Here is a 57,671-nt window from a genome sequence, read left to right as displayed (position 1 = left end):
CGGCGGGGAGTCGCCGCTGAAAATTTCCTTCACGTCACTGGTCACATCTGAAAGATATTTTCAACCGGGGGGTCCGTCAACCCCCCTTTGGTCCCTACCTCTGGCGGGGGCCCCACCGGCCCTCCCGGGGCGCCACCCGACGTCCCGGGGCGCCCCCGACGTCCTGGGGCGCCCCCAGGACTGCGCGGAGCCCCGGTAGCGCCCGGGGCGGGGCGTTTCCCGCGCGGGCGCACAATGGGGGCATGGAGTTGAACCCCCTGGAGCAGGCCCTGCACACCGCCCGCGCGCTCGTCATGGCCGACCTGGCGGCGGGCGGCGTCGCCGAGGCGGACATCGTCTCGCTGGTCGAGGACGCGGTGACGCACCGCCGCTGGTGGGTGGAGCAGTGGCCCGAGGGTGCGGACTTCCTGGCCGGGCTGGTCGCCCAGGACGTGCAGGACGCGCTGCTGGAGCGGTACGGGCGGTGGCCGCTGTGCCCCGCGTGCTCGGCGGAGGAGGAGCCGCACGCACTGGACGTGGAGCCGGAGCTCGGACCCGACCCGCACTGGGTGTGCACCAAGGCGGCCGTGGCGGTGGCGCCGGTGGGTGCGCTGGGCGAGGTGCTGCGGCGGTGACGCTCTACATCGACCCGCCCACCTGGCCCGGACACGGCCGCCTCTGGTCGCACCTGGTCAGCGATGTGTCGTTCGAGGAGCTGCACGCCTTCGCCGCCGCGATCGGCTGCCCGCCGCGCGCCTTCGAACGCGACCACTACGACGTGCCCCAGGCGCACTACGCGGACGCGGTGCGGGCCGGGGCACGGGAGATCGGCTCGAAGGAACTGGTCAGGCGCCTGACGGACGCGGGACTGAGGAGACCGAAGGGGAGGCCGGCGCCGGGCGTCCGTCCTTAGAGCCTTCGGCCGCGGGGACCGCCGTGCTCTTCGCGATCAGCCGCGACCGCGACCGGCCGCTCCCGCCGCCGCCGCGCTGGAGACGCAGCGCCACCCCCACCGCCGCCAGTGCCAGGGCGGTCATCGCCGCGCCCGCCCACGCCGTGGACGCGAACCCGAAGTCCAGGTCGATCACCGTGCCGCCGAGCCACGGGCCGCTCGTGTTGCCCAGGTTGAACGCCGCCGTCGTGGTGGCCCCGGCCAGCGTCGGGGCGGCTCCGGCCACGTTGAACATCCGGGCGTTCAGCGCGGGGGCCGTGAAGAAGGCGGACAGGCCCAGAAGGAACGCCAGCGCGATGACCGCGACCTGGCTGGAGGCGAAGAGGGCCAGCCCCACCAGGAACACTGTGGACGCCGTGATGCCGCTCAGCAGCACCCCGAAGAGGTGCGCGTCCGCGACCCGGCCGCCGATCATGGTGCCGATCAGCGCGCCCGCACCGAACAGGCCGAGGATCCACGGCACCCAGCCCGAGTCGAGGCCCGCCACGTCCGTGAGCAGCGGCGCCAGGTAGCTGAACGCGCAGAACACCCCGCCCGCCGCCAGCGCGGTGATCACGATGGCCAGCCAGACCTGCCGGTCCCGGTAGATCGCCAGCTCCCGCTTCAGCTCGGGCTTCTTCTCGGGCAGCGGGATCTGCGGGATGCGTGTGGCGACGCCGACCAGGGCCACCGCCGAGGCCGCGCCGACCGCCCAGAACGCCGATCGCCAGCCGAAGTGCTCGCCGAGGAAGGCCCCCAGCGGCACGCCCAGCACGTTCGCGACGGACAGGCCGCCGATCATCACGGCCATGGCCCGCGCCCGCTGGTTCACCGGGACCATCGCGATGGCCACAGCCGCGCCGACGGCCCAGAAGCCCGCGCAGGCGAGTGCGCTCAGAACCCGGGAGACGAAGAGGATCTCGTACGTCGGGGCCAGCGCGCCGGCGATCTGACCGAGGCCGAACACCGAGATCAGCGCGATCAGCGTGGTGCGGCGCGGCAGCCGAAGCGTGGCGACGGCCAGCAGCGGGGCGCCGATCACCATGCCGATCGCGAACGCGGATATGAGGAGTCCGGCCTGCGGGATCGACACGTCCATGTCGTCGGCGATGGGCGGGAGCAGGCCCGACAGCATGAACTCGCTGGTGCCGAGTGCGAAGACCGAGAGGCCGAGAATGTATACGGCCAGAGGCATGGGTGCGCGGCGGGAGGGAGAGTCGGGCATGACTCGTCCCAACGCCGGAGAACGCCTCCGCATTCCCGGCGTCGGACGAGAACGTGCCTGTTCACAGGTGCCTCACACCCGCCTCACACCCGCGTCACGCGGGATGGCTTCATACCCGCGTCACGCGGGAAGGGCGTGCAGCTTCTTGCCGTGCAGGGCGAAGACGCGCTTGCCGTCGGTGGCCACCAGCCAGGCGTGGTAATCGCCGGACTTGTCGTTGAACGTCCAGCGCAGGCCGCCGGCCTTCGCGTCGAAGGCGTGGACGCCGCCCTGCTTGTCGAGGTCGGTGGCCCCGTAGAGGGTGCCGCCCACCTTGACGAACTGCCGGGGCACCTGCCCGCCCGCGTCCTTGAGGGCCGTGGACTGCCAGATCTTCTTGCCGGTCCCCGGCTCGACGGCCCACAGCGTCCGGCCGCTGTCCGCGATGTAGAGCACGCCCTCCAGGAGGGTCGGCTCCCGGAAGGTGGTGAACTCCTCGGCCCGCACGGACCACTTCTCCGACCCGTCGGACAGCGCGAAGGCCTGGAGCCGCTGCCCCTGCGGGACGATCACCAGATCCTCGTGGACGACGAACGGCCCGTAGCTCGTCTTCGTCGTCTTCTGCGTCCACACCTGCTTGCCGGTGGCGGTGTCGCGGACCGTGAGGTTGTTCTTGAAGTCGGTGTAGACGAGATAGCGGCCCCGCACGGCGGCGTGGACGCCGTTCTGCTGGGTGCCGAGGTCGCGCTGTTCCTTCCAGGCGACCTTGCCCGTGCCGCTGTTCAGCGCGGCGATCACATTGGTGTGGGACGAACCGTCGGCCTCCAGGATCTCGGCGATGACGTACACCTGCTCCGCGTCCACCGCGACCGGCCTCGGCTGCCGGTACTCCTTGCCGAGGCGGCTGCGCCAGGTCTCCTTGCCGGACCCCGGGACGTAGCCGGCGACGCTGCCGTCGTACTTGCCGCTCTCCAGGTACAGGGTGCCGTCGCCGAGCAGCAGCGGCGCCCCGGGCACCGCGCCGTCCGGCAGCGACCACCGCTCCTCGCCGGTCGCGCCGTCGAAGGCGGTCAACGGATCGCCGCTCGCGATCACCACGCCGTCCACGGCCACGAGCTCGTCGTTGTCCCCGTAGGTCTGCGCCGACGTCGACTTCGTCCACAGCGGCTCGGGGGCCTTGCCGTCCTCGGACGCCTTCCCGTCCTCGGGGGAGGCGCTGCGCGGCGGCGGCGTGCTGCCTTCGCCGCCCGTCGCGAGCTCGTCCTCGCAGCCGGTCAGCCCGGCGCCGAGCGCTGCCATCGTGATCCCGCCGCCGGCCAGTCGCAGTATGCGCCGCCGGGAAGATCTGCCGACCGTCGTGCCGAGTCCCTTGGACATGTCGCTGTACCCCCGTGGAGTTGTCTGAGCGGATAGATGAGCGGATGGATGAGCGGGTCGCGATGCCGACGTGTGTGTGCATCTGCGATGCGAGACGTTAGCGGTCGCCGGGGTTCACCGGTCGGGCCAGGGCGCGACCGGGACGACACCGTGAACGAACCGGAACATTCACCGAGCGATCGTCACGGTCAGTCGTCACCGGTCAGTCGTCACCGGTCGGCGGGGCGGGGACCCGGTCAGCCGGCCCCGGACGATGTCAGCAGCTCCAGCTCCGTCGCCAGGTTGTGCCGGGCCCGCGCCTCCCACGCGGCCGCGCCGTGCGGGGTACGGAACAGTCGCGGCAGGTCGAGGAGTTGCCGCAGTACCGCCGCCCGGCCCTCCCGGAACGCCCCGTCCGGGACGAAGCCGTACTCCTCCCGGACCCGGGCCGCGTATGCCCCGTACTCCTGCGGGCCGCCCGCCAGGACCGCGAGGTCGGCGTCGCACAGCGCCTCGCCGTTGCGGTCGCCGTCCGCCGGGTCGTGCGTGACGGTGAGGCGGACCAGCCGGGCGACCTCCGCCACCACCGCCTCCGGCACGCCCGCCTCGGCCAGCGCCCGCTCGGCGAGGGCGGCGCTGCGCTCCTCGTTCTCCGTCCGGTCGGGCCGGTACACCGCGTCGTGGAACCAGGCGGCGAGGCGTACCGCGTGCACGTCGTCGGCGTGCCCGGCGAGGGTGTCGACGCCGTCCAGGACGGCGGCCAGGTGGGCCGTCGTGTGGTAGCGGCGCTGCGGTTCGGCCCAGCGGGCGAGGAGGTTCTCGGCGTACGGCAGCGGATCGGGTCCGTCCGCCCCGGAGCGCGCGGCGAGCAGCGTGTCGTGCCACCGGTCGCGGAGGCGGGCGTCGTGGGAAGAGGCCTTGTCGAGGCCGGTGCCGCCGGGGCCGGCGTCGTGGGAAGTGGCGTCGTGCGGGCGGGGGCTGTCCGTCATGGGACGACTCTAGGACGGGCGGCTCCAGGAGGACGCGGGGCCGCCTGTCCGGCCCCCGGACCGCCCCTTGTCGCCCTGCCGGACTTGTCATTACCGTGCGCCCGTGATGATGGATCTCAACGCGGATCTCGGCGAGGGCTTCGGCAACTGGACCCTGACCGACGACGACGCGCTCCTCGCCTGTGTCACGAGCGCCAACGTGGCCTGCGGCTTCCACGCGGGCGACGCCTCCGTGATGCGGCGGGTCTGCGACGCGGCGGCGGCCGGCGGGGTACGGATCGGGGCGCAGGTCTCCTACCGGGACCTGGCCGGCTTCGGGCGCCGGTCGATGGACGTGCCGCCCGCCGAGCTGACCGCCGAGATCGCGTATCAGATAGGCGCGCTGCGGGTCTTCGCGGAGGCCGCCGGGTCCACCGTCTCGTACGTCAAACCGCACGGCGCGCTCTACAACCGGGCGGTCTGGGACGACGACCAGGCCGCCGCCGTCGTCGCGGGCGTCCGGCTCGCGGGCGGAGACCTGGCCGTGCTCGGACTGCCCGGCTCGCGGCTGCTCGACCGTGCGGCCGAGGCCGGACTGCCCGCCGTTCAGGAGGCCTTCGCCGACCGCGCGTACACCCCGCGAGGCACCCTCGTCCCGCGCGGTGAGCCGGGCGCGGTGGTGCACGACCCGGACGACGTCGTACGCCGGAGCGTCGGCATGGCCGTCGAGCGGGCGGTGACCGGGGCGGACGGCAGCCGGATCCCCGTCTCGGCGCGCTCGCTCTGCGTCCACGGGGACACCCCGGGCGCGGCGGCCCTCGCCCGCCGGGTGCGGGCCGCGCTGGAGGAAGCGGGCGTCGCGGTACGGGCGTTCACGTGAGCGCCCGCGAAGCCGGCCCCGGTCCGGTGCGCGTGCTTCCGGGTGAGGTACGAGTCCTTCCCGCCGGGCCGCACGCGCTTCTCGTCGAGCTGGCCGACGGCGAGCACGCCGAGGCCTTCCACGCCGAGCTGCTCCGCCGCCGCGAGCGCGGTGAACTCCCCGCCGTGCGCGAGATCGTCCCGGCCGCCCGCACCGTCCTGATCGACGGGATCCTCGACGGACACGGACACGGACACGGACACGGACACGGACACGGACACGGACACGGACACGGACACGGGGCCGGGGCCGGGGCCGGGGCCGGGGCCGGTGCCGATGCCGGGGCCGGGGCCGGGATCGGGGGGCGCACGCCCAGCGCGCGGGACCGTTTCGCCCGGGACCTCGCCTCGTGGCGGGTGGAGCCGCCGCGCCGGGAGGCGCGTGACCCGGTGGAGATCCCCGTCGTCTACGACGGCCCCGACCTGGCCGAGGTCGCCCAGCTCTGGGGCGTCCCGGCCGGGGAGGTGGCCGCGCTGCACTCCCGTACCGCGTTCCGGGTGGCGTTCTGCGGGTTCGCCCCCGGGTTCGGCTATCTCACCGGGCTGCCGGAGCCGTTGCACGTGCCCCGGCGCACGACCCCGCGCACCCGGGTCCCGGCCGGGGCGGTGGCCCTCGCCGGGCCCTACACCGGGGTGTACCCGCGCCCCTCGCCCGGCGGCTGGCAGCTCGTCGGGCGGATGCCGGACCCGGGGGCCCTGTGGGACCCGGCCCGGGAACCGGCGGCGCTGCTCGCGCCGGGGACGCCGGTCAGATTCGTGCCGGTGGGAGCGGGCGCGTGACGCCGCCCGCCGGCTTCCGGCTGTACGTCGTCCGGGCCGGGGCGCTGACCACCGTGCAGGACGCGGGCCGGCCCGGCTGGGCGCACCTCGGGGTCGGGCGCGCCGGGGCGCTGGACGCGCCCGCCGCCCGGCTGGCCAACCGGCTGGTGGGCAATCCGCCGGACGCCGCCGTCCTGGAGACCACGTTCACCGGGTGCGCGGTCCGCCCGGACCGGCCGCTCGTGGCCGTCGTCGGCGGGGCGGGCTGCGGGGTGACGGTCGACGGGCGGCCGGTGGCGTGGGGAGCGCCGGTGCGGGTGCCCGCGGGCGCGGTGCTGGACGCGGGTCCCGCCGTCGACGGTCTGCGCGGCTACCTGGCGTTCGCGGGCGGGCTGGTGCCGGAGCCGGTACTGGGCAGCCGCTCGGCGGACCTCCTCTCGGGGCTCGGGCCCGCCCCGCTGAGCGAGGGCGACGTGCTCCCGCTGGGCGATCCGGCGTCGGGCGGTCCGCTGCCGCCCGTTGGCCCCGTTCCCTGGCCGGGGGCCCCCGCCGAGCTGGTGCTCCCGGTCCATCCCGGGCCCCGCCACGACTGGTTCACCGGGGCCGCTCTCCGTACGCTCCTCACCGCCGCCTACCGGGTCTCGCCGCACAGCAACCGCATCGGTCTGCGTACGGAGGGCCCGGCGCTGGAGCGGTTCCGTCCGGGGGAGCTGCCGAGCGAGGGCATGGTCCTGGGCGCGGTCCAGGTGCCGCCGGACGGCCGGCCCGTCGTCTTCCTCAACGACCATCCGACGACCGGCGGCTACCCGGTCGTCGGCGTCGTCCCCGAACGGGCCCTCGCCGCGGCGGCGCAGGCGGTGCCGGGAACCCGTCTGCGCTTCGTACGCGCGTGAGCGCGGCGGGGCCCGAAGGTCCCGCCGCGCTCAGGTGCCGTGCTTCGGGCCTCACGCCCCCTTGAAGGTGCGCAGTCGCAGGGAGTTGCCGACCACGAAGACCGAGGAGAAGGCCATCGCCGCTCCGGCGAGCATCGGGTTGAGGAGCCCGGCGGCGGCCAGCGGGAGAGCGCCGACGTTGTAGGCGAACGCCCAGAACAGGTTGGTGCGGATGGTGGAGAGGGTGCGGCGGGCGAGGCGGATCGCGTCGGCGGCGGCGTTGAGGTCGCCGCGGACGAGGGTGAGGTCGCCGGCCTCGATGGCGGCGTCGGTGCCGGTGCCCATCGCGAGGCCGAGGTCGGCCTGGGCGAGGGCCGCGGCGTCGTTGACCCCGTCCCCGACCATCGCGACCGAACGGCCCTCCGCCTGAAGGCGCTTGACCACGTCGACCTTGTCCTGCGGCATGACCTCCGCGTACACCTCGTCGATGCCGACCTCGGCCGCGACCGACTCCGCCACGGCCCGGTTGTCGCCGGTGAGGAGGATCGGGGTCAGACCGAGGGCGCGGAGCCGGCGGATGGCCTCGGCGCTGGTGTCCTTCACCGCGTCGGCGACCTCCAGCACCGCCCGCGCCTCGCCGTCCCAGGCGACGGTGATCGCGGTGCGACCGGCGGCCTCCGCGGCCTTCTTCGCCTCGGCGAGGTGGTCGGGGAGACGGATCTCCCACTCGGCCAGGAGCTGTTCGCGCCCGACGAGGACGGCGTGACCCTCGACGACGCCCTGGACGCCGAGTCCGGGGACGTTCTGGAAGTCCTCGGGGGTGGGGAGGGGCCCCGTGGCGTCGGTGGCCGCGGTGGCGACGGCCTGGGCGATGGGGTGCTCGGAGGCGTTCTCCAGTGCCCCGGCCAGCCGCAGGACTTCGGCCTCGGTGGTGGCGCCGGTGGTGTGGGTGGTCTGGAGGGTCATGCGGCCGGTGGTGACGGTGCCGGTCTTGTCGAGGACGATGGTGCCGACGCGGCGGGTGGTCTCCAGGACCTCGGGGCCCTTGATGAGGATGCCGAGCTGGGCGCCGCGGCCGGTGCCGACCATGAGGGCGGTGGGCGTGGCGAGGCCGAGGGCGCAGGGGCAGGCGATGATGAGGACGGCGACGGCCGCGGTGAAGGCGGCGGTCAGTCCGGCGTCGTTGCCGAGCCAGAAGCCGAGGGTTCCCAGGGAGAGGGCGATGACGATGGGGACGAAGACGGCGGAGATGCGGTCGGCGAGGCGTTGTGCGGAGGCCTTGCCGTTCTGGGCGTCCTCGACGAGGCGGGCCATGCGGGCGAGCTGGGTGTCGGAGCCGACGCGGGTGGCTTCGACGACGAGGCGGCCTCCGGCGTTGAGGGTGGCTCCGGTGACGGTGTCGCCGACGGCGACCTCGACGGGCACGGACTCACCCGTCAGCATCGAGGCGTCCACGGCGGAGGCGCCCTCGACCACGGTTCCGTCCGTCGCGATCTTCTCCCCGGGACGGACCAGGAAACGGTCCCCGACCTGCAACGAGGCGGTCGGGATCGTCGTCTCGACGCCGTCACGCAGGAGGGTGACCTCCTTCGCCCCCAGCTCCATCAGCGCCTTCAGCGCCGCCCCGGCCTTCCGCTTCGAGCGTGCCTCGAAGTAGCGCCCGGCGAGGATGAACGCCGTCACCCCGGCCGCGGCCTCCAGGTAGATGTTCGCGGCGCCGTCGCTGCGCGCGATGGTCAGCTCGAAGGGGTGTGTCATCCCGACCATGCCCGCGGTCCCGAAGAACAGCGCCCACAACGACCACAGGAACGCGGCCGACGTGCCGACGGAGATCAGCGTGTCCATCGTCGCCGCGCCGTGCTTCGCGTTGGTCCAGGCGGCACGGTGGAAGGGCCAGGCGGCGTAGACGACGACCGGTGCGGTCAGCGTCAGGGAGAGCCACTGCCAGTAGTCGAACTGGAGGGCCGGGACCATCGCCATCGCGATCACCGGTACGGCGAGGAGGACCGCGGTGATCAGGCGCTGGCGCAGGGAGGTGAGCCCGTCGTCCTCGCTCTCCGCGGCCGCGCCCGCCGGTTCCGTACCCTTGCTCCCGGGGGAGGCGGTGGACGCGGGCGGTGCGGGTGGCCGGGCGGTGTAGCCGGTGGCCTCGACGGTCGCGATCAGGTCCTCGACGGAGACGTCGGCGCCCAGGTAGGTGACCTTCGCCTTCTCGGTGGCGTAGTTCACCGTGGCCTCGACGCCGTCCATCCGGTTGAGCTTCTTCTCGATACGGGCCGCGCACGAGGCGCAGGTCATCCCGCCGATCGCGAGCTCGACCGCGGCGGTGTCGGCGGCGGAGCCGGCAGCGGTGGGGGCGGTGGTGGCGGAGTGCGCGGACACGGGGTCCTCCCTGAAGCTGTCCGGATACCCCTAGGGGGTATCTCTTTCTCTCCCCATGTATACCCCCCGCCCCTATGAAGTGCAAGGGGTGGCCGGGTCGAATGCGCCCGTTCCGCGCTGATGTGCGCCCGTTCCGCACCGGTGGGCGCGACGGCGCGCGTCACTCGTCTGCGGGGTCGGCTCGCGCGCCGTCGCGGTCGTGCGTTCAGATAGAGGGCTGCGCTGCCCGTCTACCGACCCGTAGGCTGGCCATTGGACTAGACCTATAGCTGCGTATCGGAGGAATGGGGACCCATGAGCAACCGTGCAGTCCTGGAGGTGATCGCTCTCGACGCGGAGGACGCGGTCGCTGCCCAGGCCGGTGGTGCAGACCGCCTCGAACTGGTCACCGACATGGCCGCCGACGGTCTGACCCCGTCGCCGGAGACCTTCGCGGCGATCAGGTCCGCCGTGGACATCCCGCTGCGCGTGATGCTCAGGGTGGCGGACGGCTTCGCCGCCGGTGACATCGACGTCCTGGTCGGCAAGGCCCGCGAGATGCGGGAGGTGGGAGCCGACGAGTTCGTGTTCGGCTTCCTCGACGGGGAGGGCCACGCCGACCTCGTCGCCGTCGAGCGGCTTGTCGCCGAGCTGGAGGGCTGCCGGTGGACGTTCCACCGGGCCATCGACCGGGCCACCGACCGCGACGCCCTGCGCAAGCAGCTCGCGGAGCTGCCCGGCCTCGACACGTTCCTCACGGCGGGCTCGCCGGACGGGGTGGACGCCGGAATCCCGGTCCTCCTGGCCGAGGCGGCCCGTACCGGCGAGCCCGGATACCAGGCGAAGGTCCTGGTCGGCGGCGGTCTCCACCTGCGGCACCTGCCCCGGCTGCTGGCCGCGGGGATCGACGCCGTCCACATCGGCGGCGCCGCCCGGCCCGGCGGCTGGTCGGCCCCGGTGGAAGCGGCGGCCGTACGGGAGTGGCGCGAGGCGCTGGACGCGTAAGGGACGCCGGGGCGGGACCGCGGTGGACACGGTCGGACAGCCGTGTCCACCGCGGTGCCGCCCCTTCGCGGTCCCGCTACACCAGTGCCTGTGGCAACGGCGCCGCGTGCAGCACCGTGAGCCCGGAGACCGCACGGGTCAGCGCCACGTACAGCCGCCGCAGCCCGGTCCGCTCGTCCGGCTCGCCGTCGACCACGGCCGCCGGTTCGTCGAGCACCACGTAGTCGTACTCCAGGCCCTTCGCGAGCGACGCGGGCACCAGCGTCAGCCGGGACGCGGCGGTCGTCTCCTCCCCCGGGGAGAGATACGCGTGGCCCGCCGCCGCCAGGGCCGCCCCCAGCGCCGGGATCCGGGCGTCGGCGGCGATCAGCCCGATCGACCCCTCGTGGCGCAACGACTCCTCGCAGGCGGCGACGACGGCGGCGTTCAGCGCGTCCGCCGGGCCGGCCGGGTCGGACGCGTCCAGACCGTCCGCACCGTCCGTACCGCCCGCCACCTCCCGTACGACCAGCGAACCGGGCGACTCACGCACCGACTCCACCGCCGCGAGCCCCGGCGAGATCACGGGCAGCAGCCGGGAGGCGTACGCGATGACCTCGCGCGGCACGCGGAAACCAGCGGTCAGCTCCTCCACCACCGCGTCCGCCTTGCCCAGGTGGAACAGCGCCTCGCTCCAGCTCTCCGTGGACCACGGGGTCGTCCCCTGGGCGAGGTCCCCCAGGACGGTCGCCGAACCGGTCGAGCACCGCCGCCCCACCGCCCGGTACTGCATGGGGGAGAGGTCCTGCGCCTCGTCGAGCACGACATGGCCGAGCGAGTGCGTACGGGCGACGAGGTCGCTCGCCTCGTCGATCAGCACGGCGTCGGCCGCCGACCACTTCGCGGACTTCACACTGCGGGCGGGCTTCGCCCACAGCAGCCGCTTCTGCTCGTCCTCGGTCAGCAGGCCCTCCGCGTGGGCGGCCAGGAACTCCGCGTCCGAGAGCAGCCGCAGCACCAGCTTCGCCGGGTCCACGGCGGGCCAGATAGCCTTGACGGCCGCCTTCACCGCGGGATTGCGGGCCACGGTGTTCTGCACCCGGTCGTCGGGGGCCTCCCCGGCCTCCTCCATCCGTACGAGCACGGCGTGCGCGATCCGCTGGGGCAGCGCCTCGTGGGCGGCTCCGTACCGCATGTCGCGGGCCAGCAGCTCGTCGACCATCTCCTGGACCTCGTACGCGGGCACGCGCCAGCGCCGGGACCCGCGCACCACGACGACGGGCTCGACGGGGGCGGTCACATGGGAGCGGATGGCCCGCCGCAGCACCTCGGCCATGCGGGCGTCGCCCTTGACGACGGCGGTGGCCGCCTCGTCCTCGCCCCGGACCTCGACGCCGGTGCGCACCAGGTCGTCCACGGTGGCCTGCTTCACCGCCAGCTCGCCGAGGGCGGGCAGGACCTGCTCGATGTAGTGCAGGAAGGAACGGTTCGGCCCGATGACGAGGGTGCCGGTGCGGGCGAGCCGCTCGCGGTGCGCGTACAGCAGGTACGCCACCCGGTGCAGGCCGACGGCGGTCTTCCCGGTGCCGGGGCCGCCCTGGACGCAGACGGTGCCGCCGAGGTCGCTGCGGACGATCTCGTCCTGCTCCGGCTGGATGGTGGCGACGATGTCGCGCATCGGGCCGACGCGTGGCCGCTCGATCTCCGCCTGAAGCAGTCGGCTGGTGTGCTCGGCCTCGGCGGGGTCGGTGAGGTGCTCGTCCTCGTACGCGGTCAGCTCACCGGCGGTGTAGCCGAAGCGGCGGCGGAGCGCCACGTCGTGAGGGTTCTTGCGGGACGCCTGGTAGTACGGCTGGGAGACCGGCGCACGCCAGTCGATGACCATGGGGTCCCCGACGGCGTCATGGACGTGCCGGCGCCCGATGTAGAACCGCTCGCCCTCCGCGCCCTCGGCCGGCTCGCCGCCGACGGCGTGGAGGTAGTCGAGGCGGCCGAAGAACAGCGGGGTGTGGGAGAGGTCGGCGAGCGCCTTGACGCGGTCGTCGATCTGGGACTGGAGCACGGCGGCGTTGACCCAGTTCGCGGTGACGTCGCGGATGTCGAGGGCCTGGACGTCCTCGCGCATCCCGCGCAGGGCGGCACGGGACGCGGCGAGATGGGCACGCTCGTGTGCCAAGGGGTCGGTGGCGCCGGTGGGATCGGTGGCGCTGGCGGGACCGGCGGGACCGGTGGAACCGGTGGGATCGGGGGTGGAATCGCTCTCTGCTACGTGCGCGGGCACGGTGTTGCCTCCGGCTCTTCAACGCAGGACGGCGGACCGGACGCGCTGCGGTGCCAGGGCGGCACGCGGAGCGACAAGGTCCGCTGGGAAGGTACGTATCCGTCGGGTGTCGGCCGGTTTCCGTCCGGTCGGCGGCGCTCCCGGGGCCGGGAAGACGGCGCGGGAGGCGGGCAGACCCGCGATTGTAGCCACGGAGAGGGGCGGCGGCGAACCGGAATACGGCCTTCGAGGGCCCCGGAGCTCTCCCCTCCCAGGTCTCCGCCCCGGCCGCCGCCGCCCCCGGCACAGCCCCCGGGCCGGTCCTCTACCTGGCCCATCCCGGGGCGGAGGCGCCAGGGATACCCGTAGGGGACGCGCGCGCCCGGAGCGGTACCGGAGGGCTACCCGCCCGGCCCAGGGGTTCCGTCTGCGGGCCGACGCGCCCGAACGGGTGACAGGAGCACCATGGATACATGAGCACAGCCACCCTGAACCCACGCAGGACCGGCCCCGCGCACGGCGCGACCGCGGTCACCGGTCACCACCGACCCCACCGCGTCGGCGACGCGGTGCGCGCCGTGAAGGTGTTCGTGACGGCGGCGTTCGGCGTCGTCGTCCTCGGGGAGTACGCGGAGGAGGCGGGCGTCGCACGCCGGGGCCGCTGACCGCCCGCCGCTGACCGCCCGCCCTCCCGGGGGCCTCAGTCGTCGGCGAGCAGTTCGTCCGCGTCGACGATGCGGTACGCGTACCCCTGCTCGGCCAGGAACCGCTGGCGGTGCGCCGCGAAGTCCTGGTCGATGGTGTCGCGGGCGACGACCGAGTAGAACCGGGCCTCGTGCCCGTCGGCCTTCGGCCGCAGGACCCGGCCCAGCCGCTGGGCCTCCTCCTGCCGCGACCCGAAGGTCCCGGAGACCTGGATGGCGACGGTCGCCTCGGGCAGGTCGATGGAGAAGTTGGCGACCTTGGACACGACGAGGACGCTGATCTCGCCCTGGCGGAACGCCTCGAAGAGCTTCTCGCGCTGGGCGTTGCTGGTCTCGCCCTTGATCACGGGGGCGTCCAGGTGCTCGCCCAGCTCGTCGAGCTGGTCGATGTACTGGCCGATGACGAGGGTCTGCTCGCCCTGGTGCTTGCGCACCAGCGCCTCGGTCACCTTCCGCTTGGTCGCGGTGGTGGCGCAGAACCGGTACTTCTCCTCCGTCTCGGCGGTCGCGTACGCGAGCCGCTCGGCGTCGGTGAGATTGACCCGTACCTCCACGCAGTCGGCGGGCGCGATGTAGCCCTGCGCCTCGATCTCCTTCCACGGGGCGTCGAACCGCTTCGGCCCGATGAGCGAGAAGACGTCGGACTCCCGCCCGTCCTCCCGTACCAGCGTCGCCGTGAGCCCCAGCCGCCGCCGGGCCTGGAGGTCGGCGGTGAACTTGAAGACGGGCGCGGGCAGCAGGTGGACCTCGTCGTAGACGACCAGGCCCCAGTCGCGGGAGTCGAACAGCTCCAGGTGCGGGTAGACGCCCTTGCGCCGGGTGGTCAGCACCTGGTAGGTGGCGATGGTGACCGGCCGGATCTCCTTCCGCGTCCCGCTGTACTCGCCGATCTCGTCCTCGGTCAGCGAGGTCCGTTTCACCAGCTCGTGCTTCCACTGCCGGGCGGAGACGGTGTTGGTGACCAGGATCAGGGTGGTGGCCTTGGCCTCGGCCATCGCACCGGCGCCCACGAGGGTCTTCCCGGCTCCACAAGGCAGCACGACGACCCCCGACCCGCCGTGCCAGAACCCCTCGACGGCCTGCTTCTGGTACGGCCGCAGCGACCAGCCGTTCTCGGCCAGCTCGATCGGATGGGCCTCGCCGTCGACGTACCCCGCGAGGTCCTCGGCGGGCCACCCCAGCTTGAGCAGGGTCTGCTTGACCTGCCCCCGCTCGGAGGGGTGCACGGCCACAGTGTCCGGGTCGATGCGGGCCCCGACCAGCGGCTGCACCTTCTTGGACCGGAGGATCTCCTCCAGCACGGGCCGGTCGGTGCTGGTGAGCACGAGCCCGTGCACGGGGTGCTTGGACAGGGTGAGCCGCCCGTACCGTGCCATCGTCTCGGCGATGTCGACCAGGAGCGCGTGCGGCACGGGGTAGCGGGAGAACTCGACCAGGGCGTCGACGACCTGCTCGGCGTCGTGCCCGGCGGCGCGGGCGTTCCACAGCCCGAGCGGGGTGACCCGGTACGTGTGGATGTGCTCGGGCGCGCGCTCCAGCTCCGCGAACGGCGCGATGGCACGACGGCAGGCGTCTGCCCGGTCGTGATCGACTTCGAGGAGGAGCGTCTTGTCGCTCTGGACGATGAGGGGTCCGGTCACGCGCTTCGGCCCTTTCTGCGGGGTGCGGCCACGGCTGCGGCCAAACGTCCAGTGTGCCGCATCGGGGCGCGGGGCGGGGCGGGCGTGCGGTCAGCCTCCGGCGCGCGGCCTCCGCTGCGGCCCGAAGCGCACCGGGACGCCCGGGGAGTACAGCACGCTCACCGGCTCCCCGGCCGGCGCGGGCAGGCCGGCGGCGGCCACCAGGTCCTCGTCGCACTCCAGGAGCTCCGCCCGGTGCAGGGGCCAGCGGGGGTGGGCGTTGGGCAGATAGGCGGTCCGCCCGAAGAACGAGCTGTGCAGGGCCCAGCGGGCGGTGAGGAAGTGCTCCAGGGGCGTCGGCTCGTCGATCGCGTCCCCCGCCCGCAGCACGATCCTGCTCCGCGCCCCGCGAGGACCGGGCCAGCGGCGGGTGCTCGTGTACGTGAGGGTGTCGCCGGAGCGCGCGATGTCCATCCGGGACCACACGTACGGCAACCGGAACGCGGCGCGTGCCACGACGACCGGGATGAGCCGCGACGCGTCGAGCGAGCGGAAGACGACCCCGCGCCGGCCGTGCTCGTCCACGGAGTACAGCCGGACGTTGGTCTCGGGGAAGGTCCCGAGGTACGGAAGCCCCGGCAACCCGAGCCCACCCACCCGGTACATCCGGAAGGCCACCAGACCCACGTACGTCGTCGTCCCGTCGAAGGTGTCCGGCACCGTCCCCGGCGGCAGCAGCGGTGCCACGTCCACCGGATCGACCGCCCAGTGCAGGAACGCCAGGTCCAGCCAGGACTGGGTGAGCAGCGGGGGCATCGGCGCGGGGGGCGGGTGGGGCGACACGGACTCCGGGGGCACCGGGCCGGGGGCGGGGCGGGCTGTGGCCATGCCCGCAGCATCGCAGACCGCGTCAGCAGAGACGGCAGGGCCGTGAAACCGACGAACCTGCCCGGCGGCGGACGCTACTCGGTCTCGCCCGGCTGCCGGGTGTGCTTAGCCCGCCTGACGCCGAGTACGGCGAGACCGAGGACGGCGGCCACCGCCACGATCGCCATCACGATCTGCTCGCCGGTGGTCAGGGTTGCGATCATCTTCGTCTCCTCGGCAGATCGACTGGCGTGCACGGTGAACATGTCATGCGGGGCGACCCGCGACAAGCCTCGACGTGATCTTCAGAGCTTCCCTTGAGCGCCCAAGCACCGGGCGGCCCGCACAGCTTGCTGCTCAGCCGAGATAGGGCCGGTCGCGGTTCTCCGCGTAGTGGCGCAGCCGGAGGCGCTGGGTGTGGTGCATGGGCAGGGTGGCGATCTCGTCCGGCGACACGAACCGGACCTCCGTGCTCTCCTCAGAGACGATCAGGGAGCCGCCGGTCACCCGGGCGGTGAAGCAGACGTTGAACTGCCGACGGACCTCCCCGTTGCTGTACTCGATGATGTGCCGAGGGTCGGTGTACGTGCCGACGAGTCCCATGATCTCGACATCGAGCCCGGTCTCCTCCTTGACCTCGCGCACAGCGGTGCCGGGGAGGGAATCTCCCAGGTCCATCCCGCCGCCCGGTAGCGCCCACAGGTCGTTGTCGCGGCGGCGCTGCAGCAGGATGCGTCCCTGATCGTCGGTGACGACGGCGGAGGCCGCGACGACCATGCTGTTGGGCTCGGGCGCGTTGGGGTCGTCGTAGTACTCGGTCCGTGCCATCAAGTCACCCTTCCACCGGCTGTGCGGACTTCCATACCGCCTCGAAGCTGTCCTCGTACGTGCCGAAGATGCCTCCGCTGCCGCTGCCCCGGAGGTGCCACACAGGCGCGGCGTACGCGTTGACGCCCCAGACGTGGGCGTTGACCAGAATCTCGTCGTCCGCGCGGTACAGGCTGTTGTAGAGCGTCGTCCCATGCGTACGGATCTCGATGCCCGGTTCGCTCGCCAAGGGGCGGTAGTGCATGAGCGCGAGTCGGCAGCGCGACTCGATGCCGTGGCCGAAGCGCTCCTCCCGACCCCGTTGCTGGACGTTGGCATCGTCCGCGTCCCCCACCGCGATCCGGATCGCGCACCCGTCCGCAGCCCGCTCCCGCAGCAGGTCGTTGAGCCGTGGGTACGCCTCGTGCAGGAAGACGGCCCCGTACACGAGTACGTCGATCTGCCGGCGCGCCTGGGCGAGGAGATTGACGAAGGCGGACACCGGCAGGTCGGCCCGTTGCGCGTACAGCGCGACGAGTTCGGCACTGACGGCCGCGGCCGATCGCGCCTGCCTGAGCTGGGGCCACAGGGCGTGCACGTCCTCTCCCAGCGTCTCGGCGGCCCTGAGAGCGGTGCCGCGCCGGGGCGTACGCCCGAGATTGACCCAACGCTCGACGGACTTGGGATCTACCTCGACGACGCCGGCGAGGTCTGCGTGCGGCCATCCTCCGGCGGCCATGACCGCACGTAAGCGCTCGTTCGCCATCCTGGTCTCCCCTCCGCTTCCGGACATGTCAGGGACGTTTTACAGGCTCCGGGACGTCCCGGATTGGGAAACGTACGAGGTTCCGTCGTCCTGGTGACGAGCATGACGATCACCGCATGAGTGAACCGATGCGTTACAGCACTCCGCCTGTCGAGTTGCCGTTGCGGATGGACAGGGAGCCAGAGCCGGTCGAGGGGTGTGCCGGCTGTGCCGAGCTGGCCGCCGTACGTAGCCGCGCCCGCGCTGTGGGCGACATGACCACCGTGTCCGACTGCAACGTCTACCTGCGCAGGCACCCGGAGGGGCACCAGTGATCACGCGGGCCCTGCATCGGGCAGCGGGTGCAAGCCTTAGCCCTCAGGGCTTCCCGTCGTCCGCCAGCTCCGCCACCCCCGTGATCCGGTGCAGCGGGTACGTGCGGACCTCGTCGGCCGTGTGGTCGTAGGCCGTGACGAAGCCGCCCTCCACACGGACCGGGGCGATCACGCGCTGGCTGGCCGCGCCGTCCGCGTTGACGTAGCCGATCCAGACCGCGGAGCCCGTCATCGCGGCCGCCTGGACGGTGGCCAGGGTCTCGGCGGAGGTGGTGCGGGGGAGGGAGCCGGAAGGCGCGGTGGACGACGGGCCCTCGGACGTGTCCTTGCGGGTCACCGTGGCGGCCGTGTCGCCCGCGCGGATGGCGCGTACGGCCGCACCGAGCAGGGTGTCGTCCGGGACCGGAGGGCCTTCGGGGACCGGGACCGGGGGTGTGCGGGGCGGGGTGCGGCGGGCGCCGGCGCGGGTGATCAGGACGTCGCCCTCGGCGGATTCGGCGGCCGGCGCGTACCCCATGTCGCGCAGGGCCTCCAGGAGGGAGCCGGGGTCGGCCTGGGAGGCCAGGACCGTGGGGGCCAGGCGGCGGAGGCGGAGCCCGGTGGAGCGGCGGTCGGCCAGGATCTCGTTGAGGACCGCCTCGTCGTCGCAGCGTACGTACGCGGACGCGGACCCGATCCGCAGGTGGCCGTGGCGGCGGGCCACATCGTCGATCAGGTAGCTCAGCGGCTGCGGAACCGGCGTACGGCTGTGCGCCGCCAGGAACGCGTGCAGGTCGGTCGCCGCCTGCCCGGCGTCCAGGGCGCGGCGCACCGAGCCGGGTGTGAAGCGGTACACCGTCGCCCCGCCCTTCGACTCCACGTCGGCCAGGACGGACAGGGTCTCCGCCAGGGGGCGTTCCAGCGGGCCCGGCGCCACCGCCGTGAGGTCGGCCTGGAGCAGGACGTGGTCCAGGGGCTCGGGGACGAGCGGCGCGAGGCGGGCCGCCGCCGCGTCCGGGCCCTCGTCCAGCAGCGCGCGGGCCTGTGCGGAGAGCGCGCCCCGGCCCGTGATGCCCAGCAGCTCCGCCTCGTTGAGCGTCCACAGGGCGAGGCGGGAGCGGAGGTCCGCCCCCTCGCCCGGGCCCGTGGCGGCCGGAGGGGTCGCTCCGCCGCGCAACGGGCGTTCCCAGCGCAGCCGTCGCAGCAGGGTCTCGGCGTCCGGCGCGGTGCCCGGCGGGAGTTCGGCGAACAGGGCCAGGACCCGGCGGCGTACGTCGGGGGCGGCCGAGCGGTCCAGCTCCGGGCCGAGTGCGGACAGCGCCCGCCCCTTGGCGTCCTGGCCGCCGACCAGGCCCGGGGTCCGGGTGGCGGCGAGCCAGGCGGTGGCGAGGTGCGTCCAGCGGTCCTCGGTGGACAGGTCGAGCCACTCGTCGGAGGCCGGCGTCGGCGCGTACCGCTCCTCGGGCGCACCGTCGGAGGCCAACAGGCCCGCCGCGTAGGCCAGTTCGATCCAGAAGGCGGCGATCGGCTCGGTCACGTCGAGGGAGTTCGCGGCGCGTTTCAGCTCCCGTACGCTCAGCCCGCCCGCGCGCAGGATCGCGGGGCCGCCGCCGTTCCAGAGCTTCAGCAGCTCCTCGACCGTGGAGAGTGCGGTGAACGCCTGGCCCGCCGCCGCCCTGTCCACAGCCTGTGGATCGCGTGTCGCGGCCGCCGCGACGGCCGGGGGGACCGGTTCCGGTACGCGGTGCGCGCGTCCGGCGCGCAGATGCAGGGCCGCCTCGCGCGGCAGGACCACCGTGCGGGTGGAGACCGGCAGCAACAGGCCCCGGTCGCGCAGCCACTTCACGGGGGGAGTGGGGTTGGGCGTGACCTCCCCGTACGGCGGGCCCCAGACCAGCCGGTCCAGGACCGACAGCGCCTCCACCGGGGCCGTGTCCAGCAGTTCCGCCATCCGCGTCCGGTCCGTGAACAGGGCGGCGAGCGCACCCACCGCGGACACCGGGTCGTGCGTGGCGGGCAGGCCGGTCGTCGCCAGGATCTCCTGGAGCCGGCCCGGCGACATCCCGGCCGTCGCCTCGGCGACCGTGGGGCCCAGGCCCGTGGGCGAGGGGTGCTGCGGGGACGGGGCGAGCAGTTCGCGGGCGGTGCGCACCAGCCGCAGCCGGTCGTCCTCGCCCCAGACCAGGGCCTGTTCGCGCAGCGTCGAGAGCGCGCCCGGCAGTGCGGCGGTGATCGCCGCGCCCGCGTCGTCGCGCTGGTCGCCGTCGTCCAGCCCGTCGCCCGTGAGCAGGGAGAGCAGCGTGCCGTACGGGGCCGGGTCCGGGGCCACCGCCAGTGCCTCGGCGGTCTGGAGTGCGAACCGGTCCAGGTGTTCCAGCGCGCGGACGACGGACGCCCGCGTGCCGGCCCGTGTGGCGAGCTGGGTGATGTCGTTCGGCACCGGGTTGAGGAGGTCGGGGCGGGCACGCAGCAGCCCGGCCAGCGATTCGTCGCCCCGGGCGCGCAGGGCTTCGGCGAGCGTGCGCGGTGGTGTGGTCGTCCCCATCCGTCCCACGGTAGCCGCTGGAACGCTACCGTCGGGGCAGGGCCGGTAGAGGGGATGCACCGCGTGGGGATCGAGAGCGACCAGCTCGTCTACGACTACCTGAGCCGGGTCGGCGACCTGGCCCAGCAGCAACAGCTGTCGTCGGGCGCCCGGATGCGCCTGGTTTCGACACTTCGGGGCGAGATCGACCGGCAGCGCGGTGTGGCGGGTGCGGACTCCCCGGCGACCGTGCGGCGCATCATCGGCAGGCTGGGCAGCCCGGACGAACTGGTCGCCGCGGCGGCGGAGTCGGCCGACGGCACGGTCTCGCTGCCGTCCGCCCGGACCGGGGCGGGCGCCGGCGGGCAGCAGCGGCGGGCCTCCGTCCCCCGGCCCCGGGGCGGACTCCTCCGCAAGGAGCCGAGGGAGCCCAAGGAGCCGAGGAAGCCGAAGGAGCCCGCTCCGGGGGCGGGGGGCGGCCGGGCGGAGAAGGCCCTCCGGAAGCCGAAAGCCGGTTTCGGGTGGGGCGCGTCGCGCCGCGATCCCGAGGGCGGCGGCGGTGCTCCGGGCAGTGCTCCGGGCGGTACTTCCGGCCGTGCGCCCGGCGATGCTTCCGACAGTGCGCCCGGCGGTGCTTTCGGCGGGGCGTCCGACCGGGCTTCGGGCGGCGCGTCCGACCGGGCTCCCGGCGGTGATCCCGATCGCGCTTCCGGCGGCGCGTCCGGTGCGCGGTCCGCCGCCGTGCCCCGCCCGGCTGCGGCCCCCGACGACCAGGTGGCAGACGACGAAGGCGTCCCCGCCCGCGCCTGGCCCGACCCCTCCGCCCCGCACATGCTCGGCCAGGACCAGCAGGGGGACGCGGACGCGACCGACTGGTGGCGCCTGGAGCCGGGCCCCTTCGACGAGGGGACCGCCATCCCCGGGTTCTTCGGCGGCATCGAGGCCCCGGAGCTCCTCGGGAGGCGGCCGAGGCCCATCGAGAAGGACGGGCCTGAGGGGCAGGGCGGGCAGGACGGGCAGGACGGGCAGGACGAGAAAGGCGCGGCGGACGGGAAGGCCGGAGGCAAGGGCGAGGCCGGGACCGCCGCCCGCCGCCGCTCCCTGCGCCTCCTGAAGCTCCGTCGCCGCAAGGCCGCCGCGGCGGTCGCCGAGCCCGAGGCCGCCGCCTCCGGCCCCCGCGGCGGCTTCGCCCACCCGCTGCTGCTCCTGGCCGCCGTCCTGCTCGTCGCCGGTGTGGTCACCGGTTCCTGGCTGCCCCTGGCGGGCGGCTGGCTGATCGCGTACAGCTCGCGCACCCTCTCCCGTACGGAGGCGAAGTGGGCGGCGCTCGGCCTGCCGGGCGTGGTGGCGGCCGGAGCCCTCGCGTGGGTCTGGGGGCGGATGGAGGGGCGCTGGGGCGAACCGATCCGCGAGGGCGCGATGCGGGACGTCCTGCTGGACACCTGGCCGGTGGTCGTCCGCCTCGCCGCCCTCGCCTCCGCGCTCTACCTGGTGTGGCGGGCGCGGAGGCGGGCCGGCTGAGCCGGCGCCCACCGCGCGCTCCCGGCGACGGGCGGGTGGCCGGTTCGGCCGGCCCGCCCGCCGCCCGGCGAGACACTCGACGAGGGGCTACTTCGTCATGCTGCTCTCGAACTCCTCAAGGATCTTGCCGGCGGCCGTGTAGCCGATGCCCGCGATCCACAGCCGGTCGTCGACCTTGAACACCTTGTCGTTCTTGGCCGCCTTCAGCCCCTTCCACAGGCCGCTGTTCATCGTCTTCGTCGTCCCGGCCTTGCCCGGGTCGCCGTACGTCGACGTGAAGATGACGTCCGCGTCCGCGAGGTCGATCTTCTCGGGCGACACGTCGTACGAGAACCCGTCCTTCGCCTTGTCCGTGATCGCGGGGCGGCCGGTGCCGATGTCGGCGAGGATCGAGCCGATGTAGTTCTGCTTGCCGTAGATGCGGATCTCGGCGCCCTCGACGAAGCGGACGAAGTTGACGTCCGTCGCGGCGGCCTTCTCCTTGCCGCCGAGCGCCTCCGTCACCTTCGCCACCTGGGTGTCGTACGTGGCGAGGACCTTCTTCGCCTCGGCCTGCTTGCCGAGCGCCTCCGCGTGCACCTGGAAGTTCTCCTTCCAGGCGCTGCCGGTCGCCTCCGTCATCACGGTCGGGGCGATCTTGCTGAGCTCCTCGTAGCGCTCCCCGTCGCGGACCTTGCTGGTGAGGATCAGGTCCGGCTTGAGCGCGGCGACGGACTCCAGGTTCGCGTTGGCGATCTCGCCGACCGGGGTGATGTCCTTCGTCTCGCTCGCGGGGAGGTAGGAGGGGAAGGCGTCCTCGGACGCCGAGTGCGTCGCGCCGACCGGCCGGACGCCGAGGGAGATCGCGGAGTCCAGCTCGCCGGAGTCCAGGACGACGACCCGCTTCGGCGACGCGGGGACGTCGACGTCCCCGTTCGCGGTGGAGACGGTGCGCGTCTTCGCCGGGGAGTCGGAGGAGGAGTCCGCCGCCGGGTCGGAGGAGCCGCACCCGGCGAGGGTGAGCGCGGCGGTCACGGCGAGGGAGCCGGCGACGAGGGTACGGCGGCGGTCGCGGAGGAGGGAAGTCATGTTTCACAGACCTTTCTGGGAGGGGGAGACCACCGGGGACGGGGTCCAGGGAGCACTCGGGACGACGAGCGGCGAACCCGTCACCGGGTCCGGGACGATCACCGCCTCCAGGCCGAAGACCTCGGCGACGAGCTCGGCGGTGACGACGTCCCCGGGCCGGCCCTCGGCGACGATCCGGCCCTCTTTCATGGCGACCAGGCGGTCCGCGTACCGGGCGGCCTGGTTGAGGTCATGGAGGACGGTGACGACCGTGCGGCCCCGGGTTCCGTCGGCGGCGGGAGACGCCAACTGGCGCACCAGGTCGAGGACTTCCACCTGGTGCGCGATGTCGAGGTACGTCGTCGGCTCGTCGAGCAGCAGCAGGTCCGTCTCCTGGGCCAGCGCCATCGCGATCCACACCCGCTGGCGCTGCCCGCCCGACAGCTCGTCCACCGACCGGTCGGCCAGCGCCGTGACGTCGGTACGGGCCATCGCGTCGGTCACCGCCCGCTCGTCCTCGTCCGACCACTGCTGCCACCAGCTCTGGTGCGGCTGACGGCCCCGCGCGACCAGGTCGGAGACGGTGATCGCCTCGGGCGCGACCGGGGTCTGCGGGAGCAGCCCGATGGACCGGGCGATCTGCTTCGTGGGGAGCCGCGCCAGCTCCGTACCGTCCAGCAGGACCGCCCCGCCGCGCGGCTTCAGAAGCCGGCCGAGCGCCCGCAGGGTGGTCGACTTGCCGCAGGCGTTCGGGCCGACGATGACGGTGACCTGCCCGTCGGGCACGGTGAGGTCCAGTTCGTGGACGACGGTGCGGTCCTCGTACGCGAGGGTCAGGGAGCGCGCGGCGAGCCTGCCGGTCCGCTGCGCCGTGTCGTTCGTCGGGCTAGGGCTAGGGCTAGGGCTAGGGCTCGGGCTCATGCGGTGCCTCCACTGCGGCCGCGGTGACCGCGGATGATCAGCCAGATCAGGTACGGGGCGCCGACCGCCGCCGTGAGGACGCCCACGGGCAGTTCGGTGGGCGCGAACAGCTTGCGGGCGAGCAGGTCGCCGAGGACGACGATCACCGCGCCCAGCAGCGCCGAGGACAGCAGCGGGATCTGCGCGGTCCGGGTCAGCCGGCGGGCGACCTGCGGGGCGAGCAGCGCCACGAAGTCCACCGGGCCCGCCGTGCCCGTCGCCACGGACGCCAGGACCACACCGAGCGCGACGAGTCCCAGCCGTACGCGCCCCAGGCGCACGCCCAGCGCGACGGCGGTGTCGTCGTCCATCGCGACGGTGCGCTGCGCGCGGGCCGCCCAGGCGATGGCGGGCAGCAGGATCAGCAGCGTCCAGCCGATCGGGGCGGCCTCCGACCAGCCGCGCCCGTTCAGCGAACCGGTCATCCAGATCTGCGCCTGCTGGGCGACCAGGTAGTCGCCCTTGGTCAGGAACAGCTGGGTCACCGACCGCAGCGCGATGGCGAAGCCGATGCCGATGAGGACGAAGCGGGTGGCGTGCAGGCCGCCGCGCCACGCGAAGACGTACACGAGGGCCGCCGCCGCGATGCCGCCGACGACGGAGAGGTAGGGCAGGACGGTGTACGAGGTGATGCCGAAGGTCATCGCGCCGACCGTGAGCGCGCTGGCGCCCTGGCTGATGCCGATGATGTCGGGGCTGGCCAGCGGGTTGCGGGCCACCGTCTGGATCAGCGCCCCGGCGATCCCGAACGCGGCGCCCACCAGCAGCCCGACGACCATGCGCGGCAGCCGCAGCGTGCCCACGACCAGCTCGGCCGACGACGGCTGCCCGAGGATCACCTTCACGACCTCGCCGGGTGCGACGAAGCTCTCGCCGACGCAGAGGTAGACGACGCAGACGGCGGCCAGGAGCATCACGAGGGCGGCCGCGACGGCGGACGCCCGCCGGTGCAGCAGGAACCGGCCGCGCGGACCGGCCTTCACGACGGAGTAGCCGGCGGGCCGGACCCGTACGGCCTTCTCGGGCGCGGTCACGGCCGTCGAGGTCTCGCTCATGCGGGCACTCATGCGGGCACCGCCTTCCGGCGTACGAGGGCGACCAGGAACGGCACCCCGATCAGGGCCGTCATCACGCCCGCCGGGACCTCGCCCGGCGGGAACACGATCCGGCCGACGACGTCCGAGACGAGCAGCATCACGGGCCCGATCAGCGCCGCCATGGGCAGCACCCAGCGGTGGTCGTTGCCGACGACCGCGCGGGCGATGTGCGGGACGGCGAGACCGATGAAGGCGATCGGCCCGGCGGCGGCGACCCCGACCCCGGTCAGCACGGTCGCCCCGACACCGCCGACGATCCGGACCGCGGCGACGTTCTGCCCGAGACCCTTCGCCACGTCCTCGCCGAGCGCGAGCGCGTCCAGGCCGCGGGCGACGGAGAGCACGAGGACCGCCCCGACGAGGAGGAACGGCCACACCTGCTGGACGACGTCCGCCTCCCGTCCCGCGATCGAGCCGACCTGCCAGAAGCGGAACTCGTCGAGCGCGGCGGCGTTCGTCGTGAGGATTCCCACCGTCACCGACACCAGCAGCGCGTTGATCGCCGCACCGCCGAGCGCCAGCTTCACCGGGGTCGCGCCGCCGCGTCCGCTGGAGGCGATGGCGTACACGGCGACCGAGGCGAGCGCCGCGCCCGCGAAGGCGAACCACACATACCCGGTGAGCGTGTGGACCCCCGCGAACGCGATGGCCGTCACCACCGCGACCGAAGCGCCCTGGCTGATGCCGAGGATGCCGGGGTCGGCGATGGGGTTACGGGTGATGCCCTGGAGCACCGTGCCCGCGAGGGCCAGCGCCGCGCCGACCATCAGCCCGATGAGCGTGCGCGGCACCCGCATCGTGCGGATCACCTCGGCGGCGTCGGAGTGCCCGCCGTGCAGCAGGACGTCGAACACCTCGCCCGGAGGGATGGACCGCGCCCCCACGGCGAGGCTCAGCAGGACCGCCAGCAGCAGCGCGAGCACGGCCCCGGCGGTCGAGGCGGCACGTCGGGAGAGGCGGGGTGCACGGGGTGGCGCGGCGGTCCGCACGGGCGCTGACGCTGACATTTCACCCAATCGGGACGGACGCGGACGTGACGGAACGGAGGGAACGCCGGGGCGCGGGGCCAGGACGGTAAGGCTTGGCTAAGTGCGCGTCTCAGTCTAAGCGGCCGGATTCCGGCGCCGACGGGGGCTTCGGAACGGCCTCCGGCCGGTCGGCACAATGGCTCGCATGACTTCCACGGATCAGAACACTCCCCAGCACCCGCTTGAACACTCCCCTGGGCGCTCACCCCGACGCCCTCTGACGGTCGGCTTCGACCTCGACATGACGCTCGTCGACTCCCGGCCCGGTATCGCCGCCGCCTTCCGGGTCCTGGCCGCGGAGACGGGGGTGGAGATCGACGTCGACCTGGTGGTGAACCGGCTCGGCCCGCCGCTGGAGACGGAGCTGGCGCACTGGTTTCCGGCCGACCGGGTGCCCGCCGCGGCCGACCGCTACCGGGAGCTCTACCCCGACCACGCGATAGCCCCGAGCACGGCCCTCGCCGGGGCGCGGGAGTCGGTGGCGGCGGTCCAGGCGCTCGGCGGCCGGGCGATCGTCGTCACGGCGAAGTTCGCGACGCACGCGAAGCTGCACCTGGCCCACCTCGGCATCGAGCCGGACACGGTGGCCGGCTGGCTGTGGGCGGAGGCCAAGGGCGAGGCGCTGCGCGAGCACGGCGCGCAGGTGTACGTCGGCGACCACACCGGCGACGTACGGGGGGCCCGGGTCGCCGGAGCGCTGTCGGTCGCGGTGACGACGGGCCCGTGCGACGCGGCGGAGCTGCGGGCGGCTGGCGCGGACGTGGTGCTGGAGGACCTGACGGGCTTCCCGGCCTGGCTGGCCGCCTTCGAGGCGGCCCGGGTGGTGTGACGTGCTTCGAGGCGGGCCGGGGGGCGCGACGGGGGAGGGGCGTCAGGCGCGGTTCGCGGCCCGCTTCGGGGAGCTGACCCAGGCCGAGCGCACGACGCCCGCCCCGGCGATGAGGAACCCGACGCCCATCAGCATGCAGACCGCGTACGCGACCGGAGGGAACGGGTCCGTGCCCAGGAACAAGGGGGCCACGGTGACCAGAGTGGCCAGCGCGCCGACGAAGAAGACGATCGCGCCGACCTGAACGAGCCGGTCGCCTGCGCCTGAAGGAGTAGTACTCACGCGACCAGGGTAGTTCCCAGCCCGGAGGAACTCTCCGGCGACGTCTTGTCACCGGCCCTGGGCCCATTAGCCTGGGACCGGGCGGGTCACGGTGACCCGCTGTACTGCTATCCGGAGCCGTTTTCCCTGAGGACCGGCTCTTCCGCACACCGACGAGTACGAGGACGAGGACAGACGTGCCCACCGGCAAGGTCAAGTGGTTCAACAGCGAGAAGGGCTTCGGCTTTCTCTCCCGCGACGACGGCGGCGACGTCTTCGTCCACTCGTCGGTTCTCCCTGCCGGAGTCGACGCCCTCAAGCCCGGCCAGCGCGTGGAGTTCGGCGTGGTCGCGGGCCAGCGCGGCGACCAGGCCCTCTCCGTGGTGGTCCTCGACCCCACCCCGTCCGTCGCGGCCGCGCAGCGCCGCAAGCCGGACGAGCTGGCGTCGATCGTGCAGGACCTGACGACGGTCCTGGAGAACATCACGCCGCAGCTGGAGCGGGGCCGCTACCCCGACAAGGCCTCCGGCGCGAAGATCGCGGGCCTGCTGAGGGCGGTCGCCGACCAGCTCGACGTGTAGCCGACCAGCTCGACGTGTAGCGGGACGCACCCCGCCGAGGCGCTGTCGTAGCGCGGCCCCTGCCGGGTCAGGCCTGGCTCTCCGCGAAGAGCCGGGTGGACCTGCCCAGGGCCGCGCGCACAGCGCCCGAGCGGGTCAGCGGCGCGCGGTCGACACCGGCGAAGAGCGTGACGAGCACGATGTCCGCGGCCACCGCCCGGCCCGCCGCCCGCACCACCAGCCTCCTGCCGCCGCCGCGCCCGGACAGCTTCGCCGTGAGGGACGCGCCGGGGTCCTCGTCGTCGGCCCGGCGGGTCAGGACGTACTGCTTCCGGTTCACCGCCCGCAGCCGGTAGTGGTCGCCGCCGTACCGGAAGTGCAGGGCGCGGGCCCGGCGGGTCAGACCGAAGCGGTTGCGCCGCAGGTGGACCATGGCGTCGCCGACGCGGAGCACCGACCGGTTGAGCGTCGGCAGGTCGGCGGCCTCGGTGTGGATGCCGCGGGTCTCGAACACCGCCGTGGGTACCGACGGGCCGCGCACCTCGGAGACCACGCTGCCCGGGGTGTGCTTCCGGGGCAGCGGGGCGGTGAGGACGATCTCGCCGAACCCCGACGCCGTGCCCCGGTAGCCCGCCCGTCGCTCGTGCGTACGGCCTTCCTTCCAGAACGCCAGGGTGAACGGGGCGGTCGACAACGCCAGGGTGAACGGGGCGGTCGACGCGGCGGTCGACGTGTTGTGCACCGTGGGTGTCCTTCCGGTCCGCTCGGTCAGGGAAACGCCAGCGCGTCCGGGCCCAGCGGGGGGACCAGTCCCTCGGCCGCCGCGCGGGTCAGCAGGCCGCGGATCGCGGCGTAGCCGTCCTCGCCGAGGTCGGCGGTGAACTCGTTCACGTACAGCCCGATGTGCTGGTCCGCGACGGCCGGGTCCATCTCCTGGGCGTGCTCCAGGACGTACGGCCGGGAGACCTCCGGGTGGTCCCAGGCGAGCCGGACCGAGCTGCGGATGGTGTCGGCGAGGCGGCGCAGGGTCTCCGCGCCGAGCGAGCGCTTGGCGATGATCGCGCCGAGGGGGATCGGGAGCCCCGTGGTGTCCTCCCAGTGGCGGCCCATGTCGGCGAGGTTGTGCAGGCCGAAGTTCCGGTACGTGAAGCGGGCCTCGTGGATGACCAGGCCGGCGTCGACCTTGCCGTCCCGTACGGCGGGCATGATCTCGTCGAACGGCATCACGACGACCTCGCCGACGCCGCCCGGCACCATCTCCGCCGCCCAGAGCCGGAACAGCAGGTACGCCGTCGAGCGCTCGCTCGGCACGGCGACGGTCCGGCCGGTCAGGTCGAGGCCCAGCTCCTTGGTGAGGACCAGCGGACCGCAGCCCCGGCCCAGCGCCCCGCCGCACGGCAGCAGCGCGTAGTCGTCGAGCACCCACGGCAGCACGGCGTAGGACACCTTCAGGACGTCCAGCTCACCGCGCTCGGCCATGCCGTTGGTGATGTCGATGTCCGCGAAGGTCACGGCCGGCACGGGCGCGCCGGGGACCCTGCCGTGCGCCCAGGCGTCGAAGACGAAGGTGTCGTTGGGGCAGGGGGAGAAGGCGATCTCGATCGGGTCCGGGCCCGGGTCCGGGTTCGCTTCAGCTTCAGTGGTCATGCCGGTGCCAACCTTCCAGTACGGGGGCGATCTTCCCGAACGCGTCCCGGAGCGCCGCCAGCGCGTCGCCGATGCGCCAGGCGTCCCGGTCGCGGGGTCCCACGGCGTTCGACACCGCCCGCAGCTCCAGTACCGGCACATCGGCCCGGGCGGCGGCCTCCGCGACCCCGAAGCCCTCCATCGCCTCGGCCAGCGCCCCCGGGTGCGCGGCGAGCAGATCCCCGGCGCGCTCGGCGGTGCCGGTCACGGTGGAGACGGTGAGGACGGGGCCCACGGCGGCGCCCGTGGCGGCCGCCACCTGCCGTACGAGCGTGGGCGGGGCGGTGAAGCGGTCCCGGCCGAAGCCGAGCGCGGTGACCGGCAGGAAGCCGTCGGGGGTGTCGGCGCCCAGGTCGGCGGCGACGATGTCGCTCGCCACGACCAGCGAGCCGAGCGGCGTCAGCGGGGTGAACGCCCCGCCGATCCCGGCCGAGACGACGAGTCCGTACGGCGTGGATGTCGGCGTGGACGTCGGTGTGGATGTCGGAGGGGGCGTCGGCGCGGACGCCGACGCCAGGGCGAAGGCGGTGGCCGCGGCGGCGGCGGCCGGGCCCGCACCGCCCGCCAGGACGTCGAACGCACCGGCGCGGTGCAGCTCGCCCCCCGGCAGTGCCACGATCTCCGGCGCGCCCCCGAACGCACGCGTGACCGCGTCCCGTTCCACCGGGACAGCGGTCACGACCAGCACACGCACGGATACAGCCTCAGGGTCGAGGACGGGGGGAGGGGCGCTCTCGGTCGAGCGGGTCAGTCCTTCTTGAGCTCGAACTGCCAGATGCCCGTGAGCTTCTTGCCCTTGGTCTCCACGATGGAGATGTTCGTCTTCTCGGCCGGCTGGCCCGTCTGGCTGGCGAAGAAGGCGCTGCCGGGGATCGTCCGGTAGGTCTTGTCGTACGGCTCCTGCTCGGCCTGCTGGCCGTTGATGAAGAGCGTCCAGCCGTTCTCGGCGATCTCGGGGTCGACGCCGAAGCGGACCTTGTCGTCCATGGAGACCGTGAGGGACTTCTCGGCCTTCTTGTTCAGGCAGCCCTGGATCAGGGACTCCTTGATCGCCTCGCCGTCGTTGTAGCAGGCGGCCTCGGTGTTCACCGAGTCGCTGCCGACCGTCACGGTGGCGAGCGGCGTCGGCTTGTCGCAGGCGGACAGGACAAGGAGTCCCGCGGACACGGCACCAAGAGCGACGCCGATTCGACGGCCCTTACCGGAGAAGAACGCAACGGTCATGGGCCGAAGGCTATCGGTCGCCTCCGCTCATGCCACGCGGGGGTGCGGCGTGCCGCGCCGCGCGGACCCCAGGAGGCCCCGTACGGACGTGGCCGCGCCGAGCGCGAGAATGCCCGCGGCGACCGACATGCCGAGCACCGCGTTGAGCGGCAGGACGATGCCGATGGCGCCGCCGGCCACCCACGCCATCTGGAGCAACGTCTCGGACCGGGCGAACGCGGAGGTGCGGACCTCCTCGGGCACGTCCCGCTGGATCATCGCGTCGAGCGACAGCTTGGACAGGGCCTGGGTGAAGCCGGCGACCGCGCCGAGCGCGGCGACCAGCACGGTGGAGAAGAAGACCGCGGTCAGGACCGCCACGCCCAGCGCGAGCCCCAGCACCGTCGCGATGATCACCTCGGGGCCGCGGGCCCGCAGCCAGGAGCCCACCGCCGTACCGCAGGCGTTGCCGACGCCCGCCGCCACGCCGACGATGCCGAGCGAGACCGCCGCGCTCTGCCCGGCCAGCGGGTGCTCGCGCAGCAGGAACGCCAGGAAGAAGATGAGGAAGCCGGAGAGGGCCCGGTGCGCGGCGTTGGCCTGGAGCCCGTGCAGGACGGACCCGCCGACGGACCGCAGGCCCGGCGGCCGCTCTCTGGCCGGTTTCTCCCCGTTGCCGCGCCCGCGGAGGCCCGCCCGGGTGCTGCCCTTGCCGGGGGCGGGACGCGGGGCGGCTTCCTCGTGGTGCGGGACGATCAGCCGCGCCCGGCGCTCGCCCTTCGCGGAGTCGACCTTGGGCGGCAAGGTGAAGGCGAGGAACGTGCCCGCGACGAAGATCGCGCAGGCGCCGTAGAGCGGCCACGGTGAGCCGATGGTCTGGAGGCCCGCCCCGATCGGGGCCGCCACCCCGGTGGCCAGCAGCCCCGCCAGGGTCACCCGGGAATTGGCCTTCACCAGGGAGAACTTCGGTGGCAGCAGCCGCGGCACGACCGCGCTGCGCACCACGCCGTACGCCTTCGACGAGACCAGGACGCCCAGCGCGGCCGGATACAGCTCCAGACCCCCCGTGGCGACCGCGCCCGACATGGTGATCGCCAGCAGCGCCCGGGCCAGCATCGCGCCCGCCATCGCGGCGCGCCGGCCGTGCGGCAGCGGGTCCAGGAGCGGGCCGATCACCGGGGCGAGGAGAGTGAAGGGGGCCATGGTGATGGCGAGGTAGAGGGCCACCCTGCCCCGTGCCTCGTCCGTGGGCACCGAGAAGAAGACGGTGGAGGCGAGCGCGACCGTGATCATGACGTCGCCCGCGCCGTTCACCGCGTGCAGTTCGATCAGCTTTCCGAGGCCGGACTCCCCCGCGCCGTGGGCGTGCGTCGCCTTGCGGATACCGCGCGCCGTGCCGGTGAACGGGGCGCGCAGGGCATGGCCCGTCGCCCGTCCCGCCCTGCGGAGCGGGCCGGGACCGTCGTGCGACCTGGCGGCAGTCACCCCGTCATAGTGCCCCAACCCCGGCCGGTATGAACGGCGATCGGCCGCGGACGCGCGTGTGACGTCCTGTCGGACGAGCGCGCCCGGACCGACCGGGGCCTGCCGCCATCCGCGTCCGAACGGCACCGGCGGGCCCGCCGACGGGGACGGATACAGCACGTTTGGGACGGGCAGGTGGGCGCAGCGCGGCGGAGAGGGTAGCGTGCGTAACGCGCCACCGGCGGTTGTTCTTGGCCGCGCGCCTCTCGGCGATCCCGCAGAATGGGTGGCAGAAGGCGCGCCCGAGGCAGGCACAACGGGTGTGGACGTCGACGCGGCCCCCAGGTCCGCTCCGCCCGCACTTGTCTGGCCGAAACGGCAATCGTGCGGCAGCCGGCGCGCTCGTGAGACTGGCGTATGGAGAGAAGCGAAGACCTGTGAGTGCTGCGACGACGACGCGAAGCCGTACGGCCCGGACCCCCGTTCCCGACCGCCTGTGCGCCGAGGCGGTGGACCTCGCGCGCGCGGCCGCGGAGGAGGCCGCCGCGCCCGGTGTGGTCGGTGAGCACATCGGCGTGGTCTCCGAGGGAGACCGGGTCGTCACCCACTACTTCGAGGCCAAGGAGCCCGGGTACCGGGGCTGGCGCTGGGCGGTGACGGTGGCGCGGGCCTCCCGCGCGAAGAACGTCACCCTGGACGAGACGGTGCTGCTGCCGGGGGACGACGCCCTCCTGGCGCCGGAGTGGGTGCCGTGGAGCGAGCGGCTGCGCCCCGGCGACATGGGCCCCGGCGACCTGCTGCCCACCGAGGCGGAGGACCTGCGCCTGGAGCCGGGCTGGACCGGTGAGGACGAGCCGCCGCCGAACTCCGTGGTCTCCCGTGAGCTGGCGGAGCTGGTCGACGCGGAGGACGCCGAGCTGACGGACCGGCCGGTGGCCGCCACCAGCCGCGGGTCCATCGCCGCGGTCGCCGACGAGCTCGGTACGCGCCGGGCGCGGGTGCTGTCCCGGTACGGGCTGTACGCGGCGGCCGACCGCTGGGACGAGGAGTTCGGCCCGAAGACGCCGATGGCCCAGGCGGCCCCGGCGACGTGCGTCAGCTGCGCGTTCCTGATCCCGATGGCGGGCTCCCTGAAGCAGGCCTTCGGGGTGTGCGCGAACGAGTTCGGCCCGGCGGACGGGCATGTGGTGTCGCTGGCGTACGGCTGCGGCGGGCATTCGGAGGCCGCGGTGATGCCGACGCCGCCGAAGCCGGCGCCGCACGCGCTGGACACGGTGCGGGTGGACGCGTACTCGCTGCGGCCGGAGCGCGGTGGGGGCTCCGTGCCGGCCGAGACGGACGGGGCGTCGGAGGACCTGGGTCACTCCTGACGCTCCTGCCCGCTGAGGGGTCCGGGCTTGCGGTGCCCGGGAATCGCGCGGTGTCCTCAATCGCCGGACGGGCTTGATTCCCGGGCGGCGCCCCAAGCAGCGGTGTGCGGTGCCTCTTGCAGCGGTGTGCGGTGACCCCTCCAGCGCCGGACACGGTGGCCCCTCCAGCGCCGGACACGGTGGCCCCTCCAGCGGTGTGCGGTGACCCCTCCAGCCCGTCCGGCGTTTGAGGACGGAACCGTTGACGTGGTGGTGGCTGCCGCTGCGGGGGTGCTGGGCCCCAGGGACCTTCTCCGTGCACGCCCACCCGGGCAAGGGTTCCGTCCTCAAACGCCGGACGGGCTGGGATAGCCGGGCTTGCCGGCCCCCGTGGGTGCCGGGCGGGATGGGATGGCCGGGCTCGGCCGTGGCAACGGCGCGGGGCGGGCGGGATGGCCGGGCTCCGGCGAGGCCAAGGGGGCCGGGCCGGCCGGGATGGCCGGGCTTGCCGGTACGGCGGGGGCGGCGCGCGCGGTACCTTCGGGCGCACACTGGGCCGCACAGGCATACGCGGTCCCCACCCAGCGGAGGAGTCGAGAGCGTGAGCATGAAGGCGACCGAGGGGGCCGATCCGTTCGGGACGGCACGGCTGCGGCGCGGCGTGCTCGACGCCTGGGGGGCCGGGCCCGCCCGGTTCCGGGAGGACGCCAACGCCGAGGAGGACCTCGCGCTCGGCGGCTACCGCGACCGCCTCGTCGTCGAGCTGGCCCAGAACGCCGCCGACGCCGCCGCCCGCGCCCGCGTCCCCGGCAGGCTCCGTCTCACCCTGCACCCCGCCGCCCCCGGCGACCCGGACGACCGCTGCGTGCTGGCCGCGGCCAACACCGGCGCGCCGCTCGACGCCACCGGCGTGGAGTCCCTGAGCACCCTGCGGGCCTCCGCCAAGCGCGAGGGCCACGAGTCCTCCGTCGGCCGCTTCGGCGTCGGGTTCGCCGCCGTCCTCGCGGTCAGCGACGAGCCCGCCGTGCTCGGCCGGCACGGCGGCGTCCGCTGGTCCCTGGCCGAGGCGCGCGAGCTGGCCCGGGAGGCGGCCGTCGGCAGCCCCGGCCTCGGCGACGAGCTGCGCCGCCGCGACGGACACGTACCGTTGCTGCGCCTGCCGCTGCCCGCCGAGGGCTCCGCGCCCGACGGGTACGACACCGTCGTCGTGCTGCCGCTGCGCGACGGCACCGCCGAGGACCTGGTGGCCCGGCTGCTGGCCGCCGTGGACGACGCGCTGCTGCTCACCCTGCCCGGCCTGGACGAGGTCGTCATCGAGACCCCGGACGGGACGCGGACCCTCAGCCGTTCGGCCCACGGCCCGTACACGCACATCGACGACTCCGCGCACGGCCTGGGCCGCTGGCGCACCGTGCTCCACCACGGGCCCGTCGAGCCCGCCCTGCTCGCCGACCGCCCGGTCGAGGAGCGGCTGCGCCCGCACTGGTCGGTGACCTGGGCGGTGCCGGTCGACGAGGCGGGCGCCCCGCTCCACCCCCGTACCGCACCCGTCGTGCACGCCCCGACGCCCACCGACGAGCCACTCGGCATCCCCGCCCTGCTCATCGCCTCCCTCCCGCTGGACACCGCCCGCAGGCACCCCGCGCCGGGACCGCTGACCGACTTCCTGGTGGAGCGGGCGGCCGACGCGTACGCGGAGCTGCTGGGCTCCTGGCGGCCCGTGTCGACCGGGACCATCGACCTGGTGCCGGGGCCGCTGGGCAAGGGCGGCCTGGACGGGGCCCTGCGTGGGGCGATCCTGGCCCGGCTGCCCCGGGTCGCGTTCCTGGAGCCCGCCGCGCCCCGGGACCCCGAGGCCGAGCCGGGCTGGGCGGACGACTGGGACCGGGACCAGGACCGTACGGAGGGCACCTCCGCCCTGCGGCCCGTGGAGGCGGAGGTCGTCGAGGGCGTCGGGGCCGAGACCGTACGGGTGCTCGCCGAGGTGCTGCCCTGTCTGCTGCCCGCGGGCCTGGAGCGGCGCACCGAGCTGCGCACCCTGGGCGTCGCCCGCGTCCCCCTGACCGAGGCCATCGACCGCCTCGCCGGTTTGGAGCGTGACCCCGCCTGGTGGCGCCGGCTCTACGACAGCCTCGCGGGCACCGACCCCGACCGGCTCTCCGGCCTCCCCGTCCCCCTCGCGGGCGACCTGGACGGCGAGCGGGCGGGCCGTCCGCCGCGCACCACGATCGGACCGCGGCAGGTCCTGCTGCCGCTGCCGGACGCGCTCACCGGCCCCGTCCTCGCCCGGCTCTCCCGCCTCGGCCTCAAGGTCGCCCACCCGGACGCCGCACACCCGCTGCTGGAGAAGCTCGGGGCTCTGCCCGCCACCCCGCGCGCCGTGCTGACGACTCCCCAGGTGCGGGCGGCCGTCGCCGGTTCGCTGGACGCGGGGGAGATCTGGGACGAGGACGCGCTCGACGGCGAGGAGCTGGCCGAGACCGTGCTCACCCTGGTCCGGGACGCCGAGCTGGCCCCCGGCGACGAGCCCTGGCTCGGCGCGCTCGCCCTCCCCGACGAGGACGGCGAGCCGTCCCCGGCGGGGGAACTCGTCCTCCCCGGCAGCCCGTTCGCGCAGGTCATGCGCGAGGGTGAACTCGCCCTCGCCGACCAGGAGCTGGCCGACCGCTGGGGAGAAGGCCCGCTCACCGCCTGCGGGGTGCTCGCCACCTTCGCCCTCGTACGGACCACGGATGTGGTCCTGGACCCGGACGAACTGGAGCCCCGCGACAGCGACTTCGCCGAACCCGACGACGCCGGGCTGCTGGACGCCGTCGACGTGTGGTGCGAGGACCTCCTCGATCAGCTGCCGGAGACCCCCGTGCCGCCCGTCGCCACCGAGATCGTCGCCGTACGGGATCTGGACCTGGTCGACGACGACGCCTGGCCGCAGGCGCTCGCGATGCTGGCGAAGCCGCCGCTGCGCGACGCGCTGACACAGCCGGTGCGGGTGCTGCTCCCGGACGGCACGACGCAGTCCGTGCGCCCGTACACCGCGTGGTGGCTGCGGGACCACCCCGTGCTGGACGGCCGCCGCCCGGCCGGACTGCGCGCGGCGGGCGGCGACCCCCGGCTGGCCGGGCTCTACGACGCGGTGGACGCGACCGGCTTCGACGACGCCCAGGTGCTGCGGGCCCTCGGGGTGCGCACCTCGGTCGCGGCCCTGCTGGACGAGCCGGGCGGTGCGGCGGAGCTGCTGGGCCGGCTCGCCGACGAGGACCGCCCCGTCACCCCCGTACAACTGCACGCGCTCTACACGGCGCTCGCCGAACTGGACCCGGACCAGGTGACGTTGCCGGACGAGCTGCGCGCGGTGGTGGACGGGGACGTGGCCGTGGTCGACGCGGCGGACGCCGTGATCGCGGACGCCCCCGACGTGCTTCCGCTGACGGGGGGCCTGCCGCTGCTCCCCGTAGCCCCTTCCCGGGCCGCCGAGTTGGCCGAGCTGCTCCAGGTGCGGCGGCTCGGCGAGACGATCGAGGCGGGCGTGACGAGCGAGGGCGAGGAGCACCGCGTACCGGAGCCGGTCCGCGTCCTGCTCGGACCCGGGACCCCGGACACGTACGTCGAACACCCCGAACTCCGCGCGGGCGGCGTCGAACTGGACTGGCGCCGCACCCCGGACGGGACCGTCCACGCCGCGACCCTGGAGGGTGTGGCGGCCGGCCTGGCCTGGGCGGCCGGCCAGTGGCCCCGCCGCTTCGAGGTCGCGGCCCTGCTGGAGGACCCGTCCCGGACGGAGGAACTGGCCCGCGACCGCTGGTTCGACTGAGGGGCCGCGGTTCGACTGAGGGGCCGCGGTTTCCCGGCAGTGAGCTGCGGGTTCACAGAAAAGTCACAGGTCCGCACAACCGTTCACGCTGTTCGCCTGTCTGTTCCTGTGAGCCAAGAGGCTCATGGATCAGATGGGCCCCGCCGGGCTGACGACGCAAGCGCGCCCCGGGGCCCCTTCTCCACTTGGGGACACATGCGTATTCGTGCCACCGTGGCCGCCGTTTCCGGCGCCCTGGCCCTTTCCGCTCTCGCAGTACCGGCCGTCCAGGCCGACGAGAAGCCCGACGCCGGTCTGAGCGTGCCGTCCGGCGCCGACGTCTTCGCCTCCGAGCCCGGCGCGCCCGCCGCCAAGGCCCGCGCCGCCCGTGCGGCCGAGACGCCCGTCATCAAGAAGGTCGTCGTCAACGGCGGCAAGGACATCGTGGTCGGCACGAAGTCCAAGAAGAAGTTCACCATCGCGATCACGGCCTCGTCGCCGTCCGGCATCGCCGACGCGGACGCCTACCTGTGGCACGGCCACATCGACGAGGTCGACGGTTTCCTCGGCACCGAGCAGGCGGCCAAGTGCAAGGTCTCGGCGAACCCGACCACCTCCACCTGCACCGTCTCGATCACGGTCGACCCGCGGTCCGACGACCTCTACACGAGCAGCCTCGCCGGCACCTGGAAGGTCGCCGTCGGAGCGCTCGCGGACACCGGCAGCGACTATGACTTCATCTGGAACGACACCCAGGCCAAGACCCGCGTCCAGCGCTTCTCCAAGCTGACCGTCAACGCCTCCCCGGAGCCCGTGAAGAAGGGCAAGACCATCACGGTCACCGGCAAGCTCACGCGCGCCAACTGGGACACCAACACGTACAAGGGCTACACCAAGCAGCCCGTGAAGCTCCAGTTCAAGAAGAAGGGAGCCAAGAGCTACACGACCGTCAAGACCGTCAAGACGAGCTCGACCGGCACCCTGAAGACCACCGTCAAGGCCTCGGCCGACGGCACCTGGCGCTACAGCTTCGCCGGTACGTCCACCACCCCGGCCGTCTCGGCCAAGGGCGACTTCCTCGACGTGAAGTAGGACCGACAGGCGCTCGACGTGAAGTAGGACCGACAGGCGAAAGCCCCCGGGAGGACCACCGTCCTCCCGGGGGCTTTCCCGTGCCCACACCTCCCGGAGGACGCCCGGGGGCCGTCCCCTACATCCCGAAGCGCCGCCCCACCCAGCGCCAGACGAACTCCAGCAGCGCGGCCGCCGCCACCGCGATGCCGACCGCCGCCCACGGCATGGTCGTGCCGACCAGTTTCAGCGCGAAGAAGTCCTGGAGCCACGGCACCACGAGCACGATCAGGAAGCCGAGCCCCATCGCCGCCACCAGGCCGACACGCCACCACGTGTACGGGCGGGCGATGATCGCCAGCACCCACATCGCGACCAGGAACAGCGTCAGCGTCGCCGCGCTCGTCTCGGCCGCCAGCGCGCCCTCGCCGCTGTAGTGGTGCCGCGCCACCAGGTACGTCGTGAAGGTGGCCGCCGCCGCGATGACGCCCGAGGGGATCGCGTACCGCATGACCCGGCGTACGAAATGGGGCTGGGCCCTTTCCTTGTTCGGCGCGAGCGCCAGGAAGAACGCGGGGACGCCGATGGTCAGCGTGGCCAGCAGCGTCAGGTGCCTCGGCAGGAACGGGTACTCCACCTGGGTGCAGACCACCAGGATCGCCAGGAGCACCGAGTAGACCGTCTTGGTGAGGAAGAGCGTCGCGACGCGGGTGATGTTGCCGATCACCCGGCGGCCCTCGGCGACCACCGAGGGCAGCGTCGCGAAGCTGTTGTTCAGCAGCACGATCTGCGCCACCGCCCGCGTCGCCTCCGAGCCCGAGCCCATCGAGACGCCGATGTCGGCGTCCTTGAGCGCGAGGACGTCGTTCACGCCGTCACCCGTCATGGCGACCGTGTGGCCGCGCGACTGGAGGGCGGCCACCATGTCCCGCTTCTGCTGCGGGGTGACCCGGCCGAAGACCGCGTTCTGTTCCATGGCCGTGGCCATCTCGTCCGGATCGGTGGGCAGCCTGCGGGCGTCCAGCGTGTTCTCCGCGCCCGCGAGGCCCAGCTTCCCGGCGACCGCGCCGACCGAGACCGCGTTGTCGCCGGAGATGACCTTGGTCGCCACGTTCTGGTCGGCGAAGTAGGCGAGCGTGTCGCCCGCGTCCGGCCGCAGCCGCTGCTCCAGGACGACCAGGGCGGTGGGCGCGGCTCCGGCCGCCGCGCCGGGCGCGCCCAGCTCGCCCTCGGCGCGGGCCAACAGCAGCACCCGCAGGCCCTGCTCGTTGAGGTGCTCGATCTCGGTGAGGGTCGCGTCGCCCTCGGACAGCAGGACGTCGGGGGCGCCGAGCAGCCACGCGGAGGCCGTTCCGTCGGCCTCGGCGAACGCCGCGCCGCTGTACTTGCGCGCGGAGGAGAACGGCATCGCGTCGGTGACCGTCCAGCTCTCCACGCCGCCGTCGGCGGCCGGGAGCGTGTTGCCGTCGGCCGCCGGATGCGCCTCGTCGTCGCCATGACCCGCCGGGTACGCGTCGATGATGGCCCGGAGGCTGGCGTTGGGCCGCGGGTCCGAGGAGCCGAACGCCCGCAGCACCCGCGTCACGTACGCCTCGTCGCTCCCGTTGAGCGGCCGGACCTCCGTGACGTCCATGCCGCCCTCGGTGAGGGTCCCCGTCTTGTCCAGGCAGACCACGTCGACCCGGGCGAGGCCCTCGATGGCCGGCAGCTCCTGCACCAGGCACTGCTTGCGGCCCAGCCGTACGACGCCGATGGCGAAGGCGACGGAGGTGAGGAGGACCAGGCCCTCGGGGATCATCGGGACGATGCCGCCGACGGTCCGGGCGACGGAGTCCTTGAAGTTGTTGTCCTTCACGACCAGCTGGCTGGTGATCAGCCCGATCGCGGTCGGCACCATCATCCAGGTGACGTACTTCAGGATCGTGCTGATGCCGCTGCGCAGCTCCGAGTGGACGAGCGTGAAGCGCGACGCCTCCTCGGCGAGCTGTGCGGCGTACGCCTCGCGTCCGACCTTGGTCGCGGTGAACGCGCCGCCGCCCGCGACGACGAAGCTGCCGGACATCACCGGGTCGCCGGCCTGCTTGACCACCGGGTCCGCCTCCCCGGTGAGGAGCGACTCGTCGATCTCCAGGCTGTCGGCCTCGGCGACCGTGCCGTCCACGACCACCTTGTCCCCGGGGCCGAGCTCGATCAGGTCGCCGAGGACGATCTCGGAGGTGGAGATCTCGGCGGCGACCCCGTCGCGCCGCACGGTCGGCTTCGCCTCGCCGATCACCGCGAGGCTGTCCAGGGTCTTCTTGGCCCGCCACTCCTGGATGATGCCGATGCCGGTGTTGGCGACGATCACGAAGCCGAAGAGGCTGTCCTGGATCGGCGCGACGAACAGCATGATCACCCAGAGCACGCCGATGATCAGGTTGAACCGGGTGAGGACGTTGGCCCGGACGATCTCGGTGACCGAGCGCGAAGAACGTACGGGTACGTCGTTGACCTCGCCGCGCGCGACCCGTTCGGCGACCTCGGCGGTGCTCAGCCCGTCCGGCCGACGGGCGGGCGGTGGCTCCATGGGGTGCACGGGGTCGAGTTCCGCCCCCGCGTCGATCATGGCCGGCCGGGGGGTTCCGGGGGTCTGCTCCCCGGAGGAGTCGAGTGCCCGCTGCGTCATGGGTTCGACGGTACGGGCGTGCGCGCCGAACCACCCACCGGAGGGGCGAAGATCCGACCAGGGGAGGACGAAGACGGTCCCGTGGTCGTACGGGAGCTTCGCGGAGGCGTCCTACGGGGACGGAGTCAGTCCGTCCGGTCGCCGGACGGAGTCAGTCCGTCCGGTCGGCGCGGCCCGCCGGGTCGCCGCCCAGCGCGCTGTCCGTCGCCGCGGCCCCCGCGGCGTCCTTGGCCTCGACCTTGGCGGCGTGGCGCTTGAGGGCGGCGTCGCGCCCCCGGACGTACCAGATGCCGATCAGGCCGAGTCCGGCCCCGGCCAGCGGGGTCCACACCCACCAGGTGTGGCCCCGGTCGGCGAACCAGCCGTAGAAGGGGAGCTGGGCGAGGAAGAGGACGAACCAGAGGATCGTGCCGCCGACGACGGTGGCGACGACGGGGCCCTCCAGGGGTTCGGGCGCCTCGTGCTGCGGTGTCCACTTCTCCATGAGTTCAGTGTATGGGGCCACCGGACCGAGGGGTGTACGGCCCGGTCGGCCCCAGCGGCCACGCGGGTCTACGCGCGGAGATAGCGATCTTCGCTTGATGTATTCATACTGAATCTGCTTTGGATTGGCTCGATTCGTTCGTCTGAACATCCAATTTCGATCACCTTGCCTGCCCCATCGCATCCACTCCTCTACGTACGACTGAGGTCACCCATGCCCCCCTCGGCCACCGCTCCGGTCGACTCCCCGCCCCCCGCGACTCCGCAGTCCCAGGGCAGCCTGGACCGGTTCTTCAAGATCTCCGAGCGGGGGTCGACCGTCGCCCGCGAGTTCCGCGGCGGGTTCGCCACGTTCTTCGCGATGGCGTACATCATCGTGCTCAACCCGATCATCCTGGGCAGCGCGAAGGACATGTACGGCAACCAGCTCGACAACGGGCAGCTGGTCACCGCCACCGTGCTGTCCGCCGCGTTCTCCACGCTGCTGATGGGCGTCATCGGCAACGTGCCGATCGCGCTCGCCGCCGGTCTCGGCGTCAACACGGTCGTCGCGCTCCAGCTCGCTCCCAAGATGAGCTGGCCGGACGCGATGGGCATGGTCGTCCTCGCGGGCATCGTGGTGATGCTGCTGGTCGCCACCGGGCTGCGGGAACGCGTGATGAACGCCGTGCCGAAGTCGCTCCGCAAGGGCATCGCCATCGGTATCGGCCTCTTCATCCTGCTGATCGGCCTCGTCGACTCGGGCTTCGTCTCGCGCATGCCGGACGCCGCGCACACCACCGTGCCGCTCCAGCTCGGCGGCGACGGTCATCTCACCGGCTGGCCGATCCTCGTCTTCGTCCTCGGCGCGCTGCTCACGCTCGCGCTGATCGTGCGCAAGGTGCCCGGCGCGATCCTGATCTCGATCATCGCCATGACGGTTCTCGCCCTGGTCATCGACGCGGTGGCGGGCCTGCCCGACGGGGCGTGGGGCCTGACGACGCCCGCGTGGCCGGGCAACCCGGTCTCGGCGCCGGACTTCGGGCTGCTCGGCGAGGTCAGCCTGTTCGGCGGCTTCGAGAAGGTCGGCATCCTGACCGGCGTCCTGTTCGTCTTCACCGTGCTGCTGTCCTGCTTCTTCGACGCTATGGGCACCATTCTGGGCGTCGGCGACGAGGCGAAGCTGATGGACCAGGAAGGCAACTTCCCCGGCATCAACAAGGTGCTGTTCGTGGACGGCATCGCGGTCGCCGCGGGCGGCGGCAGCTCCTCCTCCGCCACCACGTGCTTCGTGGAGTCCACCGCGGGCGTCGGCGAAGGCGCCCGCACCGGACTGGCGAGCGTGGTGACCGGTCTGCTCTTCTCGGTGGCGCTGTTCCTCACACCGCTGGCGACCATGGTCCCGTCGCAGGCGGCCACCCCCGCCCTGCTGGCGGTCGGCTTCCTGATCATCGCGGGCTCGGTGCGGGACATCGACTGGAGCGACTACACGCTCGCGGTCCCGGCGTTCCTCGCGATGGTGATGATGCCGTTCACGTACTCGATCACCAACGGCATCGGCATCGGCTTCGTCGCCTTCTCCGTGCTGCGCCTGGCGGCCGGGCGCGGCCGTGAGGTGCCGGTGGCCATGTACGCGGTCTCGGCGGTGTTCGTCTTCTACTACGCGATGCCGGCGCTCGGCCTCACGTGATCGGTTCTCCGTGATACCGCCCGGCGGCCTCACGTGATCGGTGGCGTCACGCTCCTCCTGGAGTCGATCGGAGGCGTCACGCTTGCCTCGGGGTCGCTTCCCTCGGGGGCGCCCCTCCCGGGGTCGCCGTAGAACTTCTCCGTCTCCTCGACGGCCACCTTGAAGCGTTCGTCGAAGTCGTCGCGAATGAGCGTCCGGACCACGTAGTCCTGGACGCTCATTCCGCGTTTCGCGGCGTGCTGCCGGAGCCGGTCGAGCAGCTCACCGTCTATCCGCAGGCTGAGCACTGTCGATCCCATGCCCAGCAGGGTCGCCGCCCCGGAGCGCTCTGTGCGTCACTTTTCGCTCCTAACTCACTCGTTCGGGTGCGCGATTTCTCGCGCGTGTACCACCAGGTGGTATTTAGATTGGGTAATGAGTTACGCTAACAAACATGCCTGACCTGATCCACGACGGCGACAGTGCCGCCGCCGTGAGCTCCCTTCGCTCCGCCGTGATGCTGCTGGGCCGTCGACTGAAGCACCAGCGTGTCGACGAGTCGCTGAGCCCCACCGAGATGTCGGTGCTCGGCACCCTTGCCCGTTGCGGTTCGGCCACCCCCGGTGAGCTGGCCCGCAAGGAGCACGTGCAGCCCCCGTCGATGACCCGCATCGTCGCGCTGCTGGAGGCGAAGGGGCTGGTCAGGCTGGAACCGCACCCCGATGACCGTCGGCAGAAGAGGGTCAGCCAGACCGAGCAGGCCGAGGCCATGCTCGCGGAGAGCCGCACCAAGCGGAACGCCTGGCTGTCCCACCTCGCCGAGGGCCTGGACGAGGACGAGTGGGAGACGCTTCGGGCCGCCGCGCCCGTGTTGGAGAAGCTCGCCCACCTGTGACCCCGCGGGCGCGCCGACGGTGATCCGCCGCCGGACCGGAAGCACGAACCGGTCCGGGCCGGATCACCGCCGGAGCGCCCGTCGTCACGTCCTCGTCGGACCGAACGCCGCAGACGCCCGAGGAGGCGAACCCTTTTGAGTACGGGATCCGGAGCAGACTCCGCCCCCGCACCGACTTCCACCCACGAGAGCAAGACCGGCGGGACCTTCTCGTCGCTGAAGATCCGTAACTACCGCCTGTTCGCCACGGGCGCCGTGATCTCCAACACCGGTACCTGGATGTCCCGCATCACGCAGGACTGGCTCGTGCTGAGCCTGACGGGTAGCGCCACCGCCGTGGGCATCACGACGGCCCTGCAGTTCCTCCCCATGCTGCTCTTCGGCCTGTACGGCGGCGTCATAGCCGACCGCCTGCCGAAGCGGCAGATACTGCTCGTCAGCCAGGCCCTGCTCGGCCTGTGCGGCATCGCGCTGGCCGTCCTGACCCTGTCCGGCGTCGTGGAGGTCTGGCACGTCTATCTGGTCGCCTTCCTCCTCGGCATGGTGACCGTCGTCGACAACCCGGCCCGTCAGTCGTTCGTCTCCGAGATGGTCGGCCCCGCGCAACTGCGCAACGCGGTCAGCCTGAACTCGGCGAACTTCCAGTCCGCCCGGCTCATCGGCCCCGCCGTCGCGGGCGTGCTGATCACCACGGTCGGCAGTGGCTGGGCCTTCCTGCTCAACGGCCTCTCCTTCCTGGCCCCGCTCGTCGGCCTGCTGATGATGCGCACGAACGAGATGCACGCCTCGGTGACCGTCCCCCGCGCCAAGGGCCAGCTCCGCGAGGGCCTGCGCTACGTGAAGGGCCGCCCCGAGCTGATCTGGCCGATCGTCCTGGTCGGCTTCGTCGGCACGTTCGGCTTCAACTTCCCGATCTGGCTGACCGCCTACGCCGACGAGATCTTCGACGGCGGGGCGGGCCTGTACTCGTTCTTCAACATCCTGATGGCGGCCGGTTCGCTGGCCGGCGCGCTGCTCTCGGCCCGCCGCCGCTCCACGCGGCTGCGGATGCTGGTGATCGCGGGCACGGCGTTCGGGCTGCTGGAGATCGCCGCCTCGCTGTCCCCGTCGGTCTGGCTGTTCTCGATCCTGCTGGTCCCGATCGGCATGCTCGGCCTGACCACGAACATCACCGCGAACACGAGCGTCCAGATGGCCGCCGACCCGGAGATGCGGGGCCGGGTGATGAGCCTGTACATGATGGTCTTCGCCGGGGGTACGCCGGTGGGCGCCCCGATCGTCGGCTGGATCAGCGACACGTACGGCCCCCGCACCGGCTTCGCGGCCGGCGGCGCCATCTCGGTGGTCGCCGCCCTGGGCGTCGGCTTCGCCCTCGCCCGCGTCGGCGGCCTCCGCCTGAAGGTCGACCTCCGCCCGGGCCGCCCGCACGTCCGCTTCGTCCCGCGCGAGCAGCTGGCGACGGCGGCGTGACCCGCAGAGAACCGCCCTCCTCCCGGACCGGGAGGAGGGCGGTTCTCGTATGGCCGGGCGGGGTCGGGCGGGGCGGGTCGCGGGGCCGGTCACGGGTTCAGTCGCGGGGGAAGGCGTCGGTCGCGAGGACGAGGCCGACGACGGTCGAGGTGAGGTCGACAGGGGTGCCGAAGTCCAGGCTCAGGACACTGCGGTACTCGTCCTCCTTCGGGAGGGTGTGCAGGTGCCAGGTGCCGGTGTACGGATCGACGATGAGGTAGACGGGGACACCGGCGAGCGCGTAGGTGGCCTTCTTGGAGCCGTAGTCGTTGGCGGCGGTGCTCCGGGAGATCACCTCGGCGACGAACTCGACGTCCTGGTAGCGCCAGCGGCCGTCGGCGGTCTTGGCGGCGTCTGTGGCAAGGGCTGCGACATCGGAGGCGAAGCCGTTGAGGACGCCGGGGAAGTCGATGCGTACGTCGGACAGGAGCCGGTTTTCCTGATAGCAGGGCAGCAGTTGCCTGATGATGCCCAAGATGATCCGCCAGTGTGTGTCCCGCTGCGGCGACAGGTGAACGGTCCCCTCGACGATCTCGACCTTGAATCCCTCGGGGACGGGCTCAAGCCACTCGAACATCATGTCCAGGGTGCGCTCGTCGCTGGTGTCGGCCATGTCGATCCTGTCGGTGTCTACGACGGTCATCGTGCCGCTCCTCCCCGCTGTCGCACGGGCGTGCGGGCAGCCGCGTAGTACAACGATAGGCCCGGCGCCCCGGACACGCCCGGACCTGCGAGACTCGCGCGCATGAGCAGCCACGGCTCCGGCCACAGCTCCGGCCGTCCGCCCGCCCAGCGCCTCTTCGCCGCCGTCCTGCCGCCCGCCGGGGCCGTCGCCGGGCTCCGGGCCGCGCTGGCCCCGCTCCACGCGCTGCCCGGCGCGGGGGGCCTGCGGTGGACGGGCCCCGAGGGCTGGCACTACACCCTGGCGTTCTACGGCGAGGTCCCCGAGGGAGTCCTCCCGGAGCTGTACGCGCGCCTGGAGCGGGCCGCCCACCGCACCGAGCCCTTCCCGCTCCGCGTGCACGGGGCGGGGCACTTCGGCGGGCGGGCCCTGTGGGCCGGGGCGGCGGGCGGGCTCGACACGCTGCGGCTGCTCGCCGAGCGCGCCGACGCCGCCGCCCGGCGGGCCGGGCTGCCGATGGAGGAGCACCGCCGCTACGCCCCGCACCTCACGCTGGCCCGGAGCCGGGGCGAGGCGGACCTGAGGCCCTTCACCGCGGCGCTGGCGGGGTTCGAGGGGGAACGCTGGGAGGCCGGTGAGCTGAGTCTCGTACGGAGCGATCCGCCGGTGTCCGGGGTGCCGGGGGAGCGGCCGCGCTACGAGACGGTGCGGGCCTGGGCGCTCGGCGGGTGAGCGGTGCCGTTACGCTCGAAGGGTGGACCCGAAGACCAGAAACCGCATCATGGCGGCCGTGCTCGTGCTGATGTTCGTCGTCGTCGCCGTGGGGGCCGCCCTGGGCGGCTGATACCGGCGGGCCGGGAGGCCGTGCCCGTCCGGCGCGTCCGGGGCACATGCTTGCCTGGAGTGGACTCGAAGGAGTTGGCTGGGGCGTCATGAAGTACACACAGCTCGGACGCACGGGACTCAAGGTCAGCCGACTCGTCCTCGGGACGATGAACTTCGGCCCGCAGACCAACGAGTCGGACAGCCACGCCATCATGGACTCCGCGCTCGGCGCGGGCCTGAACCTCTTCGACACGGCCAACGTCTACGGCTGGGGCGAGAACAAGGGCCGCACCGAGGAGATCATCGGCACCTGGTTCGCGCAGGGCGGCGGCCGGCGCGACAAGGTGGTCCTGGCCACCAAGATGTACGGGAACATGGCCGCCGACGGCGACGCCTGGCCGAACCACGACAAGCTGTCCGCCGTGAACATCCGGCGCGCGGTCGACGCCTCGCTCAAGCGCCTCCAGACCGACCACATCGACCTGTACCAGTTCCACCACGTCGACCGCGACACGCCCTTCGACGAGATCTGGCAGGCGATCGACGTCCTGGTCCAGCAGGGCAAGATCCTGTACGCCGGTTCCTCGAACTTCCCCGGCTACAAGATCGCCCAGGCCAACGAGCAGGCCGCCCGACGGGGGTCGCTCGGCCTGGTCAGCGAGCAGTGCATCTACAACCTCGCCGAGCGCCGCGCCGAGATGGAGGTCATCCCGGCCGCGCGGGACTACGGCCTTGGTGTCATCCCGTGGTCGCCGCTCCACGGCGGCCTGCTGGGCGGTGTCATCAGGAAGACGACCGAGGGCGGTCGCCGCGCCTCGGGCCGCGCCGCCGACGCCCTGGCCGACCCCGCCACCCGGTCCCAGCTCCAGGCGTACGAGGACCTGCTCGACAAGCACGGCCTGGAACCCGGCGAGGCGGCCCTGGCCTGGCTGCTGACCCGCCCCGGTATCACGGGCCCGATCGTCGGCCCCCGCACCGCCGACCAGCTGGACAGTGCCCTGCGCGCCCTGGAACTGGACCTCCCGGAGGCCGTGCTCACGGGCCTGGACGAGATCTTCCCGGGCCCGGGGCCGTCGCCGGAGGCGTTCGCCTGGTAGTCCCGCGACCGCGAAGGGGGCCTGCCGTCGCCGTGACGGGAGGCCCCCTTGCCGTTGCGGCTCAGTCCGTCAGCTGAGTGCTTGGAAGTCGAGCCAGCCGGAGGTTCCGATGGCGACGCCGCTCCCGGAGAGGTTGGGGTACAGGTAGAGCTTGTCGTCACCGCCGGTGGCGAAGATGTCCGCCTTTCCGTCCGAACCCGCGTCGGGGAAGGCGGTCAGCAGCGGGCGGTGGGCCCGGGTCCAGCCGGTTCCGATGACGGTGGAGGCGGCCCCGTCGCCGAGGCCCTCGCCGGCGGGGCCGGTTCCCTGGTAGAGGCGGAGCTCTCCGTTCGTCCTGTGCCGGGCGATGAGGTCGACGCGGCCGTTGCCGGTGCGGTCGCCCGGTGGGACCAGGTCGTAGTTCGACCACGATCCGGTGCCGACGAGGACGGGTGCTCGGGAATCGTCCAGGTAGAAGGACGTGGAGCCGTAGTACAGCCAGAGGAAGTCGCCCTCCTTGACGAGGAGGTCGGGGTATCCGGCGACATCGACGGTGCCGTCGTTGTCGGTGTCCAGGGGGCCGTCGACGTCACCGATGGCGAGGATCTGGTCCGCGTTCTTCCAGTGGTTGTTGGCCGGGTCGAAGACGTCGAGCGCCTGGCGTTCGTACAGGCAGGAGCGGGAGTGCCCGTCGGCTTGTTCGTCCTGGGCGGTGCAGGCCCAGCCGACGCCGTTGTTCGGGTAGAGCTGGAGGGTCTTGCCCTCGTCGCCCGGGATCGCCGCGATGAGGTCCTCGAAGCCGTCGCCCGTCCAGTCCCCGCGGTGGGTGATGGAGGCCCCGGTGAAGTCGCCGTTGCTCGCGGTGGTGCCGGTGCCCACGTAGCCGTTGCCCTGGCCGGGGTACAGCCACAGCTCGCCGCTGCCGCGTACCCCGTAGAGGTCGGCGTTGTCGTCGCCGTTGAGGTCGCCGGCCTGGTCCGGGATGGTGAGACCGTCGGCGTAGAAGAGGTAGGAGGCCCGGTCGGAGCGGTTCTGGGCGGCGTCGAGGCTGCGGACGTAGAGCCGCTGCGCTCCGGCCGAGGGCGGGGTCAGGACGAGTTTGGCGTCGGGCTTGCCGTCTCCGTCGAGATCGGTGCCCGGGCTGACGTTGCGGACGGCGGGGTCCCAGTCGCTCCAGTACTCGTAGGACTTCACGTCGTTGACGCCCCCGTTGCCGAGGATGAACGTTCCCGCGGTCCGGGCCTTGCCGGTGGTGGCGGGCCAGCCGTCGGAGCCGTCGGGGAACTGCTGGGAGCTGACGGTGGGCGGGGTGCTGGGCCGGGTGGGATCGAAGTCGAAGCGGCAGGTGCCGGGGGTGGGGTTCCAGGAGGATTTGGCGGTGGAGTCGAGCGCCTGCACCTTCCAGCCGAAGTTGCCCTTGGCTGCCGTCAGGTACGTCTGCAACGTGGCCTTGGGGACCTTGACCCGGGCGACGGTGCCGGAGGTGACGGAGACGATCTGGTTGAAGATCTCGGCGCCGCCGGAGAGGTTGTTGGTGCCCCACAGGCGGAACTGCGCGCGCACCGTCCCGCCGTCGGGGTCGGAGACCTTCGCGGTGAGCGTGACGTCGGTGTTCCCGATGGTCGTGTAGGGGGCGACCATGTCGCACCCACCGGAACTGGGGATCGTGTCCAGGCTGTTGGGCACGTTGGGCACGGTGTTGTACGTGGTCGACAGGGCAGCCGTCGTGGCGTCGAACTTCTTCCACCCGAAGACGTCGTTCTCCATGCTGTCGGGCGCCTGCAGCCCGAAGGTGAGCGTGTGCCACTTGTTGGCGATGCCGTCCTTCGCCGCCGCTGTCACGTCGAAGGCGAGGTTCCCGGCGGGGCAGCCCGATCCCCAGCCGCGGGAATCGTTGACCGAGTCCAGCTTCTTACGCCGTTCGGGCCGGTTGTTCCAGGTGGTGGACGCGGAGATCGCGCTGGTCGCCCAGAGCTCGACCGGTCTGTTCGTGCACGACCACGACCAGGTGTTCTTGATCCGGAAGGTGGAGGACGACACCACCTTCTTGGTGGACCACAGGTTGGCGGACTTCATGCGGAAGTAGGATCGGGCCAGGCCGTTGGTCTCGTTCTCGTACCCCACGCGGGCGGTCGTCGTGCCCTTGGCGCCGTCCCAGTTGGCCCCGTTGAAGTACGAGTTGTTCGGGTAGCGCTTGTACGCGATGGTCCAGGAGTGGCGGGAGCCGGAGACGGCCGGGTCCAGGAGAACCGGGTACTGCGTGTCCTTGCCCGTCAGAAGATCCTGGTCCGGTGTCAGACTCAGTGTTCCGTCCGTGACGGCGAGCCCCATGGCCGCCTGCCGCGCACCGTATCCGGGCTCGAACTCGTCCGCCGGCGGCGGCGGTCCGCCGGCAGCGCTGTCGGCCGAGCGGGCGGCGGCGGGCGGCGCGGCCGTGCTGCTGTCCCACATCATGGGGGCCGGTGCGGTGAAGACCGTCTCGCCCGCCGGGTTGACCGCCGAGAAGTTTCCATGGGGGTCGGTCTTGGTCTCCAAGCCATCTGTCTCCAGGCCGAATTGAACCTGCCTCAGGGCGGGATCGGCGGCGGCCGCAGGTGTCTTGACGACCAGGAGACTGGTGAATCCCGCCGGGTTCGCCTTGACCTTGAGATCGACATCGGTAAGGACATTCCCGTAGGTCACGGTGTCGCCGTCGATCTCCGGCTCGGGCAGTGAATGCGGCCACGTCCAGGACATGCTGCGACCGTCGCGCATCACCGTTGCCAGAGGCCCGTCGCCGCCGCCGGAAAGACGCACGTCCACTTCGGTGGCTATCGGCGACAGAGAGCCGTCCGAAAGAGGCTTCAGCGTGGTGTCCATCGATACGAGCTTGCCGCCCTGACGTACGAACTGCGGTAGTGCGTAGGTGTCCTGGGTGAAAGTCCCGTCTGGGTTGGCGAACACCTGGGTCGTCTCGGTGCGCTGGGCGAGCACCTCCGCCGGGCGGCCGGACTCTGCGGCCTTCGCCTGTGCGGTGGCCTCGGGATCCGCCTGGGGAACGGCCTTCGGGCTCTCTTCCGGGTCGGTGGTGACGGTGGCGGCCACGGGTTCCGCGGCGGCGGCGCCGGGAAGTTGCTGGGGGGCACCGAGCGTCATGAGGGCGGCGAGCGCCGCCACGCCGGTGATGCCCCCCTTTGCTCTCCATCTGGTCTTGCTTCGCAAAAGTTCCATTAAAGAAGTCCCTCCCGGGTCGGTTTGAGTCGCACCCTAGAACGTGAGGGAAGCGTGTTGAAAGTGGCCTCGGTGTGACGGTGCCTCAATCCTTGAAATTACCGACCTTTATTTCGCATTATTCGGTGCATATAACAATGAATCCAGCACTCTTCCCCTCGTTGGAGGGTGTTGGTTCGTCAAATCGTTACCCCTGTCCCGTGTTGATGCTGTGAAAGTCTTGCTAACTTCCGTGGTCAGCTATGACTTTTGGGCAATGGGTGGGGAGTTCTGCGCATGTTTTCGGGTGGGGTCGTCAGTACGGGACGTTTGAGGAGACGGGCGCAGCCGGTGGCGGCCACTCTGGCCGCGATCCTGTTCACCGGGCTGCTGGGAGCGCCGATCGCGGCAGCCGCCGAACTCGACCTGTTGAGGCTGCGGAAGCCTGACGCGGTCAAGACCGACGAGGTCGAGAGGCGGGATACGGCGAAGCCGGATCAGACGGCCCGGAACCCGTGGAAGAAGCCCGAGGTCACCTGGCCCGAGGCCGGTACCGGGACGGCCGCCCTGAGCGAGAAGGGTGCGCCGGCGAAGGCCGGTTCACTGCCTGTCAGCGTGAGCCGCCCCGTATCCGCGGTCGCGGAGCCGGCGAAGGCTTCGGCGCTGAGGTCCGCTCCCGGAGGGACTCAGGAGCCGGGTCCTCGAAAGGTCCAGGTCCAGGTTCTCGACCGCGCCACCACCGAGTCGTTGGGTGTCGAAGGGGTCGTTCTGGCTCTCCGTCCCACGGCGGGTGCCGAGGGCACCGTGGACGTCAAGGTCGACTACACGGACTTCCGGAACGCCTACGGCGGCGACTGGGCGTCCCGGCTCACGTTGAGTAGGCTCCCGGCCTGTGCGCTGAACACCCCGGGCAAGAAGGGCTGCGCCACCGGCAAGCCCCTGCCCACCAGCAACGATGTGAAGGCCGGCTCGCTCGAAGCCGCTGTCGAGCTGCCCGCGGCCGCGCCGGCCGACTCCGGGGCCGCGGGAACCGACCCCGTCACGCCGAGGTCGGGTGCGCGTGCCGTCTCCGGCGGCACCGTGCTGCTGGCCGCGACCGCGGCGGCGGGAGGCCCGTCGGGAGACTTCGGGGCCACTTCCCTCGCCCCCTCCGCGTCATGGTCCGCGGGCGGCTCCAACGGCGCGTTCTCCTGGACGTACCCGATCTCCGCACCGGCCGTCGCGGGCAGCGCTGTTCCCGACCTGAAGCTCGGCTACTCCTCGCAGTCGGTCGACGGCCGTACCGCCTCGACGAACAACCAGGCCAACACCGTCGGTGACGGCTGGTCCATGGAGCCGGGCTACATCGAGCGCCAGTACATCTCCTGTACCGAGGACACCAAGAACAGCACCACCACGGCCAAGGTCGGTGACCTCTGCTGGAAGAAGGACAACGCCGTCATCAACCTGGGCGGCCAGTCCAACACCCTGGTCAAGGACTCCACCACGGGTAAGTGGCACCTGGAGAACGACGACGGCACCAAGGTCGAGAAGCTGGCCAGCACCGCACGGGCCAACGGCGACAACGACGGTGAGCACTGGCGGGTGACGACCCCGGACGGCACGCGCTACTACTTCGGCTACAACCGCCCGTCGGGCTGGGCCGCCGGCAAGGACGAGACGAACTCCACCTGGACGGTGCCGGTCTACGGCAACCAGCCGGACGAGCCCTGCTACGCGGCGGCGTTCAAGGACGCCTGGTGTCAGCAGGCCTGGCGCTGGAACCTGGACGCGGTCATCGACCCGCACGGTGACGCCATGACGTACTACTGGAACAAGGAGACCAACTACTACGGCCGCAACGTCAACCCCAGCACGGGTGCGTCCACCGCGACTCCGTACGTTCGCGGCGGCTCCCTGAAGCGCATCGAGTACGGCCTGCGGGGCGGCAACTTCTACGCGCAGCCCGCTGCCAAGATCGACTTCACGAACAGCGAGCGCTGCCTGAGCGACTGCGGCACCTTCGACAAGGCGCACGCGAAGAACTGGCCCGACGTTCCCTTCGACCGCTACTGCGCCTCGGGGACGGAGTGCAAGGACCGTTACTCGCCCTCCTTCTGGAACCGGACGCGGCTGACGAAGATCGACACGTCGGTCCTCGTCGGAACCGCCTTCAAGCCGGTGGACACCTGGGCCTTCACCCATCAGTTCCCCTCCACGGGAGACGGCAGCTCCCCCGCGCTGTGGCTGGCGTCGATCAAGCGCACCGGGCACGGTGGAACCGGCTCGGTCACCCTGCCCGCCGTGACCTTCATGGGCAAGACCATGCCGAACCGGGTGGAGGGAGCGACCACGGGCGGCAAGCCGGATCCGGTGCCGCCGCTGTGGCGCTACCGCGTCCACGGCATCAACACCGAGACCGGCGGAACGATCGGCATCACCTACTCCGCGGCCGACTGCAGAGCGGGCAGCGTTCCCACCCCGGCCTCGAACACGCGTCGCTGCTACCCGGTGAAGTGGTCGCCCCCGGATGCTCCGGCCGCCGGCTACGAGCCTTACCTCGACTGGTTCCACACCTATGTCGTCACCCAGATCCTGGAGAGCGACAGGACCGGCGGCGCCCCCGCCAAGCAGACCGACTACACGTACCTGGACGGCATGGGCTGGACCAAGTCCAAGGACGACGAGTTCACCGACGCCAAGCACCTCACGTACGGCGACCGCAGGGGATACGGCCGCGTCCAGGTGCGCAGTGGTGTCGCCCCCGACAAGCGGACCCTCAAGGAGTACCGCTACTTCCGGGGCATCGACGGGGCCGCGGTCAAGGACCACGAAGGCATCGCCGTCACCGACAGGGAAGCCTTCGCCGGGATGACCCGGGAAGAGGCGACGTACAACTGGGACGGCGGCAAGCTCGAAACCACCACCAGCCACGAGCCGTGGCGGTCGGCCGCGACGGCCACGGAGACCCGTGCCGAAGGACTGCCCACCCGCTACGCGTACGCCACGGCCGGCAAGAGCGAGCAGACCCGTACCGCCGTCGGCACAGGCTGGCGCGGTACCCGCACCGAGCGCACCTTCGACGCGCTGGGCCAGACCCTGACCGAGTCCTCGCTCGGGGACACGGCGAAGACGGGCGACGAGCGGTGCACCACCACCACGTACGCCCGCAACCCGTCGCTCAACATCCTCACCACGGTCTCCGAGACGAAGACGGTGGCCAAGGCCTGCGGCACCACGCCGTCCCTCCCCGGGGACCTGATCTCGTCCGCGCGGCACTTCTACGACGGTGCGACGAGCCTGTCCACCCCGCCGGTCAGGGGCGACGTGACACGGCTGGACGAGCAGGACGCCAAGGGCACGGGGCACCTCACGACCGCCACCCACACCTACGACCAGCACGGCCGCGAGACGACCTCGACGAACGCGCTTCAGGCCACCACGCGGACCGACTACACCCCGGCCACCCTCAAGGCGCCGACGACGGTCGCCGTGACCAACGCCAAGGACCACGTGGCCACGACCACGCATGATCCGGTCCGGGGAGTGGTCACCGCGACGGTGGACGCGAACGGCAAGCGCACCGACGCCGCCCACGACGGGCTCGGCCGTGTGCTGAAGGTGTGGGAGCCGGGCTGGCCCAAGGCCGCCCACGAGGACAAGCCATCGGCGGAGTACAGCTACGTCATCTCCAGGACCGAGGCGAACGCCGTCGTCACCAGGACGCTGAAGCAGAACGGCGCCTACAACACCACCTACGCGCTCTACGACGGCCTGCTGCGCGAGCGGCAGACGCAGGCCCCGGCCACCGGCACCCAGAACCGGATCATGACCGAGACCCACTACGACACCCGTGGCTGGGCCTGGCAGACATACGCCCCCTACTACGCCGAGGGCGCGCCGTCGGCGAAGCTGTCCTCCGCCGCGGTGAACACCGTGCCGGCGGCGGTGCAGAACCACTTCGACGGGCTCGGCCGGGTCACGGACGCGCTGTCGGTGAAGTTCGGCGACGAACAGTGGCGCAGCAGGACGGTGTACGAGGGCGACCGCACGACCGTCGTCCCGCCGAAGGGCGGAACGGCCACCACCACGGTGACCGACGCGCGTGGACGCACGACCGAACTTCTGCAGTACACGAACGCCCAGCGCACGGCGTCCCAGAAGACGACGTACACGTACGGGAAGTACGACGAGCCGAGCACGGTCAGGGATCCCGACGGCAACGTCTGGAGCTACACGTTCGACAGCCGGGGCCGGAAGACCAGGAGCGACGACCCGGACAAGGGTGTCACGGACACGACGTACGACAACCTCGGACAACCGGTCACCATGACCGACGAACGCGGTGTCACGCTCACCACGGAGTACGACGTGCTGGGCCGTAGGACCGAGGTCAAGCAGGGCAGCACGACCCTGTCGAAATGGAGCTACGACACGCTCGCCAAGGGGCAGTTGACCAGCAGCACGCGTTACGCCGGAGGGGCCGCTTATACCACGGCGACCGACGGTTTCAACGACCGCTACCAGCCGATGTCCACGACCACCACGGTTCCCGCCGCGGCCGGTGGCCTGGCGGGCACGTTCACCTGGACGTACGGGTACAAGCCGGAAACCGGGGCTCTGCTCTGGACGCTCAATCCGGCCGTGGGCGACATTCCGGCCGAGCGGGTCGTCACCAACTACAACAGCAACGACCAGCCTTTCCGCACCAGCGGTCAGTTCGGCGCGCTCGTCTCCAACACCCTGTACGACGTCTTCTCCCGCCCCGTGCGTACCGAGTTCAGCGCTGTCCTCGACAAGAAGGCGTACAAGACGCAGGTCTACGACGAGCACACGGGCCGGGTCGTCCAGCAGACGACGGACCGGGACATCGCCCCCCAGCGCGTCGACGACACCACGTACACCTACGACCCATCGGGCAACGTCACCGGCGTGACCAGCACCAGCGGTCAGGACGCACAGAAGTCCACCGACACCCAGTGCTTCACCAACGACCCGCTGGGCCGGCTGACCGAGGCGTGGACGGCCACGACCGACTGCGCGGCGGCCCCCTCGGCCGCCACGGTCGGCGGCCCGGACGCGTACTGGCTCAGCTACGGCTACGACAAGCTCGGCAACCGCACGAAGCAGACGGAGCACGCCACCTCGGCCGGGACGACGGACGCCGTCACCGACTACACCCAGCCGGCCCCCGGCGAGGACCGGCCGCACGCGGTGCGGCAGGCCTCCGTCACCGGCGGACCGGACAACGGGCGTACCAGCGTCTTCGAGTACGACAAGACCGGCAACACGATCAAGCGCACCATCGGCTCGAAGGTCCAGGCCCTCACCTGGGACGCCGAGGGGCACCTGGCGACGCTCACCGAGGCCGGCAAGCAGACCAGCTACACGTACGACGCCGACGGCAACCGCATCATCGCGAAGAACGGCGACGGGTCCAGCACCCTCACGCTCCCGAACGGTGATCAGCTGAACCTCGCGGCGAACGGTGCGAAGACCGCGACCCGGTACTACACGCACAACGGCGAAACGGTCGCGGTGCGCAACGGCAAATCCGTCGCCTACCTGATCAACGACCACCAGGGCACGGCGATGACGGCCATCGCGGTCGGCTCGCTCGCCCTGACCCGCAGGAAGCAGCTGCCGTTCGGCGGCCTGCGATCCGAGCAGTCGACGGTCTTCGGCTCCCGCGGCTTCGTCGGCGGCACGAATGACCCCACGGGTCTGACCCACCTGGGCGCCCGCGAGTACGACCCGGTCCTGGGCCGTTTCCTCTCCGTCGACCCGGTCATCGACTTCGACGACCCGGCCCAGATGAACGCCTACAGCTACGCCCACAACAGCCCACTCACCAAGTCCGACCCGACGGGCCTGCGCCCGGACGGCCCGGTGGGCGGCAACTCGTACAACGACGAGCGGTGGGCCAACGAGCGGGGCATGACGGCCGGCTACACGAAGAAGAGCGGCAAGTGGGTGTGGAAGCAGACGCCGAAGAAGGACGCCGCTTCCCAGAGGAAGTACAGCAACTACCGGGCCAACCCCGCTCACTACATGATCGACGACAAGCATGCTCGGAAGTACACGGCGACCGTCAATGCGCAGGCGAAGAAGGCCGAGGCGGCCCGCATCAAGGCTGCGGCGGCGGAGCAGCGCAAGAAGGACGGCATCTTCGGCAACATCATGAAGGGCAACTTCAGGGATGCCTGGGACAACTCGAAGAGCTGGGTGTCGAATAACTGGGACGAAATTCAGATAGGTCTTACGGTGGTGGCCTTCGGGGCGTGCATTGTGGCCTCGGCCGGTGCTTGTATGGTAGTTGGGGCGGGAATTGCAGCGGCGAAATTCGGGGTCAACTGGGGAATCACGGGCGAAGCCGACTGGGCCGCATTCGGCAAGGATCTGGCTTGGACGACGGTCGGGGGAGGAGCGGCTGCGACTCTCAGTAGGTTCACCGGAGGGGCGTCCAGTTGGGGGTCCGCCTACGGATCTCACGCGATCTCCAAGGTTCCGCACATGGTCAGAACCAAGGTTCCCGGAATCAGAGGGGTCGGGGGCGGCAAGCGAACCTGGGTGAGCACGCCCAACCCTCGTGGTCCTGTTGACTGGAGGACCACCGGTGGGAATATGAGCGTGAATGCAGGGTTCAATGTCGGCTTCTGTGGTGCTGGGAACTCCAGTATCGGGGCCTACGCCGGCGGCTGCTGACTCGTTGGCCTGGGGGTGGGGGCAGGGTAAGGTCGTA

The 57,671-nt window shown here is 72.3% G+C and carries 47 protein-coding genes (1 of these 47 running past the window's edge); 20 read left to right on the top strand and 27 right to left on the bottom strand.

Annotation, left to right across the window (positions count from 1 at the left end):
- A protein-coding gene (locus tag D581_RS0118805) for a MurR/RpiR family transcriptional regulator (protein WP_018958762.1) crosses the window boundary here: on the bottom strand, positions 1-45 show its 5' end (the start). 873 nt of this gene lie to the left of the window's left edge; the window shows 45 of its 918 coding nt (coding positions 1-45); it begins with the start codon at positions 43-45; the stop codon falls past the left edge of the window.
- Positions 46-242: 197 nt separating this feature from the next.
- On the opposite strand from D581_RS0118805, the gene D581_RS0118800 reads away from it, so the two are divergent.
- Together D581_RS0118800 and D581_RS0118795 are read left to right on the top strand one after the other, a co-directional pair.
- The gene (locus D581_RS0118800; RefSeq protein WP_026290666.1) at positions 243-614 is read left to right on the top strand and encodes a hypothetical protein; all 372 of its coding nucleotides are present in this window, start codon (positions 243-245) and stop codon (positions 612-614) included.
- On the top strand, positions 611-892 hold the full coding sequence (locus tag D581_RS0118795) for a DUF4031 domain-containing protein (protein ID WP_018958760.1): 282 nt from the start codon (positions 611-613) through the stop codon (positions 890-892). The genes D581_RS0118800 and D581_RS0118795 overlap by 4 nt, the downstream gene beginning before the upstream one ends.
- Here the strand turns inward: D581_RS0118795 and D581_RS0118790 are convergent.
- The 3 genes from D581_RS0118790 to D581_RS0118780 form a co-directional block, all read right to left on the bottom strand.
- Entirely contained in the window at positions 825-2,105 is a 1,281-nt protein-coding gene (locus tag D581_RS0118790) for a Cmx/CmrA family chloramphenicol efflux MFS transporter (protein WP_018958759.1), read from the bottom strand. The genes D581_RS0118795 and D581_RS0118790 overlap by 68 nt on opposite strands.
- Before the next feature lie 150 nt (positions 2,106-2,255).
- A complete protein-coding gene (locus D581_RS0118785; RefSeq protein ID WP_018958758.1) occupies positions 2,256-3,491 on the bottom strand; it encodes an outer membrane protein assembly factor BamB family protein in 1,236 nt (411 codons plus the stop codon).
- Between the two features lie 236 nt (positions 3,492-3,727).
- Complete coding sequence (locus tag D581_RS0118780; RefSeq protein ID WP_018958757.1) at positions 3,728-4,459, bottom strand: hypothetical protein; 732 nt, start codon at positions 4,457-4,459, stop codon at positions 3,728-3,730.
- A 109-nt stretch (positions 4,460-4,568) separates the two neighbouring features.
- On the opposite strand from D581_RS0118780, the gene D581_RS0118775 reads away from it, so the two are divergent.
- From D581_RS0118775 to D581_RS0118765, 3 genes are read left to right on the top strand one after another with little or no spacing between them, the layout of a single operon-like run.
- Entirely contained in the window at positions 4,569-5,318 is a 750-nt protein-coding gene (locus D581_RS0118775; protein WP_032752834.1) for a 5-oxoprolinase subunit PxpA, read from the top strand.
- Positions 5,315-6,136, top strand: a complete 822-nt coding sequence (locus tag D581_RS0118770; protein ID WP_018958755.1) for a 5-oxoprolinase subunit B family protein — start codon at positions 5,315-5,317, stop codon at positions 6,134-6,136. The genes D581_RS0118775 and D581_RS0118770 overlap by 4 nt, the downstream gene beginning before the upstream one ends.
- Complete coding sequence (locus D581_RS0118765; protein WP_018958754.1) at positions 6,133-7,008, top strand: 5-oxoprolinase subunit C family protein; 876 nt, start codon at positions 6,133-6,135, stop codon at positions 7,006-7,008. The genes D581_RS0118770 and D581_RS0118765 overlap by 4 nt, the downstream gene beginning before the upstream one ends.
- Positions 7,009-7,059: 51 nt before the next feature.
- Here the strand turns inward: D581_RS0118765 and D581_RS0118760 are convergent, their stop codons facing one another.
- The gene (locus tag D581_RS0118760) at positions 7,060-9,369 is read right to left on the bottom strand and encodes a heavy metal translocating P-type ATPase (RefSeq protein WP_018958753.1); all 2,310 of its coding nucleotides are present in this window, start codon (positions 9,367-9,369) and stop codon (positions 7,060-7,062) included.
- A gap of 294 nt (positions 9,370-9,663) precedes the next feature.
- Here D581_RS0118760 and D581_RS0118755 point away from each other — a divergent pair, with 294 nt between their 5' ends.
- Positions 9,664-10,353, top strand: coding sequence for a copper homeostasis protein CutC (locus tag D581_RS0118755; protein WP_018958752.1), 690 nt, complete (start codon positions 9,664-9,666; stop codon positions 10,351-10,353).
- A gap of 76 nt (positions 10,354-10,429) precedes the next feature.
- Here D581_RS0118755 and D581_RS0118750 read toward each other — a convergent pair whose 3' ends face one another.
- Entirely contained in the window at positions 10,430-12,613 is a 2,184-nt protein-coding gene (locus tag D581_RS0118750; protein WP_018958751.1) for a UvrD-helicase domain-containing protein, read from the bottom strand.
- Between the two features lie 452 nt (positions 12,614-13,065).
- Here D581_RS0118750 and D581_RS0118745 point away from each other — a divergent pair, with 452 nt between their 5' ends.
- The gene (locus D581_RS0118745) at positions 13,066-13,257 is read left to right on the top strand and encodes a hypothetical protein (protein ID WP_018958750.1); all 192 of its coding nucleotides are present in this window, start codon (positions 13,066-13,068) and stop codon (positions 13,255-13,257) included.
- 35 nt (positions 13,258-13,292) lie between these two features.
- Here the strand turns inward: D581_RS0118745 and D581_RS0118740 are convergent, their stop codons facing one another.
- The 5 genes from D581_RS0118740 to D581_RS0118720 form a co-directional block, all read right to left on the bottom strand.
- Positions 13,293-14,936 carry a DNA repair helicase XPB gene (locus D581_RS0118740; RefSeq protein WP_018958749.1) on the bottom strand — a complete coding sequence of 548 codons (1,644 nt, stop codon included), beginning with the start codon at positions 14,934-14,936 and terminating at the stop codon, positions 13,293-13,295.
- A gap of 90 nt (positions 14,937-15,026) precedes the next feature.
- Positions 15,027-15,803 carry a YqjF family protein gene (locus D581_RS0118735; protein WP_106434417.1) on the bottom strand — a complete coding sequence of 259 codons (777 nt, stop codon included), beginning with the start codon at positions 15,801-15,803 and terminating at the stop codon, positions 15,027-15,029.
- A 74-nt stretch (positions 15,804-15,877) separates the two neighbouring features.
- The gene (locus D581_RS1000000142165; RefSeq protein ID WP_469222214.1) at positions 15,878-16,006 is read right to left on the bottom strand and encodes a hypothetical protein; all 129 of its coding nucleotides are present in this window, start codon (positions 16,004-16,006) and stop codon (positions 15,878-15,880) included.
- A gap of 133 nt (positions 16,007-16,139) precedes the next feature.
- Positions 16,140-16,610, bottom strand: a complete 471-nt coding sequence (locus D581_RS0118725; protein WP_018958746.1) for an NUDIX domain-containing protein — start codon at positions 16,608-16,610, stop codon at positions 16,140-16,142.
- A 4-nt stretch (positions 16,611-16,614) separates the two neighbouring features.
- A complete protein-coding gene (locus D581_RS0118720) occupies positions 16,615-17,355 on the bottom strand; it encodes an XRE family transcriptional regulator (RefSeq protein WP_026290662.1) in 741 nt (246 codons plus the stop codon).
- A 116-nt stretch (positions 17,356-17,471) separates the two neighbouring features.
- On the opposite strand from D581_RS0118720, the gene D581_RS0118715 reads away from it, so the two are divergent.
- Positions 17,472-17,669, top strand: a complete 198-nt coding sequence (locus D581_RS0118715) for a hypothetical protein (RefSeq protein WP_026290661.1) — start codon at positions 17,472-17,474, stop codon at positions 17,667-17,669.
- 43 nt (positions 17,670-17,712) lie between these two features.
- On the opposite strand, the gene D581_RS0118710 is transcribed toward D581_RS0118715, so the two are convergent.
- Positions 17,713-20,193 carry a helicase C-terminal domain-containing protein gene (locus D581_RS0118710; protein ID WP_018958743.1) on the bottom strand — a complete coding sequence of 827 codons (2,481 nt, stop codon included), beginning with the start codon at positions 20,191-20,193 and terminating at the stop codon, positions 17,713-17,715.
- 54 nt (positions 20,194-20,247) lie between these two features.
- Between D581_RS0118710 and D581_RS0118705 the strand changes: the two genes are divergently transcribed.
- Positions 20,248-21,693 carry a hypothetical protein gene (locus D581_RS0118705; RefSeq protein WP_018958742.1) on the top strand — a complete coding sequence of 482 codons (1,446 nt, stop codon included), beginning with the start codon at positions 20,248-20,250 and terminating at the stop codon, positions 21,691-21,693.
- 87 nt (positions 21,694-21,780) lie between these two features.
- Here the strand turns inward: D581_RS0118705 and D581_RS0118700 are convergent, their stop codons facing one another.
- Genes D581_RS0118700 through D581_RS0118685 form a run of 4 tightly spaced genes read right to left on the bottom strand, consistent with a single transcriptional unit; the run spans position 21,781 to position 25,804 of the window.
- Positions 21,781-22,761, bottom strand: a complete 981-nt coding sequence (locus D581_RS0118700; protein WP_018958741.1) for an iron-siderophore ABC transporter substrate-binding protein — start codon at positions 22,759-22,761, stop codon at positions 21,781-21,783.
- Positions 22,762-22,764: 3 nt separating this feature from the next.
- Complete coding sequence (locus D581_RS0118695) at positions 22,765-23,661, bottom strand: ABC transporter ATP-binding protein (protein ID WP_026290660.1); 897 nt, start codon at positions 23,659-23,661, stop codon at positions 22,765-22,767.
- Positions 23,658-24,755 carry an iron ABC transporter permease gene (locus D581_RS0118690; RefSeq protein WP_018958739.1) on the bottom strand — a complete coding sequence of 366 codons (1,098 nt, stop codon included), beginning with the start codon at positions 24,753-24,755 and terminating at the stop codon, positions 23,658-23,660. Before D581_RS0118690 ends, D581_RS0118695 begins: the two co-directional genes overlap by 4 nt.
- An 8-nt stretch (positions 24,756-24,763) precedes the next feature.
- Positions 24,764-25,804, bottom strand: a complete 1,041-nt coding sequence (locus tag D581_RS0118685; RefSeq protein WP_051114603.1) for an iron ABC transporter permease — start codon at positions 25,802-25,804, stop codon at positions 24,764-24,766.
- A gap of 166 nt (positions 25,805-25,970) precedes the next feature.
- Here D581_RS0118685 and D581_RS0118680 point away from each other — a divergent pair, with 166 nt between their 5' ends.
- Entirely contained in the window at positions 25,971-26,654 is a 684-nt protein-coding gene (locus tag D581_RS0118680; protein WP_026290657.1) for an HAD hydrolase-like protein, read from the top strand.
- Between the two features lie 42 nt (positions 26,655-26,696).
- Here the strand turns inward: D581_RS0118680 and D581_RS0118675 are convergent, their stop codons facing one another.
- Positions 26,697-26,936, bottom strand: coding sequence for a hypothetical protein (locus D581_RS0118675; protein ID WP_007452509.1), 240 nt, complete (start codon positions 26,934-26,936; stop codon positions 26,697-26,699).
- Between the two features lie 176 nt (positions 26,937-27,112).
- Between D581_RS0118675 and D581_RS0118670 the strand changes: the two genes are divergently transcribed.
- Positions 27,113-27,496, top strand: a complete 384-nt coding sequence (locus tag D581_RS0118670) for a cold-shock protein (RefSeq protein WP_015610403.1) — start codon at positions 27,113-27,115, stop codon at positions 27,494-27,496.
- Positions 27,497-27,563: 67 nt separating this feature from the next.
- On the opposite strand, the gene D581_RS0118665 is transcribed toward D581_RS0118670, so the two are convergent.
- From D581_RS0118665 to D581_RS0118645, 5 genes are read right to left on the bottom strand one after another with little or no spacing between them, the layout of a single operon-like run.
- On the bottom strand, positions 27,564-28,217 hold the full coding sequence (locus D581_RS0118665) for a hypothetical protein (RefSeq protein ID WP_018958736.1): 654 nt from the start codon (positions 28,215-28,217) through the stop codon (positions 27,564-27,566).
- 26 nt (positions 28,218-28,243) lie between these two features.
- The gene (locus D581_RS0118660) at positions 28,244-29,122 is read right to left on the bottom strand and encodes a 1,4-dihydroxy-6-naphtoate synthase (protein WP_018958735.1); all 879 of its coding nucleotides are present in this window, start codon (positions 29,120-29,122) and stop codon (positions 28,244-28,246) included.
- On the bottom strand, positions 29,112-29,855 hold the full coding sequence (locus D581_RS0118655) for a futalosine hydrolase (RefSeq protein WP_020679220.1): 744 nt from the start codon (positions 29,853-29,855) through the stop codon (positions 29,112-29,114). Before D581_RS0118655 ends, D581_RS0118660 begins: the two co-directional genes overlap by 11 nt.
- Before the next feature lie 53 nt (positions 29,856-29,908).
- The gene (locus tag D581_RS0118650; RefSeq protein WP_026290655.1) at positions 29,909-30,385 is read right to left on the bottom strand and encodes a hypothetical protein; all 477 of its coding nucleotides are present in this window, start codon (positions 30,383-30,385) and stop codon (positions 29,909-29,911) included.
- Positions 30,386-30,412: 27 nt separating this feature from the next.
- Positions 30,413-31,849, bottom strand: coding sequence for an MFS transporter (locus D581_RS0118645; RefSeq protein ID WP_018958732.1), 1,437 nt, complete (start codon positions 31,847-31,849; stop codon positions 30,413-30,415).
- Positions 31,850-32,265: 416 nt separating this feature from the next.
- Between D581_RS0118645 and D581_RS0118640 the strand changes: the two genes are divergently transcribed.
- From D581_RS0118640 to D581_RS0118630, 3 genes are all read left to right on the top strand, one after another.
- Positions 32,266-33,198, top strand: a complete 933-nt coding sequence (locus D581_RS0118640) for a DUF3027 domain-containing protein (RefSeq protein ID WP_032752819.1) — start codon at positions 32,266-32,268, stop codon at positions 33,196-33,198.
- 586 nt (positions 33,199-33,784) lie between these two features.
- Entirely contained in the window at positions 33,785-36,988 is a 3,204-nt protein-coding gene (locus tag D581_RS0118635) for a sacsin N-terminal ATP-binding-like domain-containing protein (RefSeq protein ID WP_020679219.1), read from the top strand.
- A gap of 195 nt (positions 36,989-37,183) precedes the next feature.
- On the top strand, positions 37,184-38,059 hold the full coding sequence (locus D581_RS0118630) for a hypothetical protein (RefSeq protein ID WP_026290653.1): 876 nt from the start codon (positions 37,184-37,186) through the stop codon (positions 38,057-38,059).
- 118 nt (positions 38,060-38,177) lie between these two features.
- Here D581_RS0118630 and D581_RS0118625 read toward each other — a convergent pair whose 3' ends face one another.
- Positions 38,178-40,703: an HAD-IC family P-type ATPase gene (locus tag D581_RS0118625; protein WP_018958728.1), complete on the bottom strand. Its 2,526-nt coding sequence runs from the start codon at positions 40,701-40,703 to the stop codon at positions 38,178-38,180.
- Between the two features lie 151 nt (positions 40,704-40,854).
- Positions 40,855-41,187: a DUF2530 domain-containing protein gene (locus D581_RS0118620; RefSeq protein WP_018958727.1), complete on the bottom strand. Its 333-nt coding sequence runs from the start codon at positions 41,185-41,187 to the stop codon at positions 40,855-40,857.
- A 213-nt stretch (positions 41,188-41,400) separates the two neighbouring features.
- On the opposite strand from D581_RS0118620, the gene D581_RS0118615 reads away from it, so the two are divergent.
- Positions 41,401-42,855, top strand: a complete 1,455-nt coding sequence (locus tag D581_RS0118615; RefSeq protein WP_018958726.1) for an NCS2 family permease — start codon at positions 41,401-41,403, stop codon at positions 42,853-42,855.
- 29 nt (positions 42,856-42,884) lie between these two features.
- Here D581_RS0118615 and D581_RS01000000137440 read toward each other — a convergent pair whose 3' ends face one another.
- Positions 42,885-43,154, bottom strand: coding sequence for a hypothetical protein (locus D581_RS01000000137440; protein ID WP_020679218.1), 270 nt, complete (start codon positions 43,152-43,154; stop codon positions 42,885-42,887).
- Positions 43,155-43,288: 134 nt separating this feature from the next.
- On the opposite strand from D581_RS01000000137440, the gene D581_RS0118605 reads away from it, so the two are divergent.
- Positions 43,289-43,729, top strand: a complete 441-nt coding sequence (locus D581_RS0118605) for a MarR family winged helix-turn-helix transcriptional regulator (RefSeq protein ID WP_007452526.1) — start codon at positions 43,289-43,291, stop codon at positions 43,727-43,729.
- A 135-nt stretch (positions 43,730-43,864) separates the two neighbouring features.
- Positions 43,865-45,199 carry an MFS transporter gene (locus tag D581_RS0118600; RefSeq protein ID WP_018958724.1) on the top strand — a complete coding sequence of 445 codons (1,335 nt, stop codon included), beginning with the start codon at positions 43,865-43,867 and terminating at the stop codon, positions 45,197-45,199.
- 97 nt (positions 45,200-45,296) lie between these two features.
- On the opposite strand, the gene D581_RS0118595 is transcribed toward D581_RS0118600, so the two are convergent.
- Complete coding sequence (locus D581_RS0118595; protein ID WP_018958723.1) at positions 45,297-45,881, bottom strand: Uma2 family endonuclease; 585 nt, start codon at positions 45,879-45,881, stop codon at positions 45,297-45,299.
- 102 nt (positions 45,882-45,983) lie between these two features.
- Here D581_RS0118595 and thpR point away from each other — a divergent pair, with 102 nt between their 5' ends.
- The gene (thpR, locus tag D581_RS0118590) at positions 45,984-46,592 is read left to right on the top strand and encodes an RNA 2',3'-cyclic phosphodiesterase (RefSeq protein ID WP_018958722.1); all 609 of its coding nucleotides are present in this window, start codon (positions 45,984-45,986) and stop codon (positions 46,590-46,592) included.
- 200 nt (positions 46,593-46,792) lie between these two features.
- Positions 46,793-47,782: an aldo/keto reductase gene (locus tag D581_RS0118580; RefSeq protein WP_018958720.1), complete on the top strand. Its 990-nt coding sequence runs from the start codon at positions 46,793-46,795 to the stop codon at positions 47,780-47,782.
- Between the two features lie 69 nt (positions 47,783-47,851).
- Here the strand turns inward: D581_RS0118580 and D581_RS0118575 are convergent, their stop codons facing one another.
- Positions 47,852-50,971 (bottom strand): FG-GAP repeat domain-containing protein, encoded by a 3,120-nt coding sequence (locus D581_RS0118575; RefSeq protein WP_063738204.1) that lies wholly within the window; start codon positions 50,969-50,971, stop codon positions 47,852-47,854.
- A 330-nt stretch (positions 50,972-51,301) separates the two neighbouring features.
- Here D581_RS0118575 and D581_RS0118570 point away from each other — a divergent pair, with 330 nt between their 5' ends.
- A complete protein-coding gene (locus D581_RS0118570; protein WP_018958718.1) occupies positions 51,302-57,634 on the top strand; it encodes an RHS repeat-associated core domain-containing protein in 6,333 nt (2,110 codons plus the stop codon).
- Positions 57,635-57,671: the final 37 nt, after the last annotated feature.

This window comes from Streptomyces sp. CNB091 (assembly GCF_000377965.1).
Note: the sequence above shows the minus strand (reverse complement) of the source record. Positions and strands in the feature narration are given on the sequence as shown.

What these genes read in the sequence shown, in the direction of transcription:
- D581_RS0118800 (WP_026290666.1), top strand. Translation starts at nt 243, where the DNA reads ATGGAGTTGAACCCCCTGGAGCAGGCCCTGCACACCGCCCGCGCGCTC.
- D581_RS0118790 (WP_018958759.1), bottom strand. Translation starts at nt 2,105, where the DNA reads ATGCCTCTGGCCGTATACATTCTCGGCCTCTCGGTCTTCGCACTCGGC.
- D581_RS0118785 (WP_018958758.1), bottom strand. Translation starts at nt 3,491, where the DNA reads ATGTCCAAGGGACTCGGCACGACGGTCGGCAGATCTTCCCGGCGGCGC.
- D581_RS0118780 (WP_018958757.1), bottom strand. Translation starts at nt 4,459, where the DNA reads ATGACGGACAGCCCCCGCCCGCACGACGCCACTTCCCACGACGCCGGC.
- D581_RS0118775 (WP_032752834.1), top strand. Translation starts at nt 4,569, where the DNA reads ATGGATCTCAACGCGGATCTCGGCGAGGGCTTCGGCAACTGGACCCTG.
- D581_RS0118755 (WP_018958752.1), top strand. Translation starts at nt 9,664, where the DNA reads ATGAGCAACCGTGCAGTCCTGGAGGTGATCGCTCTCGACGCGGAGGAC.
- D581_RS0118745 (WP_018958750.1), top strand. Translation starts at nt 13,066, where the DNA reads ATGAGCACAGCCACCCTGAACCCACGCAGGACCGGCCCCGCGCACGGC.
- D581_RS0118735 (WP_106434417.1), bottom strand. Translation starts at nt 15,803, where the DNA reads ATGGCCACAGCCCGCCCCGCCCCCGGCCCGGTGCCCCCGGAGTCCGTG.
- D581_RS1000000142165 (WP_469222214.1), bottom strand. Translation starts at nt 16,006, where the DNA reads ATGATCGCAACCCTGACCACCGGCGAGCAGATCGTGATGGCGATCGTG.
- D581_RS0118725 (WP_018958746.1), bottom strand. Translation starts at nt 16,610, where the DNA reads ATGGCACGGACCGAGTACTACGACGACCCCAACGCGCCCGAGCCCAAC.
- D581_RS0118720 (WP_026290662.1), bottom strand. Translation starts at nt 17,355, where the DNA reads ATGGCGAACGAGCGCTTACGTGCGGTCATGGCCGCCGGAGGATGGCCG.
- D581_RS0118715 (WP_026290661.1), top strand. Translation starts at nt 17,472, where the DNA reads ATGAGTGAACCGATGCGTTACAGCACTCCGCCTGTCGAGTTGCCGTTG.
- D581_RS0118710 (WP_018958743.1), bottom strand. Translation starts at nt 20,193, where the DNA reads ATGGGGACGACCACACCACCGCGCACGCTCGCCGAAGCCCTGCGCGCC.
- D581_RS0118705 (WP_018958742.1), top strand. Translation starts at nt 20,248, where the DNA reads ATGCACCGCGTGGGGATCGAGAGCGACCAGCTCGTCTACGACTACCTG.
- D581_RS0118700 (WP_018958741.1), bottom strand. Translation starts at nt 22,761, where the DNA reads ATGACTTCCCTCCTCCGCGACCGCCGCCGTACCCTCGTCGCCGGCTCC.
- D581_RS0118695 (WP_026290660.1), bottom strand. Translation starts at nt 23,661, where the DNA reads ATGAGCCCGAGCCCTAGCCCTAGCCCTAGCCCTAGCCCGACGAACGAC.
- D581_RS0118690 (WP_018958739.1), bottom strand. Translation starts at nt 24,755, where the DNA reads ATGAGCGAGACCTCGACGGCCGTGACCGCGCCCGAGAAGGCCGTACGG.
- D581_RS0118685 (WP_051114603.1), bottom strand. Translation starts at nt 25,804, where the DNA reads ATGTCAGCGTCAGCGCCCGTGCGGACCGCCGCGCCACCCCGTGCACCC.
- D581_RS0118680 (WP_026290657.1), top strand. Translation starts at nt 25,971, where the DNA reads ATGACTTCCACGGATCAGAACACTCCCCAGCACCCGCTTGAACACTCC.
- D581_RS0118660 (WP_018958735.1), bottom strand. Translation starts at nt 29,122, where the DNA reads ATGACCACTGAAGCTGAAGCGAACCCGGACCCGGGCCCGGACCCGATC.
- D581_RS0118650 (WP_026290655.1), bottom strand. Translation starts at nt 30,385, where the DNA reads ATGACCGTTGCGTTCTTCTCCGGTAAGGGCCGTCGAATCGGCGTCGCT.
- D581_RS0118635 (WP_020679219.1), top strand. Translation starts at nt 33,785, where the DNA reads ATGAAGGCGACCGAGGGGGCCGATCCGTTCGGGACGGCACGGCTGCGG.
- D581_RS0118630 (WP_026290653.1), top strand. Translation starts at nt 37,184, where the DNA reads ATGCGTATTCGTGCCACCGTGGCCGCCGTTTCCGGCGCCCTGGCCCTT.
- D581_RS0118625 (WP_018958728.1), bottom strand. Translation starts at nt 40,703, where the DNA reads ATGACGCAGCGGGCACTCGACTCCTCCGGGGAGCAGACCCCCGGAACC.
- D581_RS0118620 (WP_018958727.1), bottom strand. Translation starts at nt 41,187, where the DNA reads ATGGAGAAGTGGACACCGCAGCACGAGGCGCCCGAACCCCTGGAGGGC.
- D581_RS0118615 (WP_018958726.1), top strand. Translation starts at nt 41,401, where the DNA reads ATGCCCCCCTCGGCCACCGCTCCGGTCGACTCCCCGCCCCCCGCGACT.
- D581_RS01000000137440 (WP_020679218.1), bottom strand. Translation starts at nt 43,154, where the DNA reads ATGGGATCGACAGTGCTCAGCCTGCGGATAGACGGTGAGCTGCTCGAC.
- D581_RS0118605 (WP_007452526.1), top strand. Translation starts at nt 43,289, where the DNA reads ATGCCTGACCTGATCCACGACGGCGACAGTGCCGCCGCCGTGAGCTCC.
- D581_RS0118595 (WP_018958723.1), bottom strand. Translation starts at nt 45,881, where the DNA reads ATGACCGTCGTAGACACCGACAGGATCGACATGGCCGACACCAGCGAC.
- thpR (WP_018958722.1), top strand. Translation starts at nt 45,984, where the DNA reads ATGAGCAGCCACGGCTCCGGCCACAGCTCCGGCCGTCCGCCCGCCCAG.
- D581_RS0118580 (WP_018958720.1), top strand. Translation starts at nt 46,793, where the DNA reads ATGAAGTACACACAGCTCGGACGCACGGGACTCAAGGTCAGCCGACTC.
- D581_RS0118575 (WP_063738204.1), bottom strand. Translation starts at nt 50,971, where the DNA reads ATGGAACTTTTGCGAAGCAAGACCAGATGGAGAGCAAAGGGGGGCATC.